Raw genomic sequence first — 57671 nt, 5'->3', positions numbered from 1 at the left:
TCTTGATTAGAAAGGTTTCTAAGTTGATTGATACGTTGAAAATTTATCACGAATGTTTTTTGCATAGACAATCTCCCAAAACGCTCTAACGCATGTGAATAATCAAACACTTTTTGTACATCTGTTTTAGAGATAGCATATACGATTGTATCCTCTAATGCTTCAAGATAAGACTCTGAGGGTATCTCTTCTATATAAGGATATAAATCTGTAAAAAAATAACCTTCAGTAAAAAACTCCATAACTCTAGTTGTACCTTCCTCTATAGTATAATACGACACACAACCTTGTTTTAGAAAATAAAAATTGTACATATACTGATCAGGTTGAATAAGAAAGCTGCCTTTTTTGTACACCTCATTTTTATAAAACTGAAGCCCAAATTCCATGTCAGAGTCACTAACATGGGTAAAAGATCGTATGGTTTTCTTTAGGTCTTCCAAGAATGATTACTGTTTTTAACGAAAGAACAAAATATTTTGCACGGGACAAAGGTAAATCATAAATCTATCCTTATAAAATCAATTAAACAATTGTTAATTTCTAACCAACTCTTTGTATTCCAGCAAATAAAACTCTAAAAAACAAAATACTCCGTTATAAACATGAAATAAAAAACTATCTTTGCAAACTTTATTATTAACCCCACAAAATCTATCCAATTTTGAGAATTTGATTCTATGGATACCATTAATTTTTATCAAATATCAGTTTTACTTTTTCAAGGTCTAATTGTTTCTCTATTAATTATATTCTTATTTCGATTAAGAAAGATTATGGGTATTGGCCCTTTATTTGCGGCATTGGGGCTTTTTCAGTTTATGCAATTTTTTTTGGCGAGTACTATATATTTTCAAATTTCAGAAGATGTCTTAGTTTCTCCTGGTTCCTCTGTATTATTTGCCTGCAGCTTATTTGCTGTATTGCTTATTTATATAAAAGAGGATGCTATAGAAGCTCGTAAATTAATATATGCTCTACTTGTAGCTAATATTATTATGTCTACGCTTTTGATTTCCTTTAGCTGGAATATTGGAGATTCAGAGCTGGTGAATCCCATGAACATTTCAACCAAGTTTTTTGATACCAGCGCCTATGTACTATTTATTGGAACAATAGTATTGTTTATTGATTCAGTTTTAATCATTTTTATTTTTGAACTTATTTCAAAACATATTTCAAATCTTTTTTGGCGTATCTGCATTACAATGCTATTAGTCTTAAGCTTTGATGCCATAGTATTTACTATGGGATCTTTTTGGTATTTCGAAAACATGTTGAGTATCCTTATCTCAGGATTAATATCTAAAACTTTTTTCGGGTTATTTTATAGTATAATATTCACAATCTATCTGAAATATTTTGAAAAAGAAACATCTACATCTAATAATGCCAATCGTACTTTTAAAGATATATATCATACCCTAACGTATAAACAAAAATATGAAGTTGCAGAAAAGGCTGTTCAATTAAGTGAAAATAGATATTCTACACTTACTAATCTTGTTCCAGTAGGAATATTTATGACAAGATCGGATGGTAAAACTACTTTTGTAAATCCACAATGGTGTACTATTTCCGGACTATCCAATGAAGAAGCTCTCAATGATGGTTGGATCAATGCTGTACATCCTGATGATCGAGATAGATTACTAAAAGGGTGGTATGATGACGCAAATAAAAAACGACCTTCTAAGTCCGAATATAGATTTTTACGCCCTGATGGTTCTGTTAAATGGGTATTAGGTCAGGCAATCCCAGAGTATAATGAAAATAAAGATATCATAGGATATGTAGGAACTATTACTGATATTACTACTATTAAAGAGTACGAACAACAACTAAACAGGCTAAAAGAAAAGGCGGAAGAAAGTGATAGATTGAAATCTGCATTTTTAGCAAATATGAGTCATGAAATCAGAACTCCTATGAATGGGATTCTAGGTTTTGCAGAATTACTAAAAGAACCAAAATTAAGTGGTGACGATCAACAATTATATCTTAGTTTAATCGAAGAAAGTGGGCGCCGTATGCTCAATATTATTAGAGATATTATAGACATTTCTAAAATCGAAGCCGATCAAGTAAAACTTTATCTATCTGATGTAAATATTAATGAGCAAGTAGCATATTTATACCGGTTTTTTAAGCCCGAAGCAGATCGAAAAGGAATTCAACTTTCCTTTAGTAATGAATTACCAGATGAGAATACAATACTCAGTACCGATAAAGAAAAGTTCAACGCTATATTAACCAATCTGGTAAAAAATGCTATTAAATACACAAATGAAGGATCAATTAAATTTGGATACGAAGTAGATGGAAAATATTTACGCTTTTTTGTAAAAGATACGGGAATTGGAATCCCTGACAATAGAAAAAAAGCTATTTTTGATCGATTTGTACAAGCCGATATAGAAGGCCGTTTTGCTCTGGAAGGTGCTGGAATTGGTTTATCCATTGCTAAAGCTTATGTAGAAATGCTGAATGGTAAAATTTGGTTAGAAAGTAAAGAAGGGCTCGGATCTATATTCTATTTCACTATTCCATATTCTAGAAAATCATAGGATTCCATACTATTCTAAAAAATTTATATAAAACAAATGCCTTTCTTAGCTTTTAAGAAAGGCATTAAAGTTTATTTATAAAAAATATTAATCCATTCTAACAATCTTAGCTCCAATAGCCCTAAGACGTTCATCTATATTTTCGTATCCTCTATCTATCTGTTCTATATTATGAATGGTAGAAGTACCTTTTGCACTTAAAGCCGCTATTAACAGTGAAATCCCTGCTCTGATATCAGGAGAAACCATAGTAGTTGCTTTTAATGTAGATTTAAAATCATGTCCAATAATGGTAGCTCTATGAGGATCACACAATATAATCTTTGCTCCCATGTCAATTAGTTTATCAACGAAGAATAAACGACTCTCAAACATTTTTTGATGTACCATCACTTCTCCTCTAGCCTGTGTAGCTACTACCAATACAATACTCAATAGATCTGGTGTAAAACCTGGCCAAGGAGCATCAGCAATGGTCATAAATGATCCATCTATATAACTTTCGATTTCATAACCATCATTATGTGCAGGGATAAAAATATCATCTCCTACGCGCTCTACAGTAATTCCAAGTTTTCTAAAGGTATTAGGAATTAAGCCAAGATTTTCCCAGCTTACATTTTTGATAGTAATTTCACTTTTAGTCATTGCCGCCAAACCGATCCATGAACCAATTTCTATCATATCGGGCAATACTCTATGCTCACAACCTCCAAGAGATGCTACTCCTTCAATATTTAATAAATTAGACCCAACCCCAGTAATCTTTGCTCCCATAGAGTTAAGCATCTTACATAACTGTTGTAAATATGGTTCACAAGCAGCATTGTAGATCGTAGTAATACCTTTAGCAAGAACTGCTGCCATTACGATATTAGCAGTTCCTGTAACGGAAGCCTCATCCAACAACATGTGTGTTCCTTTTAACCCTTCTGGAGCTTCAACCCCATAAAAACGTTCTTCTTTATTATATCTGAATTCTGCTCCGAGGTTGATAAAACCTTCGAAATGAGTATCTAGACGTCTTCTTCCTATCTTATCACCCCCGGGTCGTGGAATATATCCTTTACCAAATCTAGCAAGTAATGGTCCAACGATCATGATTGATCCTCTTAAACCACTTCCTTCTTTTTTAAATTTCTCGCTTTCGAGATAATTGAGATCAAGCTCATCACTCTTGAAAGAATATTTCCCTTTATCTAATTTCTGAACCTTTACGCCTAGGTTTTTTAAAATTTCGATTAACTTATTTACATCCCTGATATCAGGTATGTTAGAAATAATAACTTCTTCTGGAGTTAATAATACTGCACAAAGAATTTGTAAAGCCTCATTTTTAGCTCCTTGAGGAGTAATTTCTCCTTTAAGCTGGTGGCCTCCTTCTATCTGAAAAGTACCCATGTATGGTATTAGTTAGTGGTTATTGAATCTGGTTGGTTAAAATTTAATGACGTTTTTTACCTCTACTACGATAGTTCTTTTTACCACCAGTATTAGAATGTTTCTTCTTTTTACCTCTCATTAGATCAGTAGCATCTGTAAGATCTTCGCTACTTCCTTTTAGATTGATTTTACCATTACTTAATTCCAACAGATGGTCAAAAATGGCAGCGTCCTCTACGGTATCTTTATTCCAGTTTAGATAACATTTTTTCATATGATTAGCGATAGTGTAAGTAAGAGCAGTTTTTAATTCTCCTTCTTCCCAACTAATAGCTACATCTATCATCCTTTTGATATTATTACCATAGAAACGATATTTTGGGTGATTCTGAGGGTATTTAAGTGGGTCTGGTCTTTCTTCCAGTATTTCTTTTGTCAAAACAGGAAAAGGAGCATCTACATCAAGTTTAAAATCACTCATAATAAACAATTGATCCCATAACTTATGCTGAAACTCAGGAACGTCGCGTAAATGAGGTTGTAAGTTACCCATTACGGCAATAATAGATTTGGAAACCTTATTACGTTCTTCTCTATCTTCAATAGAAACGGCATAGTTGATCATTTTTTGTAAATGACGACCATACTCTGGTATGATGAGCTTTTCGCGCTCTGTATTGTATTCTAAATTATTAATATCCATAAAATGTTATAATAGTGAAGTATTTTACCCACGGACTTTGTGATAAAAGTAATTCGTTTTGCAAAATAATAAAATTATATAAGTATGATAAGCTTTGAAAACAAAAGTTTCAAATTTATAACTACATCAATTATATAATGAAAAAGTAGTCTCTTTTTATTGTTTATAGAGAGATTACACCTTCTACCTTAACAGAAACCTCTTTATACTTAATAATAACCTGATCAGGGTTTTTCATTCGTACATTAATTGATACACTGGTATATTTACCATTTTTGGATTGTTTGGTGTTAATTACAGCGCCTAAATTATCAAATATATCTTTTATCTGTTCTATTTTATCAGTGTCAGTAGGAACTATAAACTTGTACAAATACGTATTAGGCCATAGTGCAGTATCTGCTAATTGCACTTTTAATTTTTTATAAAACTCTTCTTGATCCGTCATATCAATACCTAGGCAAATTTTTAGCCAAAGATACGGGTTATCTTTTATAAAAACTAAGTATGATTTATGACAGTTGAAGTCTAAGTGTTATTTTTAGACAGGATTTGATATTGCTCCAAGGTATCGATATCTATTCCTTTACCAGAATCTGAAACCACATCTACAAACTCCTTATATTGTTTAAGGATATATCTTGCGCCAAAATCTTCTTTTAATTTAGATAATTCTTCAAAATAACTTGACGGAAAAATAGCCGGAACACCTACTCTTTTTGATAACCCCGTGGCGATAACCTGATCTGGCTTCTTGACAAACTCGGAAATTAACTCACTAAGGTGCTCAGCTTCTAATAGCGGCTGATCAACTAGTGAAATTAAAACTGCATCGTATGACGAATTTTCTTGTAGTATAGATTTTATACCAAAACTGATGGAAGATCCCATACCTGATTTCCAATCATTATTATATACTATGGTTAACGGAAAATCATCAATTTCTTTTTGAATCAAATCAAAATATGCTCCTAAAACCACATAAGTTGATACTTGATCTAACTGTAAGGATTGAGCAATGGCATGTTCTATTAAAGTCAGTCCTTTCCAGGGAAGTAATTGCTTTGGTCTACCCAGTCTGCTAGAGGATCCAGCAGCCAATATCAAATGAGCTATCTTATGATTTTGTAATATAGGCATCTATACTCTTCCTTTTAGGATCGTCATGGATAGCTCCCTTTTTATCCTGTAATGGTATGGGTTTTTGATTTCTAATTACAGATAAAATTTCGGCAATTATAGAAATTGCAATTTCCTGAGGAGTTTCTGCTCCCAGATTCAATCCGGCAGGTCCATGAATGCTTTCCAGAAACTCTTCAGAAACATCAGGATCGTATTCTATAAAAGCATTTAATAATTTTTCCCTACGCTTAGCAGGACCCAATAATCCTATATATGCAGGTTGTTCATCTTTTATAGCTTGAAGATATAGAGAATCCTTGGCAAAATTGTGGCTCATTAAAACGATAGCTGTTTGGTCATCAATATTCTGAATGGATAAATCTTCGGGAGTTGTATTTAGAATTGTTTGTGCTCCAGGAAAACTTTCTAAGGTCTTAGGATCTTTGGCAGAGCATACCACAGTAACTTCCCATCCTGTCGCAGAAGCTAACTTGCATAATTGCATAGCATCATGCTCCGTTCCAATAATTATAAGTTGAAAACAAGCTTTCATATTCCTCTGAAAACAATCTAAAGCAATGTCTGGTTGGTTCTTATCTGAAAACGAAATCTCAGATATATTATCAAAACTTAAAACAGAACCCATATGATTATTAAGTTGATCTTCTTTAGAATAAAAAGACTTTATTCCAAAAGATTTTCTGGACTTAAACTGCTTTCTTATCATCTCAATAGCAATATCACTAACTGTAAAAGTTTCTAACAAAATATATAAAACACCTTCACAGCCTAAACGATATTTACCATCATAGGTCATGATTTTAGGTTTGCCGGTATCAAAAACATATTGTGATTGACGAAGCACTTCTTTTTCAACACATCCTCCACTAACGGCGCCTACCATGTAACCATTTTTCAGAATAAGCATTCCTACACCGGGCCTTCGATATGATGAGCCTTCAACATCAACAACAGTAGCCATAACAGCAGGTATCCCCTGCTGCTTGGCTTCAGTATATGCTGTAATAATTTCTTTGAATTCGTGTGTCATACTATCCTAGCGGAGCTTTAGTTTTCATATGCTTTATAAATGGCTGTTTGTATAAACGAATACCTTTTGCTGCCTTAATAGCATTAGCTACAGCTGCTCCAGCCGGTGGTAATGTTGGTTCTCCAAGTCCTGTAGGTGCAATATCATTTTCTATGAAATGCGTTTCTACTACCGGAGTTTCATTGATTCGTATCAATTGATATTTGTCAAAGTTTTTGCTTTCTGGTTCTCCATTTTTGAAAGAAAAATCTCCATACATTGCATGCCCAACACCATCAATTACACCACCTTCTATTTGATTTTTGGCTCCGAGAGGATTAACGACGATTCCACAATCCACAATACAAGTAACCTTCTTTACAATAGGAATATCATTTTTTAACACCACATCCGCAACTTCAGCAACGTGAGTATTGTGGCAATAATAAGCACTGAATCCCTGAAATACTCCTTCTTTAGCATTACCCCACCCAGATTTATCAACAGCCATTTTGATTACTGCCTCCAATCGTTCCGGAGAATATTGAATATTTTCGTCTTTAGTACCCTTTACTTTTTGCAATAAATCTAGTCGAAGTTTTATACGGTCTATTTCTAATATTTCTGCGACCTCATCGAAGAAACTTTGCTCTGCAAAAGACAAAAAGTTAGTATAAGGAGCTCTCCAAGCCCCAGTGGTAATGTTACTGTCATACTTAGCTACATCAACCTGGTAATTCTCTATAGCACCAGCCGGAAAGAAATGAGGAATCAATCCATACATATTAGAGTTTATAGAAGCTTCCTTAAGATGATAGCCAGTCATTTCGCCATCTTTTACAGAGGCTGCGATTTTATATTTTATAGCAGGTCGATATATTCCGGCAGACATATCATCTTCTCGGGAATAAACCACTTTTACAGGTTTTTTGGCTAAACTGGATATCTCTGCTGCTTCTAAAGCAAAATCTCCATACAGTCTTCTACCAAAACCACCTCCCATTCTAGTCATTTCTACTGTTACCTGTTCCGGATCTCTTTTAAGCAAATCTGCAACTCTTCTTGCAGTACCTGCAGGAGTCTGTATCGGCCCTACCAAACGAACATTATCATCTGTCACGTCTGCAAAGAAATTCATCGGCTCCATACAGTTATGAGGTAGAAACGGCGATTCATAAACTCGCTCTATCACCTGGTCTGCTTCTGCAAAAGCTTTTTTTACATCTCCATCTGCACGCATCGTATTAAATTCCGTACCATTAAGCAAACCCGTAAGAATCTTATCATGTTCTTCCGTACTTTCTCCTTTTGTCTCTTCAACCCAATTAGCTTTTAAAGCTTTTTTACCCTTCATTGCTGCCCAGGTATTGGTTGCGAGAACTGCAATTTTATCTCCGAATTTAATTACTTCCTGAACTCCTTTTACCCCTTTGGCATCAGTATCATCAAAACTTTCTAACTTTCTGCCAAAAGCTGGCGGTCTTAATACCGAAGCAATTGACATACTTTCTTCTTTATAATCTAATCCGAATAGTGGTTTACCTGTGGTAATTTTATCAATATCTACATTCCCGGCATCCCTTCCTATGATTTTAAAATCCTTAACTTCTTTTAAAGTAACATTTTCAGGAACTTTAAGAGCTGCAGCTTCTTTAACAACTTCGCCATACCCTAATTTATCTCCATTAGCATTTATGATAACTCCATTCTCTGTTTTACAACTAGAAGCTTCGACTCCCCATTTAGTGGCTGCGGCATTAATTAGCATTTGTCTAGCTGTAGCTCCTGTTTGACGCAGTGGTTCCCATCCGTGACGAATAGATTGACTACCTCCTGCAACTTGTCTTGTAAAATTTTTAGTATCCAAAGCACCTTGCACCACGTGTACATTTTCCCAAGTTACATCAAGTTCTTCTGCAATGAGCATAGGCATTGATGTCTTTACACCTTGACCAATTTCAGGATTTGGTGAAAAAATGGTCACCATTCCGTTATCTGCAATCTTAATAAATGCATTAAAATCATTAAAGTTCAATTGAGAAATATCTACTGGCGGTTCAGCTTCAGGTTTACAGGCTTGAAACAAATTAAACCCAATTAACATTCCTCCTCCGGCCAATGCCGATGTTTTTATAAATGACCTTCTACTGAAAGAAGGTGATACAATATTTTTCATTTTGGTACGATTAAATAGGTTAGCTCATTTTACTGGCCGCAAGCTCTACAGCCTTTTCTATTCTATTATAAGAAGCGCATCTGCAAATATTACCACTCATCGCATCTCTAATCTCTGTTTTATTGGGATTGGAGTTTTGACTTAAAAAAGCGGCAGCTGACATCATTTGTCCAGCCTGGCAATATCCACATTGTGGTACATCAACTTCTTTCCAAGCTTGCTGAACAGGATGTGAAGCATCTTCAGACAAACCTTCGATAGTAGTAATTTCCATGTCTCCAACATTAGAAACCTGCAGTAAACAGCTTCTGGTAGCAGATCCGTCTATATGTACAGTACAGGCTCCACATTGACCTATTCCACAGCCAAATTTGGTACCTACCATATCCAGATGATCTCTAAGGACCCATAATAAAGGAGTATCTTCATCAGCCTCAACAGAAAGTGGCTGACCATTTATCTTTAAATTGTAAACAGGCATGAGTTTTGATTTTATGATTTGTATTTAACTAGTCTAAATAAAGCAATTGCCTAAGAATTGCTAATGAAGTTACTAAAATTTCATTAGCAGCTTCTAACTTTAACAGAGCTTTATAGTAATCTTAATATGATTTTTAAATTCATATTATAATTCCGAAATTTGTATCAAAATCATTCCTTTGACTAAAAAAAGAGTTGTTATTACAGGAGCACCAGGCACAGGTAAAACTTCTGTTATCGTAAAGCTTGAACAAGCAAATTTTTTCTGCTTTCATGAAATTATTCGTACAATGACCCAAGAGGCCAAGAACAATGGCGATTCTACAGTTATTACATCTAATCCTATTGTATCAGTATCGGATCCCTATAAATTTAACCTCGATATTTTGAATGGTAGGATACAGCAGTTTAATGATGCGGAATTCAAAGAAGACCATATTCTTTTCTATGACAGGGGGATTCCGGATGTTCTGGCATATATGGATTATTTCGGACAATCATATAAAGATGATTTTAAGCAAGCTTGTAAAACAAACACCTATGATCATATTTTCTTATTACCTCCCTGGAAAGAAATCTATGTATCAGATGAAGAACGTTATGAAAGCTTTGAACAAGCTCAGGAAATCCATAATCATTTATTAGAGACTTACAGCAGATTTGGATACCAATGTATTGAAGTTCCCTTTGGAACAGTAAAAGAACGAAATGATTTTATTCTTAAAAACATCAAATAGTTGATCCAATCTCCGTTACAAATATTACAACAATATTGGAAATACAATAGTTTCAAACCCTTACAGAAAGAAATTATTGATTCTGTATTAGAAGGCAATGATGTATTTGCATTACTCCCAACAGGAGGAGGTAAATCTATTTGTTTTCAAGTTCCTGTAATGATTAAAGACGGAATCTGTATAGTGATTTCTCCTTTAATTGCTTTAATGCAGGATCAAGTGCAGCATCTACAGGAAAAAGGAATTAAAGCTATTGCTTTACCTAGTGGAATCAAGTATACTGAATTAGACACTCTACTCGATAATTGTATTTATGGTAATTATAAATTTTTATACTTATCACCAGAAAGGCTACAACAAGATATAGTTCAGGAAAGATTAAAACAAATGAACATCAATCTAATTGCTGTAGATGAGGCACATTGTATATCACAATGGGGTAATGATTTCAGACCTTCTTACAAGAAGATCAAAATTCTTAGAGAAATTCATCCTGCCGTTCCAATAATCGGTTTGACAGCTTCAGCTACTTCTAAAGTAGTAGATGATATCATTCAGGAGTTAGATCTTTTTCAACCTAAAAAATTTAAAAAATCGTTCTTTAGAGCCAATCTAGGATATCACGTAGAAGAAGTTTTGGATAAAAACTATAAGATTATTCAAATACTGAACAAAAATCCAGGAAGCTCTATTATATATGTAAGAAACAGAAAATCTGCAGTAGAAATTAGTGATTTTCTAAACAATAGTGGTGTAACAGCTGCTTTTTATCACGGAGGTGTAGACTCAAAAGATAAAACCAAACGATTTCATCAATGGTTATCTAATGAAACCAGAGTCATGGTTGCCACTAATGCATTCGGTATGGGGATTGACAAACCTAATGTAAGAACAGTTATTCATTATAATATCCCAGAAAGCCTGGAGAGCTATTTTCAGGAAGTTGGAAGAGCAGGACGTGATGGAGTTACTTCATTTGGTTTTCTTTTGAAAAATGAAAATGATATCCATCGACTAAATAACCAATTCATCAAAGTATTACCAGATGCGGATGCTGTAAAACTAGTTTATCGTAAGTTATGTAACTACTTCCAAATATCTTATGGAGAAGGACAACAAAGCATTCATGATTTTAATTTTAATAAATTTTGTAAAACTTACGAATTAAATACGCTAATTACCTATAATGCATTACAATTTCTTGATCGATTTGGCGTCATTAGATTTACGCAGCGATTTACAAAAAAAAGCACTCTACACGTACTAACTACGGGAAATCAAATACTAAATTTCTTATCAAACAATACACAATATGAAACAGCAATTAAAGCTATTCTGAGAACCTATAGTGGAATTTTTGATGAAGAAGTAAATATTAATATATCCCTAATCGCTTCAAAAATAAATAAACCTGAGGAGGAAATAATTTCAGCGCTGAATAAACTAAAAGATGCTGAACTTATAGAATTCAACCATAAGCTTTCGGATGCAGAGATTATATTTCTAGTCCCTCGTGAAGATGATCATACTATTAATAGAATAAAACACCATCTACAAGAACAAAACGCGTCTAAAATAGATAAAGTAAAAGCAATGATTAGCTTTACTGAAAATGATACCATCTGTAAAAGTAGGCAACTCCTGCTCTATTTTGGAGAACAAGAAACAAATGATTGTGGTATTTGTAGTTTTTGTATTTCAAAAAAGAATGAAAACCTGATATCTGATATAGAAGAAATTCAAAGAGATATCATAAGGTTATTAAGGGAAAAAAACTTATCTTCAAGAGATTTGATCACACAATTAGAATATCCCGAGCATCTGACCTTGGAAATCCTTAGAGAAATGAATGAACACCAAATCATCAAAATCAATCACGATAATAACTATCAGCTAGTATAAAATAATGAGAGACTTACGAATTGTATTTATGGGCACTCCGGATTTTGCCGTAGAAACCTTAAAAACTATTATAGAACATAATTATAATGTGGCTGGTGTCATTACGGCTCCCGATAAACCAGCAGGAAGAGGCAGAAAACTAAGAGCTTCAGCAGTTAAAGAATATGCTTTATCACAAAACTTAACTATTCTTCAACCTACTAATTTAAAAGATGAGAGTTTTATTGAAGAGCTTAGAAGCTTAAATGCTAACCTTAATATTGTTGTTGCCTTTAGAATGCTACCTAAAGTAGTTTGGGATATGCCTGAGTACGGAACTTTTAACTTACACGCTTCTCTACTTCCGGATTATCGAGGTGCAGCGCCTATCAATTGGGCAGTAATTAATGGAGAACAAAAAACGGGAATCACAACCTTTTTTATTGATGAAAAAATTGACACCGGACATATTATACTTCAAAATGAAGTTTCAATTGCCCCCACAGATACTGCAGGAGTATTGCACGATACATTAATGACTGAAGGTGCTCAATTGGTAATAGAAACTATTAAGGCCATAGAGAATGATAATATTACCTTACAACCACAACCTAAAGATGCTTCTTTCAAAACTGCATATAAACTCAATAGAGAAAACACTAAAATAGATTGGAATGCTGATTTAGAGACTACCTACAACCTTATTAGAGGACTTAGTCCTTATCCGGCAGCCTGGACTCTACTATATAATAAAGGAGAAGAACAATCTATAAAAATATATGACGCAAATTGCGAAAAAGAAAATCATACACACGAAACAGGAAAGATTATTGTAGAAGATTCTATTATTAAAGTAGCTGTGAAAGAAGGATATATAATTGTAAATAAGCTTCAACTTCCAGGAAAAAAGGCAATGGATGCTAAATCGTTATTAAACGGTTACGTTTTTTACCGAGATGCTAAAATGGGCTAAACCCCTGTTATTACTAGAGTAGGAAAACCTACAAAAAACAGTCTTGTTTATTAACAATCACCTTGAGTTATTAACAAATCCCCGTATTTACTGGGCTAATCCTTGCACGAATCATAAATCCGTATAAATTTGTAGAGCGTTTAACAAAAGATTGGTTTAACCAACAATTAATTTAAAAACAAAATTATGAACAAAACAGAATTAATCGATGCAATGGCAGCTGACGCTGGAATCACTAAAGCAGCGGCTAAAAAAGCCTTAGAATCTTTCTTAGGAAATGTAGAAGGTACACTTAAAAAAGGTGGTCGTGTTTCTTTAGTAGGATTCGGATCTTGGTCAGTTTCTAAAAGAGCTGCAAGAGAAGGTAGAAACCCACAAACAGGTAAAACTATCAAGATAGCTGCTAAAAACGTTGTGAAGTTTAAGGCTGGTACTGATTTGTCAAATTCAGTAAACTAATCAGTTAGTTTTCGATATTATTAAAAAGCCTCCTAAATAGGAGGCTTTTTTTATGGAAAAACCACAAAATATCAGTAACCACTTTGATTATTAGAAATAATTATTTAGATTTAATATGATTAAAACCACCAAATGATAACACTTAGACCCTCAAAAGGACATCTACTAATTGCAGAACCATCAATCATTGGTGATGTTTCTTTTAATCGTTCTGTGGTGCTTCTTGCTGATCATAGTGATCAAGGTTCTATTGGGTTTATCATGAACAAACCTCTTGAATATGCTCTTTCAGACTTAGTACCAGAAATTGAAGCTGATTTTAAAATTTATAATGGAGGACCTGTGGAACAAGATAATTTATATTTCATTCATAAAATACCTCATCTGATTCCTAATAGTGTAGAGATTTCTGCTGGAATATATTGGGGTGGAGATTTTTCTGTAGTTTCTCAATTAATAGCTGAAGATAAAATCACACCAAGCGAGATTAGATTTTTCTTAGGATATTCCGGCTGGGATGCAGAACAATTAAACCAAGAACTCGAAGCTAATTCCTGGGTTATTGTTGAAAACAGCTATAAGAAAAACATCTTCGGTAAATCATATGATACTTTCTGGAAAGAAAAAATGATTGAACTCGGAGGCGAATATCTACTTTGGTCAAATTCTCCTGAAAACCCAAGCCTTAATTAACAATACTACTTATCTCCTAGTCGTATTCTGGAATTAAGTATTCCTAACAACCTTCTACTCACGGTATTCTTGTATTCTTTTTTTCTGAATTTTGTTATAGGTATGATTCCACCAATCACATTGGTAATGAATAGTTCATCTGCTTTTTGTAGCTCAAAAGGAGAAATAGAGGCTTCTTCTAACTGGTATTCCTCTAGTTTTTCTAAAATTCTCAACAATTGAGTTCTCAATACTCCTTTTAAACATCCATCATCTATGGGAGGTGTTTTGATTGTATTTCCTTTTACCAGAAAAACATTACCATTTATAGCTTCCAGAACCATTTTATTAGTATTCAGTAACAGACAATTTTCAAAACCATTTTCCTTTGCAAAAATACCCCCTAAAATATTGACCAGCTTATTATTAGATTTTAGTGTAGAAAGAAGATCCGGAGCCACATAGTGATCTTTAAAAAGAGTCACTGTATAACTGTCTTCTGATATTGTATAAAAATTAGTAGATAATTTGGAAACCGATATTACATAATCTACTTCATTCTTATCCGGTGTGTATAATCCCCCAGAAACCCTATTGATGATTATTTTAACCCTAACTGAAGAGTTAAGTAACCCATTTTCCGTGATTAAATTTATAATTTCTGATTCTAAAAACTCTGGAGTAAACTTCATAGGAATTTGCATTCGCAAAATTCTCATAGAAGCCATTAACCTAAAATAGTGATCTTCCCAAAAAAGAATAGATCCGGAATTCACTCTTATAGTTTCAAAAACTGCATCCCCATATGCATATCCTCTATTATCTATAGATAACTTAGCCTCATTATTATCTAGTAAGTTTCCATTAATGCTAACCATAAAAAAGTCCCTTATAACTTTTAGTTGTTAAAAGGGACAAATATACATTATTAACTACAGGATTTATGCCGAACCTAAAACATGTTTAAGGTTACCAATCATATTTTCCCAAAGCATTTTGTTTTCATCTAATTCATCGTCCTCAGAATAATCCGTAACCATTAATGAAACATCTTTAGTGATCTCATCTACCTGAATACGCAACTCAAAAAAGTAATCATCTCCTTCTTCTTCATCAGCTACCCATCTGAATTTAATACGCTCTCCAGTCTTTTTACTTAAAAGCTTCGCTTCCTCTTCAGAATCATCCCAAATGAAAGTAAATAATTCTCCTCTAGAATTGACATTATCGGCAAACCATTCAGATAGTCCTGAAGGGGTAGATATATATTGATATAATAGTTGTGGAGAAGATTGAACAACAAATTCAAGCTCGTATTTTGTTTTATCTGACATATTAAATAATTGTTGGAAAGCCAATATATAGATTAATTATCGACTTTAAAAGTTCCAATGAAAAAAAAATTAATTATGCATTATTGTTTGCTGCAATATATTTTGTTTTTATATTTGCACCCGAATTAAAATGATGTAGCATCTATTTGGCGAGGTAGCTCAGCTGGTTAGAGCGTTGGATTCATAACCCAGAGGTCGGGGGATCGTGCCCCCCTCTCGCTACACTAATTCGTTTAAGCCCTTATTTTTAAGGGCTTTTTTTGTTTTATGGAAGAATTTATAGTCTACATATTGTATTCAGAAAAGCATAACAAACACTATACTGGATATACTTCGGATTTGATTACTCGTTTTAGGTCACATAATTCATAAAATAACCTTAAAATCGTAACTAAAACACTTTTAGATTGTCTATTAAGTGTGTACAAAACCTTAACAACCATAATAATATTTCTACTAGCTGCAGTCAATTATGCTAACACAGTTTATAATTATGCTTTCTCAGAAAAAGATAATATCACCTTTTCTAAAGCCGAAATTCTAAACGATCATACAGCCCGTATTCCTTTTAAGCTTATTGATCGCCTAATCGTTGTTGAAGCTGAGTTACTTAACAAAAAAGGAAACTTTATCATAGATACAGGCTCTGAAGCATTATTACTGAACAAAGTTCATTTTCCATTACGACACCGCAATAAGGTAAAAAAACAGCAAGCTTCAGGAGTAATAGATAATATAGAAAATCCTTTTGAGAAAAGACTTCAGGAATTTATTCTACATAATTTTAGTTTAAAAAATAAAAATTCAGATGTTATTGATCTATCCCATATTGAGAAAAGTAAAAAAATGCATTTACTAGGTATCATCGGATATGATATTTTAAAAGACTACGAAGTTTTTATCGATCTACATCTTAATCAAATCACTTTGTCAAAAGTGGATCGTTACGGAAATAAACTAGATCAAAATAGAATATATTTAGAAAAAATTGTTGATAGCATAGATTTCAAATTAAGAAGACACACCATAGTGGTTGAAGGCTTTATAAATGATAAAAAAGTTACCTTTGGTGTAGATAGTGCAGCAGAATTCAATCAAATTAATAAAGACCTGGACAAAGATGCTTTAAAATCATTTTATCCAAAAAAACGATTAACACTAATGGGGGCTGGTAATGGTATGATAGAAGTTATGGCAGGAAAATTGTATAGGGTTAAACTGAGTAAAACCATATATTTTGGTCCCATGAATACAGTGTTAACAAATCTTCATAAAATGAACCAAGCTTTTGGCACCAATCTAGATGGTGTATTAGGTTATGAGTTTTTTGCACAAAAAAGAACTATTATTAATTATCAAAAAGAAAAGCTATATTTCATAGATTATCCTATATTAAGACAGTGAAGAAATTTAGCCTATATATTATATACATAGTTATCTTTTTAACTAACGCACAATCCTATGCCCAACAGGATACCATGAAAGGGTATAGAGTTGAAGGAGATGAGATTGTCTTTTCTTTTGACAGAAGAGATTATGACAAAGCTACTTCTGATGAGAGTGGTAAAAAATACGATTTCGACGACCTGGATATCGAGAATGTAGTAGTCTCAGGGGAGTTTAACAAGTGGTCTACCAAGAAGTGGAAAATGACTAAGGTAGATGAGAATATATATGAGCTTAGAAAAAAAATAACAGATTTTACAGATGAATTTTCTTGGGAGTTTAAATTTGTAATTAATAATTCATATTGGGCAGAACCTTCTGATGAAGACAAAAACATTGTTAGAGCTACTAAAAATGGTAGCAGATTAAATGTTTATAATCTTAAAATGTATACTGCCTACCCTCATGACTTAGGGAATGCATCATTTATACTAAAAGGGTATCAAAATGCAAAAAAAGTAGTTGTATCCGGAAGTTTTAATAAATGGAATGAAAATCTGTTTTTAATGAATAAAACGGAAGATGGGTGGAGTTTAAAATTACAAATGAAGCCTGGAGAGTATCAGTATAAATTTATTGTAGATGGTCAGTGGATAGCTGATCCACATAATTTGTATAAAACAACAAATGAATTTGGAGGATATAATTCTATTCTTAACATCAAAGTTCCTGTAGATTTTATACTAAATGGTTATCCTAATGCTGAAAAAGTTATTCTGGCAGGATCATTTAATAATTGGTCAGATAACAACTACAAAATGATTAGGACTAAAAACGGATGGAAATATACTGTATCACTTTCAGGAGGAAAACATCATTATAAGTATATTATTGATGATCAATGGATTGTAGACCCTGATAATCCTGTTAAAGAATATGATGCTGAAGGGAATATTAATTCTGTTTGTATGGTGAAATAAAGCCTATTAGCATTCCCACTAATATTCAAGAATAACCTTAAAAAAACCTCTAAGCACAACAATCTAAACCGTTTGTTTTTAAAATATTAAACATTAAACACTAAATTATTTTTTAGATTTGTTTTTATGAAAGCACCCAAATTTCCTGATAATGAAAAACATCGACAGGTTGCTGTAGAAAAGTATCAATTATTAGATACTTTACCTGAGGAAAATTATGATAATATCACTTCTTTAATGTCATATATTTGCGAAACGCCGATATCTCTAATAACCTTATTAGACAAGGATCGAAACTTTTTAAAATCACATCACGGAATCCCATTTAATGAATCTCCACGAGAGATTTCCTTCTGCGGTCACGCTATTAATTCAGAAGATCCAATAACCATTATAGAGGATTCTAGAGAAGATGAACGTTTTCATGGTAATCCTTTAGTTACAGAACATCAAGCTATTTTTTATGCAGGAGCCCCTTTAGTAGATTCAGATGGTTATAAATTAGGTACTTTATGTGTATATGATACTAAACCAAGAAAACTTACTCCTGAACAAAAAAAGGCATTGTTAGCGATGTCAAAACAAGTAGTCAATTTATTTGAACAACGATATCAAAACTTAAAATTAATAAAACTTCGGGATAGATTAGAAAAAAGAAATGAAGACCTTAAGAAATTTGCTAGTATAGTCTCTCATGATCTTAAATCTCCACTAGCCAATATTATTTTACTAACAGAGCTTTTAGAAGATGATAACAAAGACATACTTAATGAAGTATCCTTACAATATCTAGAATATTTAAAAACTTCATCATATTCCCTCAAAGATTATATTGATGGTATACTAAGGTTTTATAAAAGTGACGACCTAATATATAGTAAACAGGAAGAAATCCATATAGACAACTTAATCGAAGAATTAAAAAAGATAACAGACTCTGAACACAAAGTTACTTTTAGTATTGAAAGTAATGTAAAAAAGTTTGTGGCCAACAAAGCTGCTTTAATGCAAGTCTTAATAAATCTAATAACTAATGGGATTAAATATAATTCTAAACTAAAAGCAATTATCGATATTAAGATAATTGAAAATGAAGATACTTACGAATTTGCTGTTAAAGATAATGGTAATGGCATACCCGAAGGTGATTTAGATAAAATTTTTGATCTATTCTCTGTAGTTGGAGTTGAGGATAACAGTGGCAATATAGGTACGGGTATTGGATTGGCCACTGTAAGGAAAATAGTCAAAAACCTTGGCGGAAAAATCTCTGTGTTTTCGATTGAAGGAAAAGGAAGTATATTTACATTTTCCATGGCTAAAATTATACCTGAAACCAAAGCATAAAACAAAAAAACCTTCTATAAAGAAGGCTTTTATGAATCAATATTTTATTGATAATTAATTAATCATACATCTTTTTAGTTAACTCATCAATTTGCTTTGTCTTTTTCTCCATATATTTCACCATTTTATCCATTTCTTCAGAAGATAATTTAGTAATAAGGGATTTATATTGTCTATTTAGGCTACTACTAGCGTCACTTAATTTAAGAAATGAATCCATGTCATTAGCAGCCACTGCCTTTTTATACTGTGCTACATATGCCTCATAATCCCTTACATATCTTCTAGCTTCAGTATCATCAAATGTAGGAGCTCCAGGAGGAACTTTAATCACTTTCTTTGGAGTAGTTTTTTTCTTTTTCTTCTTTTTCTTTGTTACTTTCTTAACAGATGGTTTTTCATCTTCAACTTGCATAACAGGAATTGTGTCCTGAACTTCTTCTTTAACTTCTATTTTATCAGTTTTAGGGTCTTTTTTACAAGAAACAGCTAATAACGCAGCTAGATTTAAGAAAGTAATTAAAACAATTCTTTTCATGATTGGTTTTAAAATTTTTAGGGTAGTTATTATTTAATGCAATTATTTTAAGATAAAGTTAACTAAGTTATTTCACAATTACACATATTCTGTATTATAAAATTGACATAAGTTTTTCAAAATTAATTTCCTCCTGATTACCAGTACTCATGTCTTTAACTGTAAATGTGTTTTTTTCAATTTCTGAAGTACCAGCTAGGACTACAAAAGGAATCTCTCTTTTATTAGCATACTTCATCTGTTTTGCCATTTTGGCATTATCAGGATACAACTCTGCTTTGATTCCTTCTAAACGCAATTTCTGCACTGCCTTAAGACAGTACAATGCTTCTGCTTCGCCAAAATTGATAAATAACACTTTTGTAGAAGCTGTAACAGTTTCAGGGAATAAACCTAAATCTTCTAACACTAAATAAATTCTATCTAACCCAAAGGATATTCCTACTCCACTAACATCTTTCAACCCAAAAATACCTGTAAGATCATCATAACGACCACCGCCACCAATAGATCCCATTTTAACAGTCTCTGGAGCAGCAACTTCAAAAATCGCGCCTGTATAGTAATTTAGACCTCTAGCCAAAGTAACATTTAAATCTAATTGTGCTGTCGATAGTGGTAATTCTTTTATAGTATCCAGAATAAACTGTAATTCTTCGACTCCCTGCATTCCTTCTTCAGAAGTAGCCAATAAGCTTTTAAGTTTATCTAATTTCTCTGAGGTACTACCAATAAAATTAAATAACGGCTTTACTTTTTCGATAGCATCTTCAGAAATACCTTTAGCCAACATTTCTTTTTTCACCCCATCTTCTCCAATTTTATCCAATTTATCCAATGCGACCGTAAAATCGATAAGCTTATCACTAGCACCAATCACTTCTGCAATTCCAGATAGGATTTTGCGGTTATTGATTTTGATAGTTACCCCTTCCAAACCTAGTTTGGTAAATACTTTATCATATAACTGTATAAATTCTACCTCTTGCCATAAGGATTTACTTCCTACTACATCCGCATCGCATTGATAAAACTCTCTAAATCTTCCTTTCTGAGGGCGATCTGCTCTCCAAACCGGTTGAATTTGAAATCTCTTAAAAGGAAAATCAATATCATTCTGGTGTTGTACCACATATCTGGCAAAAGGAACTGTAAGATCATAACGAAGTGCTTTTTCGCTAATCCTGGAAGTAAGCTTTACACTATTCTTACTAGAATAAAGCGCATCATCTACTTTATTTAGAAAATCACCACTATTTAATATCTTAAAAATCAATCGATCTCCTTCTTCTCCATATTTACCCATTAGAGTTTCGCTATTCTCAAAACTAGGTGTTTCTATAGGTTGAAATCCGAACAACTGAAATTGTTCTTTAATTGTATTCATGATATAACTTCTCTTAGCCACTTCTATGGGCGAAAAGTCACGGGTTCCCTTTGGTATGGATGGTTTTTGTGCCATTCTTTAATCTTTGTTTCAGATGTTAATTGTCAGGCTTTAAAACTTTAAGTCAAAAACCAGAAACTTTGAACTAATGAGCTGCAAATATCTAAAAATGGATAAAATTTTAGGATAAAAACACAAAGAGTTTTGAGCAGAAGAATAAAAATTAGTTTTTTAGAGTAACTTTAAAGCCGTTTAGTAGTCTTATCATACAAACCGGTTAATATAACTCATCATGTTTTCATTGTTTAGGGAGAATATTCGTATTGCTTTAGATTCTATCAAAGGGCAAAAATTGCGTACTATTCTTACCGTTTTAATTATTGCTATCGGTATCACAGCTTTGGTTGGGATACTTACATTGGTAGGAGCTTTAGAAAACACTATATCAGGTGATTTTGCTTCTATGGGTGCGAATACCTTTAATATCCAACGTTATGAATTCACTACTAGAAGAGGTGGTAGTGGCGAACGTGAAAAAATTAATCCGATTATCAGCTATCGTAATGTAAGACAGTTTAAAGATAAATTTCAGTTCCCTTCTTCTAAAACATCCATATCTTTTACTGGTACCCAGGGAGCAGAAGTGAAATATGAAAATGAAAAAACAGATCCAGAGGTATCCGTATTAGGTATTAATGAAAATTATCTTGATAATACTGGTACTGAAATCGACAGAGGAAGAAACTTTACTTTTTTTGACATAGAGAATAATAATAACGTATGTCTTATCGGATCTGATTTTACAAAAAATATTTTTAAAGATACCAACCCTATAAATAAAACAATTAGTATCCGAGGTGTAAAATTTAAGGTCATTGGCATCTTAAAAAGTAAAGGTGCTACTTTTAGAAACAATCAGGATCTAAGAGTGTTAATTCCTTTACAAGTTGCCAGATCAATTTATACTTTACCCAATATTAATTATAATATTAGTGTAAAAGTGGATGATAAACAGTTTCTAGAAGGAGCTCAGGATGAAGCTATTATAACCTTTAGAAATATTCGCGGATTAAACCCTGTAGAAGAAAATGATTTTGGAATTGAAAGAAGTGATGATTTATTAAACCGGATCTCTAGTATCACTTCTTACCTATATTATGCTGCATGGATTATCAGTATTATCACCATTTTTGGGTCTTCGATAGCATTAATGAATATTATGTTAGTTTCTGTAACTGAAAGAACACGTGAAATTGGAGTTCGAAAAGCGTTAGGTGCTAAAAAACGTACCATTGCCGGTCAATTCTTTATGGAAACCATTCTTATAGGTCAGTTTGGCGGTTTTTTAGGTATTATTCTAGGAGTCTTAATTGGTGGAGGAATTGCTTCTTTTATTGAATTTAGATTCACTACACCCTGGCTTGCCATGATATCTGCAACTACTATTTCGTTTGTCATTGCAGTAGTCTCAGGATTATACCCTGCAATTAAAGCAGCAAAACAAGATCCAATTGAATCTTTACGCTACGAATAATTTAGTTTTTACTCTTTTAACTCAATCAAATCCGAAAAATATTGATATAATTCACCTTTTGTAATATTGGCTCCTTGCTGAATTATTTTGAATCTGTCTAAATTCTTATCATCGCTATACTCCTTAGAAGCATTATAAAACTCCACAGCTTCGTTCATTAGATTATTACGCAACCAATCATAACCCTCACGAGTAGTAATATCAATTGTATCATTATTAACCTTAATAGCAATCAAACGCATTTGGGTTTCTTCTAGTTCAAAAAGATGAATCTGATCTTTAGAAAAATGTTCTAAGTATTTAGCCTTTGTCAAGACACCTTCCCATACCAAATCACTAAACACATCTATTTCCTCCTCTGCTACTTCAGGTTTATTGGTTTTAATATCTTCCCATTCATCTGCTGTAATAGACTGAGTAGCCAAAAAATTAATAAATTCCTGATGTAATTCTTCTAACTGTTCTTTTGTAAGTCTTGCGTACTTCATTTTTTCAAAATTGAGTGCAAAAATAAGTAATAAAAAATCAGTTCTCATAAGGTTGAGAACTGATTTTTAATGAAATTCAAAAATTGAATTAGCCTAAGTTTTCACTTAATTAAAAATATATCGTAGTCCAACCTGTGCTTGCCATCTGGAATCTAAACTAAAATCATTACCAAAAGTTTTAGTCTGGGATGTATCAAAACTATAAATAGGCGTGTTAGTAGCATCTACAGTAACTCCAATGGGTTGATCATTTACAGGAAGCTCAATAACTCCCCAATCAGAACTTAATAGGTTACCAAAATTAAGAATATCTATACTCAATTGTATGGTATTGGTGCTCTCTCCTATTTGAAAATCATAATCCTGAAGGAATTTAACATCCCAACGGCCTCTCCAAGGACTCAATATCGCATATTTCTCAGCATAACTTCCTCTTCTATCTCTTAAATATTCATCTTGTTGAATATAAGCTTCAAAAGCTGCTCTCTGATCTGCTTGTTCTGTAGGCGTTCCTGTAAAATTATAGGTTGCTAACTCATCCGTTGTAGGAATATAAATTAAATCGTTTAATACGGATCCATCATTGTTTATATCCCCTGAATATGTATATGAAAACCTACCGCCTTGTGCATACTCATAAAAAGCTCCAACAGATGTTCTCCACTGTTTGTTTTTACCATAACTAAAAGACTTATTGAGTTGCCCAACAATTCTATGCTTATCTCCATATCTCGAAGCTGTACTCACTGCTTGATTAACATTACCAAAAGCCGGGTTTCTATCATAAGCATCACTCGATATTTCTGCATCAAGAGAACTTGCATCTTCTGCCTCTAAATAGTTATAGGCAATACTGGCAAATAATCCATTATTAAAGCTTTTTTGCAGTTTGAAAGACCAGTTAAACGAATGTCCAACATTAGTATTCGTAAAAACATATGCATTTGTTGGGCCTCCAAACTCATTTAACGCTCTATCAGAAGCCAAATAAATAGGCCTATCGTCAGCTCCATTTAATATCCCGCTTGGTGTACGCAATCCATAATTTCTTACCATTTGTGCATTGATATCTTCAGTATAAATTATATCTGTCGAAGCAATAATTCCATTTTTAAATTTATAATCAACACCTAAACTGTTTCTAAACACTTGAGGGAACTGAAAATCAGGAGCTGAAGTTGTGTAGAAAAAGAAATTGGGATTAGCTACCTGGTTTCCGATCCATACAAACGGTAAACGCCCGGTGAAAATACCCGTTCCACCACGTATCTGGAATGACTTATCGCCTTTTACGTCATAGTTAAAACCTAATCTTGGTGATATTAATAATTTTCTAGAAGGAAGATCTAAACTATTAAGTTGTGTTGGGGTTCCATTTTCATCAAAATAGGTAATTCCTGGTTGATAATTTCCATCAGGAAATGTTCCTCCTGCTGCTCTTTCAATATTCTCTGCGATTTTATCTTCTGTATCAAAAAATAGCGGTTGATCAACCCTTACACCATAAGTTACAGTTAGTTTATCACTAATTTTCCACTTATCCTGGGCATAAAAAGCTAACTGTCCAACATTGGTTTCTGCCAGCGCCCAATTATCAGTAGCATTATTAGTGTCAAAAACACTTTGAGCATTAGCTAAAGCTTCTGCAATAAGTCCGTTATTGATTGCTTCCTCAAAACTATTTGTAGAACCAGGTGTTATTCTTACACTATCAAAATCAGGTGCAAAAGTACCAACTCCACCATCAGCATTAAAATAAGTATATACACCAAGGTTAAATGAATTGTCAAATTCAAACCTTTCAAAACTACCTCCTAAGGTAATAGTATGTTTACCAGTTACAATATTCAAATTATTAGTTACCTGATACACTTTTTGTTCCAATCGATTATTGATTGAAAAAGGTTCATGACCTGCAACAATATATCGTACTCCATCTTGTTGAATATTAATTGGCGGAGCAGGTGCAGAGAAAGGATCTCTACTATCATCAAAAAATGTGTATCCCGCTTGAAATTTATTAGAAATATTTCCTGCAAAATTGGAGTTTAATTCTACCAAAAATGAATTAATCTTGTTATTAATTCTATAACCAGCATTTCTAAATTGCAATGTCGTTAAATCAGGTCCTCTTCTACCAATAGCTTCAGGATTAGCGGGTAAATCTCTTGATGCATCTAAAAAGTTATAAATCAAAGCCATTCTATGATTATCACTAATATTCCAATCCAACTTCAATATACCTTTAGTGGATTCCGTATCATGGGTATACCCTTCGAATGGACCTGTTTGATACCCTAATATTGCTAATTGATCTGAAACGTACTGTAAGTCTTCTGCAGAAACACGAGACACATTTGCTCCAGTTAACCCAGGTCTAGCTGCCAAAAAATTTGACCCTAAATCTTCTCTATCATCTCTTTCGAAATTACCAAAGACAAAAAGTTTGTTTTTTATTATAGGCCCTCCAATACTTAATCCATATTGCGCTTGAGTAAGATCAGGTACAATAATATCATCATCCCCTACTTTATCACCTGTCATATCTTGATTACGATAAAATCCGTATACAGTACCTTTCCATTGATTAGTACCACTCTTGGTTACTGCATTTACTGAAGCTCCAGTAAATCCTGCCTGAGTTACATCATAAGGAGCTGTGGACACCTGTATCTGATCAATAGCATCCAGAGAAATAGGCTGGGCATTGGTTTGCCCCCCGGGAGTAGCTGCATCTAATCCAAATGGGTTATTAAAAATAGAACCATCCAAACTGAAGTTATTAAACTGATCATTTCTTCCACCAAAAGAACCGTTACTGGATGCAGTAGGTTCTAATCGATAAAAATCTGCTGCAGAACGTGTAATAGTTGGCAATGATTTTAACTCTCTATTACCAATACTAGTTTCAGCCCCAGTTCTTTCACTACTGAAAGTTGAGTTTTTGTTCGAAGTTATTACCACCTCCTCTAATTGATTATCATCTTCTATCATTACAACATCGACATTATAAGTTTGTCCTAATTGAAGGTATACATCATCAAAGAGTTTTTTCTTAAAACCTACATAACTAATTGTTATACGATATGGACCACCAACTCTAAGGTTAATCAAGTCAAATCGTCCATCAAAATTTGTTGTTCCGCCATAGTTAGTGCCTGTAGGAGTATGAACTGCAGTTATATTAGCTCCTGGCAATAATTGATTGGTATTATCATAAACTACACCTGAAATATTAGCAGTAGTTACCTGTGCATTAACTGTAGTTCCGATTAATGCAATAATTAGTGTGAAGAAAACTTTTTTCATTGATTGTAGAACTTTTGTGTGAATAATAGAAATTTACACAAAAAAAACCGCTCAGATGAGCGGTTTTCTATATTCTTATAAACCAGTTATTAACTGATTTGAAAAATCAAATTACTTAGCTTGAGCAACTACTTCAAAAGTTACTGGTGTAATTACTGCTCTATGAAGACGAACAGAAGCTTCATACTGACCTAAACGCTTGATTGTTCCACCAGGTACAGTTATAAATTTCTTCTCTATTTCTACACCTTCTTTAGCAAAAGCCTCAGATACATCTGCATTAGAAACAGAACCAAATAACTTATCACCGGTTCCTACTTTTGCAGCAATCTTGATTTCTAATCCACCAAGTTTCTTAGCTACTTTTTCAGCATCTTCGATTTCCTTCTTTTCTTTAAAAGCACGTTGCTTTAAGGTTTCAGCCAATACTTTCTTTGCAGATGGAGTTGCCAATACAGCAAAACCTCCAGGAATCAAAAAGTTACGTCCATAACCGTTCTTCACTTGTACTACATCGTCTGCGAATCCTAGATTCTCAACGTCTTTCTTTAATATAAGTTCCATAATGTTATGACGAATTTTATTTTAATAAATCACCAACGTATGGCATTAATGCTAAGTGTCTAGCTCTTTTTACAGCAACACTTACTTTACGTTGATATTTTAATGAAGTTCCAGTAAGACGACGTGGTAATAATTTACCTTGCTCGTTTACAAATGCCATTAAGAAATCTGGATCTTTATAATCAATATACTTGATACCAGATTTTTTGAAACGACAATACTTCTTATTTTTTGTAGTATCTATATTAAGAGGAGTAAGATATCTGATCTCTCCGTCTTTTTTTCCTTTAGCTTGTTGTTCTATAGATGACATAATTAAGCTTTTTGTTTGTTTCTAGTTCTTCTTTTTTCTGCCCAAGCAATAGCGTGCTTATCTAGACGTACAGTAAGATAACGCATAATTCGCTCATCTCTTCTAAACTCAACCTCTAATGGGTTAATAGCTTCACCAGCTACCTGGTACTCAAATAAGTGATAAAAACCACTTTTCTTGTGTTGGATTGCATAAGCAAGCTTCTTAAGCCCCCAATCCTCTTTAGATATCATCTTGGCACCGTTAGAAACAAGAATGTCTTCGTATTTCTTAACTGTTTCCTTTATCTGGTCTTCAGATAAAACGGGATTCAAGATGAAAACAGTTTCATAATGATTCATAAAAAATCTATTTTTAATTAAAATTGGGTGCAAAAGTAAGATTATTTTTTGGATTTTCAAACTATATTTCACTTCGACGAAACACGATTTTAATCGATAAAAAGCGTAAAATGTTTGCGGAAATAATATATATTCAGTAATATTGTATTTGAATATTAACTTAAGCAAGTGTGGAACAACCTCAATTAAAATGCGCGGTAGTAGATGACTCCCGCCTCCAAAGACTAGCTATAGTAAAACTAATAGATGAACATTCTTCGCTAGAATTAGTGGCTGAGTGGAACAATGCTATTGAAACTAAAAACGGATTATTGGATACGCAGGTAGACTTACTATTTCTGGATATCGAGATGCCAATCCTTACTGGTTTTGACTTACTAGATGATCTGGAAAACAAGCCTCATATTATTTTCGTTACCGGAAAAACAAAATATGCTTTTAAGGCTTTTGACTATGATGCCGTTGACTATCTTAGAAAACCCTTAAAGAAAGATCGTTTTAATGCTGCTGTGGAAAAAGCACTAAGTATGTCCCGTCTGGGATCTGAAAGTAGTGCGATTGAAGATGATGATTATATTTTTGTAAAAAGTAATCTTAAAAAACGTAAAATATTTTTAAGCCAGCTTAAATATGTTGAAGCGTTAGGAGATTATGTAAAATTAATTATGGAAGATGGTGATCCTATCGTTGTTCTAGCTACTATGAAATCTTTTGAAGCAGAACTACCAAGTGATCGTTTCTTAAGAATTCATAAATCTTATATCGTTAACCTTGATAAAGTAGAGCGCTATAATAGTAGAAATATCGAAATTGCAGATGAAAAGATCCCGCTTAGTAGACATAAAAAACATTCTTTAATCGAAGCTTTAAACAACTAATCGGTTAATTTTATAAAGTTTAAAAAATCCTGCTAGTAGCAGGATTTTTTGTTTTAGTAATTATCTACATTAATTATAATTCTCACGCCAGAGAACTCTTTTATACTGGAAAAAGAAATCTTTATCTTTTTTATCGCCTCCTTGGTTTTAGAAAGTGATTGTCCTTGAGGGATTTTTATCAAGATATTTTTGTGGTATTGATTTCTGATTCTGGCAATTGGAGGAAATTCAGGACCGAGTACATTTTCCTTAAAAACATTCCTCAATGATTTTGCTAACCACATCATAGCATCATTTACCCTGTTATAGTCTTTATGCTTGCCAGTAATTTTAATGATTCTATAAAATGGAGGATATTTATATTGATGCCTCTCCTCTATTTGGTCTTTATACATTGAGGAGTAATCATTAATAGATACCTGTTGAAGAATTTGATGAAAAGGATTATAGGTTTGAATTAGTACTTTACCTCTCTTACTCGTTCGGCCTGATCTACCAGAAACTTGTTGTATTAATTGAAAACTTCGCTCATGAGCTCTAAAATCAGGAAAGTTCAATAAGTTATCTGCATTCATTACACCTACTAAACTTACATTTCTAAAATCCAATCCCTTAGTCAGCATTTGTGTGCCAACAAGGATATCAATCTCTCCTTGTTCGAATTTATTAATTATTTTCTCGTACCCATGTTTTCCTCTAGTAGTATCTTGATCCATTCTACCAATATTATGATCCGGAAGAAGTTCTTGTAGTTCTTTTTCTATTTGTTCAGTACCAAAACCTTTAGTGGATAATTCTGTACTACCACAGGCCATACATTGTTGTAACATTGCTGTATGATAACCACAATAGTGACAACGTAGTTGATTTCTATGATTATGATAAGTAAGGCTTACATCACAATTAGAACATTGGGGTGAATGTCCGCAAGTATTACACTCTACCACAGGTGAATATCCTCTTCTATTCTGAAAAAGGATAACTTGCTCGTTTTCTTTTAGTGCTTCCTGGATACTTTCTAACAACGTATCACTAAAATGACCTGTCATTTCTTTCTTCTTATACTTGGTCTTAATGTCTACCAAGTTAATCTCGGGCATCAATACATTGCCAAATCTTCTAGTAAGTTCCACTAATCCATACTTTCCTTGTCTAGCATTATAATACGTTTCTAAAGAAGGTGTAGCAGAGCCTAATACAACTTTTGCTTTAAATATATTTGCTAAAACCACAGCGGTATCTCTGGCATGATATCTTGGTGCAGGGTCATATTGCTTAAAAGTACTTTCGTGTTCCTCATCAACAATAATAAGTCCTAAATCTTTAAATGGAAGAAATATCGCAGATCGAGCACCAATAATCACTTTTGCTTTAGAAATATTATTTTTTACATTATTCCAGGCCTCTACCCTTTCATTAACTGAATATTTAGAGTGATATACAGCAAGTTTTTCACCAAAATATTGTTGTAATCTAGTGATAAGTTGAGTAGTTAATGCAATTTCTGGTAGAAGATATAGTACTTGTTTGCCTTTCTGAATATTCTCCTCTATTAATTTTACATAAATTTCAGTTTTACCTGATGAAGTAACCCCGTGTAATAAACAAACTTCCTTCCTTGTAAATATTTCTTTGATTTCTTGAAATGCAGTTTCCTGAAATTCATTCAATTGCTTAGAACCTTCAGATTGTTCTCCATCATATTGAACTCTATCCGTTTGCAAATGATATTCTACTAAAATATTCTTATCTACTAAACTTTTTATTACTGAAGAATTACTATTAGATACTTTAGTTAGTTCAGTTGCCTTGATGGGTTTTGTCGTCTGAGCTTGTAAAGTAAAGAGATGTAATAAAACTTCACGTTGTTTTGGAGCTCTAGTCATTGAATCTAATAGAGCTCGCAAAGCTTCTTCTGCGATATAATCCGGATGCAATTTGATATATCGAACTACTTTGGGTTTATACTGTTCATATATTTCTTCCTGAACGGTGATTATTTCTTTTTCCAGAAGTCGTTTTATTACAGGAAGCACATTTTTCTTACTTACTATATTCATTACTTCCTGAATACGAAGTAAGCTTTGATGTTGTAATGCTTCGTAAATCAAAAACTCATCGTCTTTAAGCAGTGAATCATCTATAGAAACTTGATCATTTTTAAGAATAATAGTTTCACTCTCTAGCAAAAATGCGCTGGGCAAGGCTGCACGCATTACTTCTCCTCTTGTACACATATAATAGTCAGCGATCCAAGACCAGAGTTGCAATTGATGTTTTGTTACTATTGGAGACTCATCCAGAATATGTTCGATCTCTTTGGCTTCATATACCTGCGGTGGATTTTGATGAACAGCAACAACTAAAGCTGCATAAATTTTACTTTTACCAAATTGAACCGCAACTCTCATTCCCGGTTTCAGAAAAGCTGCTTCACTTTTATTAATACTATAAGTGAATTCTTTATCAAGTGGAATAGGAAGGATTACATTTATAAAATATGCCATTCAGGTATTTGGTAAATCTTATACAAGTTTGGTTTACTAAACAAAAATACAAGTTTAACTTATAGTAGTTTGTATAAATCCAATAATAAAAAAGCTCGATTGGTAATCAATCGAGCTTGAGTTTATATTTTTTCTGAGATGTTATTTACTCAATCCTAGCATTCCGCCTTTAATGAGTTCACACGCAGGTTCATTACCTAACCATATTTTAAATAATGCATATTTAAAATCACGCCCTTCTACATATCCCATTTCTTCTCCATTCTTATAGGTTCGGATTCCTTTTCCTTTGATATATACTAAGTCATAAAAATCATTAATTTGGGTTGGTGCAGCAAATAACTCCAGAAAACTATCAATTCTTTCATCAAGACTTTGTGTATTACCAAACATTGCATCGTCAAAACCTTTTCTAAAGACTTTTTGCATTCTTTTATTTGTTACCTTTTTAGAATTAATCACTAATCGAATAGACATACTCTCATCAGCGTCTAACACTTTTCTATCGTCTCTATACTTATTTACAGTATATAAACCTCCTGAATATGTTTCTATACCTAATACTTTTCGCACTCCTGCGCCATTAAGCGTAAGTTCTTCTCCTTCAAAAGTAACTTTATACGGGATAACAGCATCTCCAACTCTGATTTGAGCCGTTACCATAGTTGTAACAACTAATACAATAGATAGGGTAATTATTTTTTTCATGGTTTGATTTTTAAAGATTACAAGGACTTAGTTCTCCTTTTTTTAAAAACCTAACGTTAAGAAATGTTAAAATACTATTTTTGACTACGATAAGAAATCATTAAACGTCTAAAAACTAAACTTTAAGCCACTTCTGAGTTCTAAACAAAAAAGCAATATATCCTCTTACATTCAGTACATTAGGATCATCTTCATCAATCCAAATCTTACAACGATATACTTTTCCATTTTCAGGGTCTAGAATCGTACCATCTTCATATTCACTACCATCTTTCTCTAACCCCTTGATGATTACCATTCCTTCAATTGGTTTATTATAATCATCTCCTTCACATTCTTTGCAAAGTTTATTTCTTTCTGCTTCATTAAGGATACGACTAATTTTACCATATACTTTATCACCTTTTTTATAGATCTCTACAATAGATCTTGGTTCTCCCGTGTTGTCATCAATGGTTTTCCATTTTCCAACAACTTGACTTTGGGCATTCATACCCACTAGTAACACAACGGCAATAAAAAGAGTTTTAAAAAAATTCATATTTGTCAATTTTTATTTAGATAATTTTTCTTTACGGTCTCAATATAAAAAATATGATGTGAAGAAAAAAAAGCTACCTGCAACTAACAGATAGCTATATATACTTAAAATAGTATTTATGTTTATTGTAACCCAAGCATTCCTTTCTTTAAAGATTGGCTTGCAGGTTCATCTCCCAACCAAATTTTAAATAATGCATATTTAAAATCTCGACCTTCAATGACACCAAGTTCTTTATCATTTTTAAACGCCTTAACACCAACATCTTTGATATAGACTAAATCAAAAATGTCATTCTTTACAATAGGTTCATTAAAAAATTTAATGAACTTATTTATTCTTTCGTCTAAAGCTTTAGTATTACCAAAAGTAGCTTTCTGGAAACCATCCTGAACTGCTTTAATCATTTTCTTTTGCGTCACAAATCCAGAAACTATATTTAGTTTGATAGCCATAGTCTCATCTGCATCCAAAATTGATCTCGGATCTTTATTTTTGTTTTGTAAGTAAAGTCCTCCAGCATATAAATCAATCCATAACATTTCTCTTAACCCTGCTCCATTAAGCTTTAATTCAGTTTCTTCGAATTTTTGTTCATAAGGCAATACAGCTTTACTACCTACCCTAATTTGCGCAGTTGCAGAAGACATAGTTATTAGCACAACTACTAATAATGTAATTTTTTTCATTTGATAAAATGGTTTATTTGGGGTGTTAATAAATTGTTTTAAGAGCAGCAAGCACAATAATAAATATTATGCTTGCATAGCAATATGTTACAAATTACGTCAAATTTAAGCATTTCATCGATAAAAACAAGCTTTTAATCTAATTACTTACCTAGCATTTCATTTTTTAAACCTTTATCTGCAGGTTTGTTTCCCAACCAGATATTAAATAGTGCTGTTTTAAAATCCATTCCAGGAATATATCCTTTTTCTTTACCGTCTTTATAAATGATACTTCCTTTTCCTTTTTCATAAACGATATCATATACCTGACCTACTTCGATCTCATCTTTAATAAATCCTATGAATTTTTCTATCTTATCTTTTAAAGGGGCGGTATTTCCGTTAGTGGCTTTCTTAAATCCATCTCTTAGTGCTCCAGCCATTTTTTCTCTAGACATCATTCCTGATAAAATATCCAGTTTAATCGCCATCGTTTCATCAGCCTTGGCAATTGAAGCTGCATTAGTACTTTTCTTTTGTAGATATAAGCCTCCGGCATAAATATCAAAAAAGAATTTTTCTCTTATTCCAGCTCCATTAATTACTAAGCTTTCACCACCAAAAGTAACAGTATTAGGCAAAGTGGCATCTCCAACCTTAGTTTGAGCATTTACAGAAAATGTACTAATAAATATAAGAAATAATACGCTAATTTTTTTCATTTTAAAAAGTTATTTTATTGTTTATGAGTATGTTAATTAAAATTTTTTCTCAGTTTATTTAAAGAGGCGTTTAACTCGAAACCTAATAATAAAAGATTTGCGTTAAGCCATATATAAAGCATTAATATCAGCATTGCCCCAATTGATCCATATAATTGATTATAGTTTGAAAAATTATCAATATATATCCCAAATAAATATGTTGTAATAATAATCAAAAAAGTAGTCATAAATGCTCCCGGTGAAAAGAACTTATTTTGTTTACCTTCTGAAGTGCCAAAATAAAATAAGGTAGCCACTATTACAAATATCATAATAATAAAAAGTGTGTATTTACCAATTGTTAACCAAAAAACGGTGTCATCCACTACTCCTAATTCATTTAAATTACTTACTAAATAAGCAAAATATAGAGTTACTATTACGGTTAATAACAATAACGATGCCACAACCAAAGAAACCCCCAAAGCCACTATATACTGTCTTACAAAGTTTCTATTCAATGTTACATGGTATGAATATTCAAACCCAGAAAACACTGCATTGATTCCATTGGTCATCAAAAATAAAGAAAGTATAAAAACTGTAGATAACAAACCTCCTCGTGGATTAGAAGAAATATCTTTAAAGATATCTTCAAAAAAAACAGCAGATTGTGTTGGTAATGCATCAATAACAAATTGATAAAAGTTTTCCTGAAAATTCTCTATAGGTACATATGGAATCAAATTCAATAGAAACAGCAGAAACGGAAACAAAGACAGAAAGAAACTCCATGAAATTGCACTTGCTCTGGCGGAAAAAGTTCCTTTAACTATACCTAAAGTATATATCTCAATCAAATCATACACAGATAAACCTTCAAAACCCGGAAGAATAATCTTTTTTAAGATTTTAACCAGAATATTGATTACAGGAATTTTATGCAGCTTATCTTCGATCGATTTTGACATATATTATACTGCTTTCAGGCTCAAATCTAAGTTATATACAGAATGTGTCAATGCACCACTGCTGATATAGTCAACACCACATTCTGCATATTTGCGAACTGTTTTTTCGTTAATTCCACCACTAGATTCTGTTAAGCAGGTATCGCCAATAAGTTCTACAGCTTTTCGGGTATTGTCATAATCAAAATTATCTATGAGAATTCTATACACTCCAGGGGTTTTTAGAATTTCTTGTATTTCATCAAGATCACGGGCTTCTACAATAATTTTGAGATCCAGATCATTATCTGAAAGGTATTTTTTGGTTTTCTCTATGGCTTTTGTTATTCCTCCTGCAAAATCGATGTGATTATCCTTTAGCATTACCATGTCATAGAGTGCAAATCTGTGGTTCTCTCCTCCGCCAATCTTCACCGCCCATTTTTCTAATGCTCTGATTCCAGGTGTGGTTTTACGCGTGTCTAAAATTTTGGTTCCTGTTCCTTCCAGTAACTTAACAAATTGATTAGTCTTTGTTGCAATCGCACTCATACGTTGCATAGCATTAAGCACCAGTCGTTCTGCTTTTAAAATAGATTGTGAACTACCAGAAACATAAAAAGCAATGTCACCGTGTTTCACAGATGTTCCATCTTCTAATAAAACCTCAACTTCCATATCTGGATCTACATAATGAAATACTTTTTTAGCAAAATCAACTCCTGCTAAAATCCCATCATCCTTTACCAGAAGCTTTGCTTTACCAGTAACAGATTTTGGTATACAAGCAAGAGAACTATGATCTCCATCTCCTACATCTTCTCTAATAGCATTAGCTATAATAAGATCAATTTCTTTATTAAATTGAGTTTCACTAATCATTTGGAATGTTATTTTTGCTAATGTAAAAAAAGAAGTCGTAAGTACGAAGCAAGAGACATAAGTCCTGTAAATAAAATTTTAACATACGACGTAAAACCCTAAAAATGAACATAAAGCTCATTGCTATAGGCAAAACAGATAATAAACAACTAGAAGGCCTTACCAGTGTTTATATTAAAAGGTTAGGCTTTTATATCAAATTTGATTTTGACATCATACCAGATTTAAAAAAAGTAAAAAACCTTAGCGAATCTCAGCAAAAGGAAAAAGAAGGAAAATTGATTCTGGATAAAATCACGACATCTGATACCTTAATTTTACTGGATGAAAATGGAAAACAATACGATTCTGTTGCTTTTTCTGAAGTATTACAAAAGTATATGAATAGTGGTATCAAGCAATTGATCTTTGTTATTGGTGGGCCCTATGGCTTTAGTCCTGAGGTTTATAATAGAGCTAACGGAAAAATTTCTTTATCAAAAATGACTTTTTCCCATCAAATGATACGTTTATTCTTTATCGAACAGTTGTATAGAGGGTATACGATATTAAAAAATGAGCCTTATCATCATCGATAAAGACTCATTTTTTTTAGTATATATTATTTTTTAATTATTCTTTTAGTAATCTAACTTGCCCTTTACCTTCGATCAAAATATTGTAATAGCCGGGTTCTAAATCAGATATTAATAACATTTCTTTATGTTGTCCTGCAACAAATTCTTTTATCATTTTTCCAAGTAAATCATATAGCTTGATTTTATCGCCTGCATCTAATCCGGATAAATATACTGACTCTCCTGCAGGGTTAGGGTACATTAGGATTTCTCCTGCTTCGTGTTTATCAGATTTAGAAAATCTTATTCTACTACTTGTATAAGGTATTATATTCCACTTCTGATTGTTATTTGAACTATTAAAATCCCATAACTGTACATTAGCATTTATTAATCCTCCGTCTCTATCCAATGCTTTTTGTTGACAATGTATAGGTAAAATCGTAAAACTACTCTCGTTAATCATTATTTTCCACTTTTGATGATCATCATTAGCGCTATACCAAGACATTACATCTGCTCTATTACTACAATTGGCATTACGCACTTCTAAATACCTATTAGTACTCCTATTCTTTATAGTATAGACATTGTCACCTAAATGATTGAACACCCATCTTTGATCAGTATTATTTCTTGGGTTACGCATTTTAGCGCTATGTCCTTCTCTCCATCTGGAGATAATACGCTGATTAGATTGGGTAGAGGTAATATAGTATGTTCCATCAGTAATTAATTGATCGTTTAATACAGTAACGCCGGTAAACTCATCTCTGGTAATCGCATCTTGCCAAGTAGTACCTATTGGTCTAATATATACTTTATAAAAATATCCTGACCCCGGTTGTGGAGGATTCGCCAGATTTACCGTAACATTTTTTGTTCCTGTACCAGAAGAAACGCGTTCCATTTGTTCTCCTAACCATCTATCAGGTGCCCAAAACTCTACTACAATTTCTCGATCTGTTTTTGCGGAATAATCGACATTAAAAGTATACGATGTTTTAGGTTCAATACTTGAATCCGGATTTACAAAAGCTACTTCATCATTTATATCTGTAATTACAGTAACACCTGTAAATTCTGTTCTATAAATAGCTTCTTGCCAAGTAGTGCCAACCGGTCTGATATAAACTTTATAAAAATATCCTGAACCCAGTTGCGGAGCATTGGGTAGATTTACGGTAATACTTTTTATTCCGGTACCAGAAGAAACAGGTTCCATTTGTTCTCCTAACCATCGATCTGATGCCCAAAACTCTACTACAATTTCTCGATCTGTTTTTGCGGAATAGTTAATATCAAAAGTATATGAATCTTTAGACACTATTGTTGTTAGTGCATTATTAAACGAAACCTCCTCTATAACTCCGGGATCTCCACCTGTATCATTATCACTTACATTTTTAATAATAGCAGCAATTCTGTTTCTTTCATTAGATGAACTTCTATCTGTCCAGGACCATACCAATGTTCCTGCCCAATTATTATTTTGTATAGCTGTCCCTAAATTCTCTGCACGTATAGTTGATAAATTATGATCGTTGTCTCCTCCCTGTTGACCAAAAAACAAATCATCTGGATAATACTCTCCTATAATTGCTTCTTTATCAACCTTATTCACATCATACCTGTTATGAAAAGGTGATCCCTTGGAACGAGCCCATTTATAGTAATGTATGTTATAAAAATCGAGATATCCTTGATTATCATTTCCTTGAAACTTTAGATTAGCATCAGAATATGCATTCCAGAATCCGTTATCTGCATCTTCTACATTAGTTAAAAAACCCAAAGCTCCATTGGTTATTTTTACATTAGGCTGTGCTCTTCTGATCGCCCCAGCTGTTCTATTTACGAATTTCTGGACATCAGACATGGTAATTCTTTCTTTAAATCCATCCCAATGACCAGCATATTGATTAGTCATCCCTTCTGGTTCATTAAAAATTTCCCAAGCAAACAATGCCGGATGATCACCTATAAAGTTAACCAAAGGAAGTAAAGCGTTATTGATATAAGCATTCATATAATAATCCTGAGTGAGCAACTTCTTATTAGCAGAAGCATCTACTCCCCATTGATCCTTAAGCATATCGAATGACCAAAGACAAATCTGTACTTTAAGTCCTTTAGTCTTAGCTAGATCCAAAATATTTTTCACATCTTCATGAAAGAAAGATGGGTTTGGCTTTACTGTTTGATTATTATCAAAAACCGGGTTTGTAGAACCATTAGTATGATACCACCATCTAATAACATTTCCGCCTTGATTCTTTACAAAATCCATGGCCTCACCGAACTTATTCAATTCTGGGTGATACTGATTACTGGAAAAAAACGGATCCACACCAACATCTCTACCGTACTGAATCCATGCCAGATTTAGTCCATTAACGAACGAAATACCTCCAGATAAAGAAGATTGTTTTTCTGCATTTTTCACATCCATATTATTGTTTTGGTTCGTTTTTTCGAAATACTTGGCAAGGTGTTTCAAATTTAAGCTTTCTTTCTGAGCTTCAATAAGATCTTGTTTGTAGTTGGGACTGTTTGTCCAAGGTTTTTGTGATCGTTGCCCATAGATTTGTGTGCAAAAAACCACAAAAACGAAAAGCATAAAATTTTTCATTTTGTTGAGATTTGTGTTAGTCTATATGTAACGAATATTTATTGGAATATTTTAGTTTTTACCTTTAAATTATTATCAAAATAAAAAGCACAGAATTACATAGTTATAATTCTGTGCTTTTTGAAAAATCAAAAATTCTAATAGTTATTTATTCTTTTACGATTTCTTTTAAGTCGCTAAACATGTCAATAAAATCTTCTACCAGATCTATAGAAACATATTCTTTATCCATAAAAACATTTAACTTCCCTTTTTTTAGTTTTACATTATATCCAATTTCTCCTTCATTAAGATAATCCCATTGGTATGTATTACCTTTTTTAGTCATTTTGGCATCTAAATGATCATTAAGAAATCTTTTTAATTTTTCAGTTTTTGAATTAGGAAAACTGGCATTCAATGTATATAAATCATCATTGTTGGATATAGAGATATTTACCTTATAGTTCTTGTCTCCTGGTTCATCGCTAGAATAGCTAATGGATACTTTGGAATTTGACGATTTCTGAGCATTTCCAACTGAAACTGCTAACACTAAGCATAGTGCACAAATGATTGTTTTCATCTTTTTAAATTTATTGTTTTTTTAATGGTAAGATGGAATTCACCATATGACATATCGGTACATACCAATACACTCACTATGGCTCATTTCATAATGTTCGATTTTTGATCCGCCTCAGGCGGACAGATTAATGATTGATGATAAATAAATGATTTATTGTTGATCCGATTTTGATGTTAATGATTTGAGCTCTTTACCCATCTGTTCGAATCTTTTGATTTGCTTTTCTGAAGCCAGCTCTTTGTCCAGATTAATTCTTAATCGATTTCCTTTGAGCTTTACTTCATACAACTCCTCATCGTCGATTTCTTTGCTCCATAAATAAGCTCCGGAATCGATAGTCATATTTTCTTTTCCGAATTGATCGACAAGATATGATTTCACATCATTTTGCATATATTCCATAAAACGAACCTTGATTCTAAAATCATCGTCCATATCCAGGATTGCAAAAGTTCGGTAATAGCTTTCTTTCTCTGTATCCTCATCAATACTAACACTTACTCTAGTAGACGATTTAGATGAACTGGTTGTACTGGTTTGCGCTTTTGTAGATAGTAAACCTAATATAAGGCTAACTATAATTAATACTAATGTTTTCATGATATTTGATTTTTGATCCACCTGAAGTGGACAGATTGATGATTGATTATTTTTTTATTCTATTCTAAAAGTAAGCCCTACTCCTCTTACGCTTTCTAACGTAATGTTTTGGTCTTGTTTAAAATACTTTCTTAATCTACTGATAAATACATCCATACTTCTACCCGAGAAGAAGTCGTCATTACCCCAGACGTCTGTTAGTAACTCTTCTCGTTTGACCATAGAATTTTTATGATTCCATAAGTATTGTATCAATATGGTTTCTTTCTCGGTTAATCGTTGAGTTTCTTTTTTAAAATTCAATTGATGATTAGTCACATCAAATTTATATTTACCAATGGTAATTATTTCTTTCACTTTAGGTTTATAGGTATTTGTCCTTTTTAAGATATTCTGAAGTCTTAATACCAAAATATCTGCTTCAAAAGGTTTTACGATATAGTCATCTGCTCCTAATTTTAGCCCTCTGATTTTATCTTCCTTCATTTTCTTTGCTGTTAGAAACACAAAAGGAATTTCTGGGTTTATTTCAATGATGTTTTCTGCCAAAGTAAATCCATCCATTTTGGGCATCATTACATCCAGCACACATATATCAAAATGTGTTTTATCAAATATCTCCAATGCCTCTTTTCCGTCTTTTGCCCAACTCACATTATACTCATGAAGTTCTAGATATTGTTTTAGAATACTTCCGAAATCAAAATCATCTTCTGCTAATAAAATACTTTTCATTCTGCTTCTGCAATGGGTAAGGTTATCGTAAATGTTGTTCCCAAATCAGGTCTGCTTTCCAGATCAATTCTACCGCTATGCGCTTTTACAATCTGATTTGTATAAAACAAACCAAGTCCTAGTCCTTTTACATCGTGTACATTGCCATCGGTAACTCTGTAAAACTTCTCAAAAACTTTGCGATGTTCCACCTCAGGAATACCCACTCCATTATCGTGAATAGAAATCTCATACAGATCATCTTTGAGTTTTGTACGAAGTACAATTTCTACATTACCCTTTCCGTATTTAACCGAATTATCCATAATATTGAACAAAGCTGTTGTAAATAGAAACTTATCAATGTCAAGATATACTTCATGAAATTCTATTTTAGAACTAACGATAACATCTTGCCCTTGAACAGAAAGCTTGAAATCTTCTATAATTTCTTTAAAGTATTCTTCATCAATTACTTTTTCTTTTTTCAAAGTAATTTCTTCAGACCCCAATGTATTATGCATTACCTGGTCTATTAATTTCTGCAATCGTCCATTTTGTCTATCAAGAATATCCAATGCATTAGAAAATGCTTCAGGTGAGTTTTGTGTTTCCTTATTTCTCAAGCTTTTAGAAGCAATACCTAAGGTAGCCAGAGGAGTTTTTAATTCGTGAGTAATATTATTGATGAAATCTGTTCGTACATCGGCGATCTTCTTTTGTCCAATTAATGTCTTAATTGAATAAAACAATAATCCAACAACAAAAAGAAACAGTAATACGGAGCACACAAACAAACTCGTCATTTGTTTTAAAACTATACGTTGCCATCCTATAATATTGATACTATCTTGTGTTCTGATTTCCAGGTCAAGTTTAGTTTTCAAAAGCTCTCCTTCTTTATCATCTTCATAATCGTGTTCTGTAAACCATCTCCCTTTACTGATTACATTACCTTCTTCCTCTGGAAAATCTTCTCCAAAAAGAAAATAATTCTCTCCTTCATTCGCTGCAAAAACAGTATCTATAGGATTGCCATTCTCGAAAATAACAACACTTTTGATCGTCTTTTTATATTTTAGATCGTAACCTAGATTAGCTTTTTTGATTTCTTTTTTATAATACTCCTGAAATACCTTATTCAATGAGTCTCTATGAAGTCCAAACTGCTCAATAGTTTCTTTTTTAAGAAGTTTTCTTTTTTTGTATTTCACTAAGTTTTCAGTCAACTTATTGTACCACATTTCCGTTAGTGAATCCATTTCTTTAGTATTATCAATACTAGAAACAGATTTTTTGGTTTCCTTTATAAATACATCTTTTTTAAGCTGGTATGTGTTATTGATTAGATAAGCCTGAATACCAGAAAGTGCTACCAAAGCCAAAATAGAAGTAATAATCAATATGTTTATCTTATTCCTCATTATGATGATGTGTTGAAGGTTATTATTATTCTTAAGTATCTAAGATAATATAAACCTCATACTTCTTGACTAACTATTCGTTTTTTGATTGATGATGTTATCAAAAGTATATCAAAGAATATAACTATGACTTAATTCTAACATCGTTAACCCATCATTAACGTTAATATAGACCAAAAACCCTTATAAAACAGTACTTATGAAGCTTTATGTTAATACCTCAGAAATTAGGATTAATTCTTACATTTGCTGATTCATTAACCAATCTCTCTGTATGCTCCCTTATCTAAAGCTTATAAAACTTGATAATCTTATAATCATAGCTTTGGCACAATTGTGTATCAAGTATGGCCTTTTTGAGCCATTTGGCATAGCTATAACCCTCAACGGTTTTGGTATTGCATTATTAATTATTGCTACTCTTTCTATTGCAGCAGCTGGAAATATTATTATCGAAATTTATGATTACGAAGGCTCTATAGAAAAAAGCCTAATAAATGGGGCTGTTACAGAGAAATCTGCTAATCGCTTATTTATTATTTTTAATGTAATTGGAGTTTTGATTGGGTTTTATCTAGCAAATATGATCGGAAGATCAGGATTTGCTGCACTATTTATCATTACATCAGGTATCTTTTACATATATGCTTCTTATCTTAAAGAGATTCTGGTACTAAAAAATGTAATTATAGGGTTACTTACCGCCTTAAGTTTGCTCGTAGTTGGGATTTTTGATTTATTACCAGCCATCACAGCAAAAAATCGAGAATCACAAACCGTTATTTTTTCTATCATTCTAGACTACTCCATATTTGCATTCATCATTATTGTTTTACGAGAGATCATCAAAGATTGCATTTCCATTGATAAAGATCATAATTTAGGCATAAGGACTATCCCAATAGTTCTAGGAAAAGATCGAACTATAAAATTAATTGGTAGCTTGGGAATTCTTCCTATTGCCGCAGTTATCTATTATATTTACTCCTATCTTTTTTCTAATACCAATGCAGTACTAATTGTATTAGCTTTGATTGTAGCACCTTTGTTATATTTTATGATTAGAAGTTTTTCTGCAGAAACTAATAAACAGTTAAAACAACTGAGTTTAATTTTAAAAATCATCTTGATTATATCATCAATATCTTTGCTTTTTTATCAATTTATTTTGAAATAAGTTATGCTCAAAAATCTACTCAAAGACCATCATATCATTCTGGCCTCCGGATCACCCAGGAGGCAACAGTTTTTTAAAGATTTAGATCTTGATTTTACTATACAGTTAAAAGAGGTCGAAGAGATATATCCTGATCATCTACAAGCTTCAGCAATATCAGATTATTTAGCAAAACTAAAATCAGATGCATTTGGTGATCTACAAGATAATGACATCTTGATTACCAGTGATACAATAGTTTGGCATAATAACAAGGCTATAGGAAAACCAAAAAATCTTGAAGATGCTAAAAGAATGATCACTTTATTATCTGATGATACTCATGAAGTCATTACTTCGGTATGCTTTAAAACCAAAAGTCAGGTTAAAGTAGTACATCATACCACCAAAGTGACTTTTAAGAAACTTTCTTCTGAAGAAATCAACTATTATATAAACACTCATAAACCATTGGACAAAGCTGGAGCATATGGTATCCAAGAATGGATTGGTTTTATAGGAATAGTACATATCGAAGGTAGTTATTTTAATGTCATGGGGCTACCTACTCACCTTGTTTATGAAACGTTAACAGCACTTGCCAAATCATAGGTTTGTCGTACTTTGCATTAGCGCAGTTATAAAAAAATTAAGTCATGAAAAAGTCAGTATTAATATTCGCTTTATTAGGAGTTTTGATTGTTATTGCTTGCAGTAATATCAAAGCCGATGAAGCCAATAAAACAGAAACAAACCATATACCAATAGAAAAAAGAGAGCCTGCCAAAGCACTTTCTGAAGAATTTAAAAAGTATTGGTATGCTGGTGAAGCAGAAATCTCTTCCTACCAATTAGAACAGGCTCGTTATGGTGAAATCAGAAAAGGTACTGCAGCCCTTATTTATGTAACCGAAGATTTCTTATCTAAAGAACAAGTAAAAGCAGATTACCAGAATTCTGATAATATTCCTGTATTAAAACTAAATGCTACTAAGAAATTTAATACCGGTGTTTATCCATATTCTATTATGCAGAGCACATTTTATCCTGTCGCAGACAATCAACACGCGATAAAGATATCTAGTTCTATGCAAGAATGGTGCGGTCATGTATATGCACAGCTTAATAATAGAAAGCAGTTCGAGATCATGTCTCATTCCTATTTTCAGAGTGAAGCAGATCAGGAATTCTCATTAGATAAAGCAATTCTGGAAAACGAGCTTTGGACAAAGATTAGAATCAACCCAGATGGTTTACCACAAGGTGATATCAAAATTATTCCTTCTTTTGAATATAGTAGATTAAGACACAAGGAAATAAAAGCATATGCTGCTAAAGCATCATTGAGTAAACAAGGAAACACAAATACATATAGTATTACCTACCCGGAACTTAACAGAAGTATCAGTATTACTTTTACGAGTTCTTTTCCTTATGAAATCGAAGGCTGGACAGAAACTTTTAAAAGTGGTTTTGGACCTAATGCCAAAGAGCTAACCACCAAAGCTACCAGAATTAAAAGTATCAAATCTGCTTATTGGGGTAAAAATACTAATAAGGATGAAGCATTACGAGTAGAATTAGGGCTTCAGTAAAAATATAAGCAAATAGAAATCTAATGAAAACCATACAAATGAATAAGTTATCAGAATCCGAAATCAAAACTCGTCTTAAAGATGTTGAAGGATGGGAATATGAAGATAATGCAATACACACGTCTTTTGAGTTTGAAAATTTTAAAGATGCATTTTCTGCAATGTCTCGTATTGCTTTTGAAGCAGAAGCGTTAAATCACCATCCGGACTGGTCTAATGTTTACAATGTAGTAAACATAAGTCTATCAACCCACGATGCCGGAGGGGTGACAGAAAATGATTTTCAACTAGCTAAAGCAATTGATGGTATTGTAGAAGAAGAATAGACTGCAGAAAAACAATATTGCGCTTAGAAATTCCAAATAAGTAAGTATTTGGAATTTCTTTTTTTTGAATATATAAACATTTGTCAAAAACTTGGTTTCTACTTATGTTTGTAATTAGATACTTAAAATTATAATATGGGAAGAGCTTTTGAATTTAGGAAAGCGCGTAAAATGAAGCGTTGGTCAGCTATGGCTAAGGCTTTTACTAGAATAGGTAAAGATATTGTAATGGCCGTAAAAGAAGGCGGCCCTGATCCGGATTCCAACTCTCGTCTAAGAGCAGTGATCCAGAATGCGAAATCTGCAAATATGCCCAAGGATAATATCGAGAGAGCTATTAAAAGAGCCTCTGATAAAAGCCAGGGTGATTATAAAGAAGTACTTTTTGAAGGATACGCACCCCACGGAATTGCAATTCTTGTAGAAACTGCAACGGATAATAATAATAGAACTGTAGCTAATATCAGATCATACTTCAATAAGTGTGATGGTAACTTAGGAACATCGGGTTCTGTAGAGTTTATGTTTGACCATACTTGTAATTTTAGAATCAATGGTGAAGGGCTTGATCCTGAAGAATTAGAACTAGAATTTATTGATTATGGTGCTGAAGAAGTGTTCCAGGATGAGGATGGAATATTGATCTATGCTCCTTTTGGAAGTTTTGGAACTATCCAAAAAGAATTAGAAGGTCGAGAAATTGAAATACTTTCTTCTGGTTTTGAACGTATACCACAGGTAACTAAAAAACTAACTCCTGAGCAAGCTGCAGATGTAGAAAAGCTTCTGGAAAAGATTGAAGAAGATGATGACGTACAAAATGTATATCATACTATGGAGGAGTCTTCAACAGATTAATATTTTGTTGAGTTAAAAAAGTTAATGATGTTACCAACTCTTTGGTCAATTTCATTAATTTTGTCGCCCAATCTAAAAATCCAAAATATGAAAAAGCTTATTTATTTATTTGTTCTTGCTTCTACTTTAATACTAACTTCTTGTTCAAGTGATGATACAAATAATATAATACCGCCTATAGAAAATTTTATTGAGTATGATGGCAAAATAATACCAATATCATCTGCTATCATTGAGGATTTTAAAGGGATATTTAATAACACTTACTACAGCTATGATGTTTTATTAACCGGAGAATTAGACGGGGTTGAGTATTTTACTGTTTTAGTGTTACTTTCCCCAATTGAAGGTGATAATGTTGTTTTTACACCAGGAACCTTTGGATACCTTCCTACTCCACCTTCTTCACCATCTTTCTACCTAGAATCCGCAGAATTAGAACTCAATGAGATATTTGAATCATCAGCAAAAGCTGGTGAGGTAATAGTCTCCGGAGAAGCTCCAAATTATAATGTATCTGCTGATCTTACTTTAGCGAACGATAAAAAAATAACTATAAAATATAGCGGAGAGTTTAGAATTGTAGATCAAACTCCTAATTAAACAAATAAAAATATTTATATAATGAAGAGTTTAGCGCCGCTAAGCTCTTTTTTTGTTATGTTTGATGCTCATTTGCGACTATAGTTAAAACTTTCATTATGCAACGATTCATCATCATTCTATTACTTTTTATTGGAAATATTACTTATGCTCAAAATATGACTAATGAAAAGCTGCAAGAAATTATAACCAAAAATGCAGATACAATTAATGGAGTGGTAGGTAATTGGCAGTTTGTTTACAAAGAAATTCCTATGCTTTGTGTTACCGATGCTGCTAATAACAGAATGAGAATTATTGCACCTATTATAGAATCTAATAACCTGGATAAAGATTTACTTCTAGATTCCATGACTGCAAACTTTCACTCGGCGCTAGATGTAAAATATGCTATCGCCAATGGGATACTCTGGTCTGCTTATATTCATCCACTAAAAGAGTTATCTGATAAACAATTAGAAAATGCTATATCGCAAGTATACTATGCAGCAAAAACTTTTGGAACAACTTTCTCTAGTACAGAATTACTTTTTGGAGCAGGAAACCTGGATAAAGAGTCTGAAAAAGAAGAAAAAGAAATCAAAGAGGATAATACTCGCAAGTTTTAATCTACATTAAAACTATATTCCGGAACCTTACCTTTTACTCCTTTAAAGAAACTATATATATATTCTAAATCCTTTTCTTGATTATTTGTAGGATAAAATGGTTCAGAAATCTTATTTTGTTTTTTACCAAAATCAAAAGTCACCAAAATAATAGGAACATTAGCCGCTTTAGCTATATGATAAAAACCGGTTTTTAGTTCTGTAACTTTTTTTCGTGTACCTTCTGGTGCTATTGTTAGCCTAAGCTCATCCATTTTTTGAAAAATATCAGCTATGGCTTCTACTTTATTTTGCCCAGGAGTTCTATCAAGCGGAATCCCTCCTACTTTTTTAAAATACCAGCCAAGAGGCCATTTGAACAATTCCTTTTTAGCCATAAAGCTGATCTTCAAACCCACTAGTTGTCGAATCAACAAACCAATATAGAAATCGTGCCAACTAGTATGTGGTACCACTGCAACAACACACTTCTTAACTTTATCACTACTAAAGTCACCAATAATTTTCCAACCTAGAACTTTATGATAAATAAATGAGGAGAAACGTTTCAGCATAAAAAAATAATAAGGCTTACAATGTACGATAAATTGCCTTTATTTTATCCGAATCGATTTTAGATTTCCAATCTGGTCCTAATGCGTTTTCCCAAAGGGGTTCTAAACTTAGAGCAACAGCAGTCATAACATCTAATTGTTCTTCAGTAACATTTGCACATATTTCAGATGGTAAATTGATATTATGAGTCTTTTGCATTTCCTTAAATAAATCAACTCCTTCCGGATAAAACTCTTCTAATTTATCAAAAACGATACAATTACCTATTCCATGCTTAGTTCCCAACACATAAGCCAAGCCATAACTCATAGCATGAGCTACTCCTACTTGAGAATATGCAATACTCATACCACCATGCCAAGAAGCCATCATCAATTTAGCGTCTGCATCTTCTTTATCTAGATTATTATCTAAGAAGATGGCCTTACATAAATCTAATGCTTTTTCGCCATAGCTCTGACTAAACGTATTAAGATATGTGCCGTTCAGGGATTCTATACAATGTATATAACAGTCCATTCCTGTATAAAACCATTGTTCTTTTGGAACATCTCTAATCAATTCAGGATCTAATATGACCTGATCAAAAGGTGTAAAATCAGAGTTAATTCCTAATTTACGATCCGGACCGGTAAGTACTGTAGTTCTAGAGACTTCTGCTCCTGTTCCTGAAATAGTAGGAACACCAACATGATATATTGCTTTGTTCTTTACCAAATCCCAGCCTTGATATTCGCTTGCGCTACCAGGATTGTTAAGCATAATAGCTACTGCCTTAGCCAGATCTAACATAGAACCTCCTCCAATACCGACAATTCCACTAGGAACAAACTGATATTCATGTTTAATCTGAGTCACCAAGGCATCAACCTGAGAAGTTTTAGGTTCCTCTGCTGTCGATACATATATAATCTTATCTATAGAAGATAGCGATATTCTATCAGCAATAAATGAAGTATTATTTTCAAAAACGTTATCAATTAAATAGATAAATGGGGCTCCGTGTTTACGAGCAGGAGCTAGAATATCTTTAATTTGATTAAATGATCCTTTCCCAAATACCACTCTTGGTACCATCGGAAAATTCTTATGAACAGACAATTTTACTTGTTCTGCTACCGTAGATTCTGCACTCAAAAGACTCTGATTATTAATTAATTTCTTTGCTTTTTCTAAATCTTCCGGGGTATCTATTTCCACTCCTTCGTGGCGAGTTTCTACCATTTTAATATTCTTACCATATTCTAAATAACGAATACATTCGATTTTTTCTGAAGCTTCCAGGGTTTGCATCGGTAAACGGTAAAAATCTAAAATAGCTTGTTTTCTAAAGGCATATACACCTTTATGCTTATAATATGTGTGGTTTATTTCTTTATCTCTGGGATACGGTATTGGTGAACGAGAAAAATATAATGCATAATTATCTCTATCTACAATCACCTTTACACTATTGGGGTTTACTATATCATCCCAATCATTCATAGGAGTCATCAAACTTGCTAAATCTATACGATCCGCATCATCTTCATAAAAAACCCCAAGTACTTTTTCCAGGCTTTCTCGCTCTGTAAATGGTTCGTCTCCTTGTACATTAACTACAATATCAACATCCATATCCGATACAGCCTCAGCTATACGATCACTACCGCAGCTATGCTCTTTAATACTCATAATTGCTTTACCTCCGTTAGAGGTAATCTCATTATAAATAATATCACTATCTGTAACTACATATACCGCATCAAAAAGTTCTGTACTTACTGTTGCTTCGTATGTTCGTTGAATAACTGTTATCCCTCCAAGGTCTTGCATCAACTTACCCGGAAAACGGGAAGCAGCATACCTTGCGGGTATCATCGCGATGGTTTTAAGCTTATTTTTGTTCAAGATTGCTTGCTCTTTTGCAAAGGCAAAAATAGCTTTTTTCTATCTATTTTCAAGACGGACGCACAAATAGTTTTTTATAAACTTTTCTAAAAATTGCAAAAATTAGTATCACCAAAATTATTGCCAAAGGTGCCAAAAAAACTGATACAGCAGACATTATGGTTGCTGCTCCTGTCTCAGCAGTGGCGATAACGGGATTGGCAATTCCTCCTGTAGTAGCTGTAGATGTTAGCCTGGAAGCACCCATTGTACTTTTTACTGAAGCAGCTGTGCCTCCACCAGCAATGATAGCTAAAGCCCAGGTAATTACAGGGCTCAAATCTGCTAGAGTAGATACCATAACTGCTGTTCCGGCAATTGCAGCTAATGGGATTGCAATAGTATCCAACAAATTATCAAACCAAGGAATATAATAGGCAAAAATTTCTATCACAGTGGCAATAGCCAAAACCCAAATTGCTAATGAGCTCCCTACCCATTCCCAGCTTTCATTTAACGGAATCATTCCGTAATGCCCCGCCAAACTTACAGCCAGTAAAGGTAAAAACACTCTAAATCCAACAGAAGCTGCCAAACCTACTCCAAGGCAAATACTTAAAATTGTTTCCTGCATACCCTAATATACTAGTTTTCTACAAAAAAATCATCTTTAAACCCTATCAGATATAATTTCTGTTTAGCTCGGGTAATGGCAGTGTACAACCATCTAAGATAATCTTTGTTAATACCATCGGGCAAATAAGGCTGTTCTATAAAAACCGTATCCCATTGCCCACCTTGGGATTTATGACAAGTAATTGCATAGGAGAATTTAACCTGTAGTGCGTTAAAATATTTATTATTCTTTACTCCCATGAACTTTTTATACTTTGAAGTTTCATCTTCAAAATCCTTCTGAACTTCTTGATATAAACGATTAGACTCTTCGTATGATAAGGAAGGGGTTTCTGAAGTAAGTGTATCTAATAATAGAACTGTTTCGAATGGCTTTTGATCAGGATAGTCTACCATAGTTATTTTTACTTCCGCAAAGCGAAAACCATATAAATCCTTAATAGCATATATCTCCAATACTTTAATGATGTCACCATTTGCAATGAAACCAGCTTCACTTTTGGTATCTAACCAAAAATAATTATTCTTCACTACCATCAGATAATCACCCGCAGAGAGTTCTTCTTCTTGAAACAGTATTCTAGAACGTATCTGCTGATTATAGGTATTAGCCCTTTTATTAGAACGCAGGATAATCACTGATTCTTCATGTCCTGAACTGGCATAAGAATCATTAAGTGCATCCATAATTTCGTGTCCATCAACCAATCGTACGATATCTGCATATCCTGAAACATTAAATTGGAAGGATTCAAAAAACTCTTCATTTAATTGCTCTCTTAGTGTTGTTGCATTCATTAATATACCGCTATTCTCTGCCTGACGAACCACTTCATCTAATTCTATTTGTTCCACCTCTTTATGAAAACCCATAGATAATGTATTTGGATCCAATGCAGGACTAACTTCTAACTTTACAGGAGGTAACTGTGCAGTATCTCCTATAAAAAGAATTTTGCAATTATGGCCGGAATATGCATACATCATTAAGTCATCTAACAAAGAGCCGTTTTCAAAAAGCTTACTCTCACTGGGAGCATCAGGGATCATAGAAGCTTCGTCTACTATAAAGATTGTATTACGACTTTTGTTTTGCTTCAGTTGAAAAGCTAAACCACCACTTTTATTCTTTTTAGGATAATAAATATGCCTATGAATGGTTTGCGCTTGTCTACCAGAATAATTACTAATCACCTTTGCTGCACGACCTGTAGGAGCCAATAATACTGAGCTTAGCTTAGCTTTCCATAAGTTTTTGACCAAAGTTCCTATTAAAGTTGTTTTTCCGGTACCTGCATATCCTTTTAAAAGAAATATAGAGTCTTTGGATCCTGATAATATAAAATTAGAGAGCTTATGCAGCACAACATCTTGTTTTAGAGTAGGTTCAAAAGGAAAATCGTCTTTAAGTAGCTGATAAAATTCTGTTTCCCTCATGAAATATATTGATGCTTTATACCCTTAAGCTGTTAATAATTCAAAGATACTAATGATTTTTTGGCTATAAACTTTTACGATTAAAAAAAAATTGTAGATTTGCGTAATACACTAATGTTTAAAAGCTAAATTAAAAAATGAAAATTGTCATTCAATTAGTTCTGTGGGTAGTTATCGGTTTCCTTGCTTATATGGTATATAATTCGGTAATGGGTCCTGTAAGATTTAATAAAGTTAAAGAAGCGCGTTATGCTAAAGCTATTGAAAATCTAAGGGATATCCGTCAAGCACAATTAGCTCATAAAACAGTAACTGGAAGATTCGAAAAAGATCCTCAAAAGCTTATTGCTTTTTTAGATACTGCAAAATTCACATTAACTCAGCGAAAAGATTCAAGCTTTATCAGATTTAATAAAGTTCTTAAAATTGATGAACCTAAAGATACAGTAGTTATTGACACACTAGGATATGCTTCTGTAAGAGATTCTTTGTTCAAAGGTACCGACCGTTATAAAAATATGATGAAAGTTCCTGTAAAAGGAGTTGACGCTGCTTTTGAAATGGACGCTGGCTTTATCGAGAAGAATGAATTGAAAATAGCTGTTTTTGAAGCCAAAGTATCTAAGGATGTATTATTACACGATCTTGATAAAGATTTATTGATGCAAGAAAAAGATGTCGTATCTGTAGATGGAGTAAATGGTACACACCTTTCTGTTGGTTCCATGTCAGAGGTTAAGACTAATGGTAACTGGCCTAAATCATATGGTGCAAACGACCAATAATATAGATAACAATACGTTATATACATTGTCCATTCAGGTAAGCTTGAATGGACTTTCTTTTTGTACTGCAAATGCTGAACAAGAGATTACTGCTTTGGCATATGAAAACTTTGGGGTGCAATTAACTCCTGAACAGGTTTTAGAAAAAATAAAATATGTTCTAGATCATAATCCTGATCTAAAACATGATTTTAGCACTATCGAGGTTATCTATCAGAGTGAGCTATATACTTTTGTACCCAAAGCATTATTTGATGAAAATCATCTAAAGGAGTATCTAAATTACAATGTGAGAGTACTCGCTACTGATTTTATTGCCTATGATGAATTAAGTCAGCACGAGATTATTACTGTTTATATACCTTATACAAATATTAATAATTTCTTCTTTGACACTTTTGGTTCGTTCACTTATAAGCACTCTGCCACCATACTTCTCGATAGCTTACTAGCACAGCAAAAAAATAATGAGCAAACGACTATTTTTGCTAATATAAACTCTAAGTCCCTGGATCTGATAGTCATTAAAAAAGGGAAATTCATATTGGGTAATACATATCCTTACGACACCAAAGAAGATTTTTTATATTATTTGATGTTTGTTGCTGAACAATTAGAATTGAATCCTGAAGAATTCAAACTTGTTTTCTTAGGTGATATCGCAAAGGATAGTGAGTTCTGTAAAATTGCTTATACGTATATCCGAAATGTAGATTTTGGAAAACGCGGTAAAGAAATTATAGTATCAAAAGAAGTAAAATCTTTTGAACCCCATGAACACTTTGTTTTACTAAGTCATTTTTAATATGCGTATTATCTCTGGAACATATAAAGGAAAACGTTTGACAGCTCCCAAGAAACTGCCGGTGCGACCTACAACAGATATGGCTAAAGAAGGACTATTTAACATCTTAAACCATCATTATCATTTTCCTAGCATTAGTATTTTAGATCTTTTTGCAGGTACTGGTAATATAAGTTACGAGTTTGCATCCAGAGGCACTTCTGATGTAACTGCTGTTGATGCGCATTATGCTTGTATGGGGTTTATAAAAAGTACAGCTAAAGATCTTGATCTTCCTATTGTTACTATAAAAAGTGATGTATATAGTTATCTGGAAAAACTAAAGCGAAAATCTGATATCATCTTTGCTGACCCTCCTTATGATTTTACCACGGAGCAGTTTGCAAAAATTGCAGCATTAGTCTTTGAGAATGACTTATTAAATGAAAACGGAGTTTTGATTATAGAACATTCTAAACATACTAAACTGGATGATGCTCCCTACTTTTCTAATTCCAGAAAATATGGTGGTTCCGTATTTAGTTTTTTTGAGAAAGAATAGTTCATCTTTTCTAACTAAATTATATTATTTAATTTCAATTCAATAGTAAGTGTTTACCCCATCATTACAGATGATCGAATTGAATACTCATCAATTGTAGTCAGGTTACTTAATGAATTGATTTGATGCGAAGTATTTGATATAATATCTTCATAAAAAGCCAGAATCTTAGCATCAAAACCAGGAGTATCTTCTGCTGTAAGCTTAAAAATATCCATCTGATACACAAAGTTATTGAGGATATGATGGCTAGACGATAACATGGCTTTGTAGATATTTAATTTTGCATTTTCGACTTCGACCTTCTTACTACGCCGGTAGGTATCAATAAAAAGAAAGACGAAAAATATCAATAAAGGAATAATAATTTCGTCAACTTCGAATTGCTCTATACTAGCTAAAAAAGCAATGAATTTTTCGAAAAGTTCTAATTCTAGGGTAATTGCGGTAAAATAAAAAAAGACAGATAATACCAATCCGATAAGCGTCAGTTTATACTTGTCCATAAGGTTTGGGATTAGGGTTTTGAGGAATGATGGTTTGTGTGGTTTACTAGATTTACGGGTTAACAATTTATTTGAAATTGTATATACGTTTAGGGATTTCGCGTAATAAATATAGGGAAAAAATCGACTAGCTATAAATTTTACAAGTATTTTAACAGATTTTAAGAGTTTACCTCTCAATACTTTATCATAAAACCTCTAGTGCTAAATAAAAATAAGGTATTACTATATAACTACAATATTACCAGATACTTTTTCAAAACAGAGTTTTGCTAAAAAAAAGCTACAGCATGCGATACCCCTATCCTTTACTGCAGCTTTTATAGTTTTAGTAATTTCTGACTAAATTAAATACACCATACTAAAAAATCAGATCTTACATACTATATATGTCTTAAACATTGATTTTGTTACCCCTGAGACTATATTATTTAACAGTATTTAACTCTTTTTATATGTAATTAGCATTTTTTATACACTAAAAACTTAATGATCATAAGTCAGGGGTCACATCCTAAAAAAATTACCATGGCTTTTGCTACAAAATGAATGTGTGCAGATTATTTCAATATTTGCAGCTTGTTTGACCTGGTTACATAGGTAGTGAATACTATTTTTTCTTATTTTTTGAGGATATCTTAAAATTTCTCCTTGCTTTTATCTTATTGTATAACACTATAATCACTACAAATAAAGCTAGTATCATAAAGCCACCTCTACCCGTCAAGTATTCTATAATTTCCATAGTTACATATTAATCCATAATAGAGTCGACAAAAAATGATATCCTTACATTTTTGATATCTTTTAAATACTTTAACGTGATTGTACTATATACCTCGGAGTAATCTAACATTAAGGATATTAGGCTATTAGAGAAGCTCTAGACCTATTGATTCCCCTCGTATTTATGATTAGCGTATATCAATATATCTTCTGTAATATTAATACCCTCCTCAGCAAACATAACGTTGCCATTACCCTGAGTACCTAAAACAATTTTATACTCATTAGCCTCTCCATATTCTTTGATATATTGATTTAATCTATTCCACACTTTTTGGCTAAGATCTTTTGAGAAATATTCATTCATCTTTCTTAGTTCTTGATCCTCTGATCTTAATTGTGTTTCTAGTTCAGTAGACTTTTCTTCATTCTTTTGCTCCTTAAGGATCGAATAAATGGTATATAAACTGTCAAGTTTTTTCTTTTGTTTAGTAATTTTATCCTTATTGATTTTTCCTAAATCTTTGGACATATTAAAACCATTAAACAACTCTACATTATCTACATAGACAATATTAGAGTTAGAAAAACTGGATAAGTATAACGAAAGCAAAACGGTTAATGCGATTACTAATACACCATTGATAACTAATAATATAACTGAAGTTTTTTTCAAAATTTTTGTTTTTAAAGGTTGCAAATATATTGCATTTTATACAATTTAGTATACACTTAATCTATTATGAACTTTTTCAATTTCTTTATCCACATAAGATTGTGCAAAATGCACATAGCGATAAAAAGAACTACTGTTACCAGTATGGCCACTTATATTTCTCACCAGATGCTCCGGCATTCCTAAAATAAGCATGGTAGTTATCGCAGTACGACGCATCATATGACTGCTCATTTTATCACAAAATCGAATATTTTCATTCTGAGTTTTTTTAGAAGTTTTAGGTACCTTTCCTAATCGTTCTCTAGACACATCTATCGAAGTGGTAAAACCGGCTTTTTCTCCAATACTTTTTAGTGTTTTGTTAAAATTGAACAATGTTATAGGCGTGAACACCATATTTCTATTACTTCTAGGTTTATATTTTTTATAAATCGCTATGGCATAATCAGGTAATTTTACAGAAGTAAATGTTTTGGTCTTTTTGCTTTTCACTTTTAGATAAAAATCATTGTCAACATTTTCAAAGTTTTTATTGGTCAGTAAAAATATATCAGAAAAACGTAAACCCGTCGTACACCCAAACACAAAAATGTCCTTAATACGTTGTTCAGGCCTGGTTAAAGAAGCTTCGAACGCTTTATCATGTATTAAGAATTTAAGTTGCTCCGGCGTAAGTACCAGAATATCTACTTCTTCTTTTCTTACATATAATAATTTATGAAAGTCTCCTGTATTGAAGTCTTTATCGTTTTTAAGATAATTAAAAAAGGTACGTATCTGTTTCATATTCTGTCCAACATAATTATCGTAGCATCCTTTTTTAAACATAAATTGGGAAAACTTACTATAAAACTTTTTCCAATAATTTTTCTCTGAAGTTTTTTCGCGTTTCGTCAATTTGGATGCATCACAGATCCGTAATTCGAAATCGGTGTCTGTAGTAAACTCTATTAGATTATGCAGTACATAACGATAATTGTCAATTGTTCCTTTGGTAATGCGTTCGCCATTCTTTTTTAAACGTTTTCCCGTTTCTGAATCCCGAATAAATTGTTTAAAAAGCGGTACTAGTAGTGTTGTTTTTTTCATAGCCAGATACAAGACTTATTATATCTAAATGTCTTAACTACCAAAAATGTTACCCCTTTGCAGTATAATTTAACTAGTTCTGCAGATATGATTTAATTATCACTCTTCGATGAGCAAGGTTCTCCTCAAAATATTATAATTATTTGTTATGTTTTTTGATGTATTAAATCCTCACATAAATAGGATATATATGTTAAAGAATTTAACACGTTCATATGGTTTAGGGTACCTTAAACATTACCCTACCCACCCTTAGAGCTCGGTATGGGTAGGATTAAAGATTCGGTAGTCAATGGTTTATGCTCGGTACCACCGAGGTTTGGACTAGGGTCATCGATGGTTTAGACTACCCCAATTGATGGTTTGATAGTCCCTTATCGAAGGGTAGAGATACCCCAACCGATGGTTTACCCTCGGATTCATGATGTCTAGAGCTTCGAAGCACCGAGGTTTAGAATACCCCAATCGAAGGTTTGGGCTCCCCTGGCCATACCTTAGGGGTGGGTTTTTGAGCTTTTGACGGGTTTTGTTAACAGTTTTTGTTAAAATTGATTTAGCCCGTTTATAGCTTTCTCGGTCAGGTAGGTTTGTAATTGGTATCATAATTAACAGCTTCTCTCAACAACATTATCATTCGAAGTTACAAACTTGGAATGCAGAGCAGCAGATACACTATTTTTCACAAATGATAACAAACAAAGTTTGCCACAGAATTTATATCTATATTTATACATAAGTTCATTGAAAATTATGCCATAAAACCGATCATTTTTTTGATGTTTTTTACTTGATTTAGCTAAAAACAAGTTTTTACAATATACACAAAATCCTGTTTTAAAAGCAATTACACAAATAAA

60 protein-coding genes and 1 tRNA gene (1 of these 61 running past the window's edge) are annotated in these 57671 nt (G+C 32.8%); 24 read left to right on the top strand and 37 right to left on the bottom strand.

The window, feature by feature from the left end:
- On the bottom strand, nt 1–443 hold the 5' portion of the coding sequence (locus tag J8M14_RS20915) for a Crp/Fnr family transcriptional regulator (RefSeq protein WP_211076775.1). It extends 130 nt beyond the left edge of the window; the window shows 443 of its 573 coding nt (coding positions 1–443); its start codon is at nt 441–443; its stop codon lies off the left edge, out of view.
- A gap of 237 nt (nt 444–680) precedes the next feature.
- Here J8M14_RS20915 and J8M14_RS20910 point away from each other — a divergent pair, with 237 nt between their 5' ends.
- Nucleotides 681–2567 carry a PAS domain-containing sensor histidine kinase gene (locus J8M14_RS20910; protein ID WP_211076774.1) on the top strand — a complete coding sequence of 629 codons (1887 nt, stop codon included), beginning with the start codon at nt 681–683 and terminating at the stop codon, nt 2565–2567.
- 87 nt (nt 2568–2654) lie between these two features.
- Here the strand turns inward: J8M14_RS20910 and murA are convergent, their stop codons facing one another.
- The 7 genes from murA to J8M14_RS20875 form a co-directional block, all read right to left on the bottom strand.
- On the bottom strand, nt 2655–3968 hold the full coding sequence (gene murA / locus J8M14_RS20905) for a UDP-N-acetylglucosamine 1-carboxyvinyltransferase (RefSeq protein WP_211076773.1): 1314 nt from the start codon (nt 3966–3968) through the stop codon (nt 2655–2657).
- A 43-nt stretch (nt 3969–4011) separates the two neighbouring features.
- Nucleotides 4012–4653 (bottom strand): DUF4290 domain-containing protein, encoded by a 642-nt coding sequence (locus J8M14_RS20900; protein ID WP_211076772.1) that lies wholly within the window; start codon nt 4651–4653, stop codon nt 4012–4014.
- 163 nt (nt 4654–4816) lie between these two features.
- Nucleotides 4817–5101: a DUF493 family protein gene (locus J8M14_RS20895; protein ID WP_211076771.1), complete on the bottom strand. Its 285-nt coding sequence runs from the start codon at nt 5099–5101 to the stop codon at nt 4817–4819.
- Nucleotides 5102–5181: 80 nt separating this feature from the next.
- On the bottom strand, nt 5182–5793 hold the full coding sequence (locus J8M14_RS20890; RefSeq protein WP_211076770.1) for a nucleotidyltransferase family protein: 612 nt from the start codon (nt 5791–5793) through the stop codon (nt 5182–5184).
- Entirely contained in the window at nt 5771–6826 is a 1056-nt protein-coding gene (locus tag J8M14_RS20885) for an XdhC/CoxI family protein (RefSeq protein ID WP_211076769.1), read from the bottom strand. Before J8M14_RS20885 ends, J8M14_RS20890 begins: the two co-directional genes overlap by 23 nt.
- Before the next feature lies 1 nt (nt 6827).
- Nucleotides 6828–8981 (bottom strand): molybdopterin cofactor-binding domain-containing protein, encoded by a 2154-nt coding sequence (locus J8M14_RS20880; protein WP_211076768.1) that lies wholly within the window; start codon nt 8979–8981, stop codon nt 6828–6830.
- 19 nt (nt 8982–9000) lie between these two features.
- Complete coding sequence (locus J8M14_RS20875) at nt 9001–9462, bottom strand: (2Fe-2S)-binding protein (RefSeq protein WP_211076767.1); 462 nt, start codon at nt 9460–9462, stop codon at nt 9001–9003.
- Between the two features lie 178 nt (nt 9463–9640).
- Here J8M14_RS20875 and J8M14_RS20870 point away from each other — a divergent pair, with 178 nt between their 5' ends.
- The 5 genes from J8M14_RS20870 to J8M14_RS20850 all read left to right on the top strand — a co-directional run bounded on the left by J8M14_RS20870 (nt 9641) and on the right by J8M14_RS20850 (nt 14204).
- A complete protein-coding gene (locus J8M14_RS20870) occupies nt 9641–10198 on the top strand; it encodes an ATP-binding protein (protein WP_211076766.1) in 558 nt (185 codons plus the stop codon).
- Nucleotides 10199–12100: an ATP-dependent DNA helicase RecQ gene (locus J8M14_RS20865; RefSeq protein ID WP_247672724.1), complete on the top strand. Its 1902-nt coding sequence runs from the start codon at nt 10199–10201 to the stop codon at nt 12098–12100. It abuts the gene before it with no gap.
- Nucleotides 12101–12104: 4 nt separating this feature from the next.
- The gene (gene fmt / locus J8M14_RS20860) at nt 12105–13052 is read left to right on the top strand and encodes a methionyl-tRNA formyltransferase (protein WP_211076765.1); all 948 of its coding nucleotides are present in this window, start codon (nt 12105–12107) and stop codon (nt 13050–13052) included.
- A gap of 186 nt (nt 13053–13238) precedes the next feature.
- Nucleotides 13239–13511 (top strand): HU family DNA-binding protein, encoded by a 273-nt coding sequence (locus J8M14_RS20855; protein ID WP_211076764.1) that lies wholly within the window; start codon nt 13239–13241, stop codon nt 13509–13511.
- 132 nt (nt 13512–13643) lie between these two features.
- On the top strand, nt 13644–14204 hold the full coding sequence (locus J8M14_RS20850; protein WP_211076763.1) for a YqgE/AlgH family protein: 561 nt from the start codon (nt 13644–13646) through the stop codon (nt 14202–14204).
- Between the two features lie 5 nt (nt 14205–14209).
- Here the strand turns inward: J8M14_RS20850 and J8M14_RS20845 are convergent, their stop codons facing one another.
- Nucleotides 14210–15061, bottom strand: coding sequence for an aminotransferase class IV (locus J8M14_RS20845; protein WP_211076762.1), 852 nt, complete (start codon nt 15059–15061; stop codon nt 14210–14212).
- A gap of 63 nt (nt 15062–15124) precedes the next feature.
- Nucleotides 15125–15517, bottom strand: coding sequence for an START-like domain-containing protein (locus J8M14_RS20840; protein ID WP_211076761.1), 393 nt, complete (start codon nt 15515–15517; stop codon nt 15125–15127).
- Between the two features lie 148 nt (nt 15518–15665).
- Between J8M14_RS20840 and J8M14_RS20835 the strand changes: the two genes are divergently transcribed.
- From J8M14_RS20835 to J8M14_RS20815, 5 genes are all read left to right on the top strand, one after another.
- A tRNA-Met gene (locus tag J8M14_RS20835) sits at nt 15666–15739 on the top strand.
- A gap of 45 nt (nt 15740–15784) precedes the next feature.
- Nucleotides 15785–15889 carry a GIY-YIG nuclease family protein gene (locus J8M14_RS20830; RefSeq protein WP_211076760.1) on the top strand — a complete coding sequence of 35 codons (105 nt, stop codon included), beginning with the start codon at nt 15785–15787 and terminating at the stop codon, nt 15887–15889.
- Nucleotides 15890–15937: 48 nt separating this feature from the next.
- Complete coding sequence (locus J8M14_RS23435; RefSeq protein ID WP_211076759.1) at nt 15938–16921, top strand: retropepsin-like aspartic protease; 984 nt, start codon at nt 15938–15940, stop codon at nt 16919–16921.
- Between the two features lie 74 nt (nt 16922–16995).
- Nucleotides 16996–17883 (top strand): glycogen-binding domain-containing protein, encoded by an 888-nt coding sequence (locus tag J8M14_RS20820; protein ID WP_211076758.1) that lies wholly within the window; start codon nt 16996–16998, stop codon nt 17881–17883.
- Between the two features lie 126 nt (nt 17884–18009).
- Nucleotides 18010–19230: a GAF domain-containing sensor histidine kinase gene (locus J8M14_RS20815; protein WP_211076757.1), complete on the top strand. Its 1221-nt coding sequence runs from the start codon at nt 18010–18012 to the stop codon at nt 19228–19230.
- Nucleotides 19231–19288: 58 nt separating this feature from the next.
- On the opposite strand, the gene J8M14_RS20810 is transcribed toward J8M14_RS20815, so the two are convergent.
- Together J8M14_RS20810 and hisS are read right to left on the bottom strand one after the other, a co-directional pair.
- Nucleotides 19289–19768 carry a hypothetical protein gene (locus J8M14_RS20810; protein WP_211076756.1) on the bottom strand — a complete coding sequence of 160 codons (480 nt, stop codon included), beginning with the start codon at nt 19766–19768 and terminating at the stop codon, nt 19289–19291.
- 94 nt (nt 19769–19862) lie between these two features.
- Complete coding sequence (gene hisS / locus J8M14_RS20805; RefSeq protein ID WP_211076755.1) at nt 19863–21230, bottom strand: histidine--tRNA ligase; 1368 nt, start codon at nt 21228–21230, stop codon at nt 19863–19865.
- 217 nt (nt 21231–21447) lie between these two features.
- Between hisS and J8M14_RS20800 the strand changes: the two genes are divergently transcribed.
- Entirely contained in the window at nt 21448–22689 is a 1242-nt protein-coding gene (locus tag J8M14_RS20800; RefSeq protein WP_211076754.1) for an ABC transporter permease, read from the top strand.
- Nucleotides 22690–22697: 8 nt separating this feature from the next.
- Here the strand turns inward: J8M14_RS20800 and J8M14_RS20795 are convergent, their stop codons facing one another.
- The 5 genes from J8M14_RS20795 to rpsF all read right to left on the bottom strand — a co-directional run bounded on the left by J8M14_RS20795 (nt 22698) and on the right by rpsF (nt 27704).
- Nucleotides 22698–23177 (bottom strand): DUF6495 family protein, encoded by a 480-nt coding sequence (locus J8M14_RS20795; RefSeq protein ID WP_211076753.1) that lies wholly within the window; start codon nt 23175–23177, stop codon nt 22698–22700.
- A gap of 105 nt (nt 23178–23282) precedes the next feature.
- Entirely contained in the window at nt 23283–26486 is a 3204-nt protein-coding gene (locus J8M14_RS20790; protein ID WP_211076752.1) for a TonB-dependent receptor, read from the bottom strand.
- A 111-nt stretch (nt 26487–26597) separates the two neighbouring features.
- The gene (rplI, locus tag J8M14_RS20785; RefSeq protein ID WP_211076751.1) at nt 26598–27050 is read right to left on the bottom strand and encodes a 50S ribosomal protein L9; all 453 of its coding nucleotides are present in this window, start codon (nt 27048–27050) and stop codon (nt 26598–26600) included.
- Nucleotides 27051–27066: 16 nt separating this feature from the next.
- Nucleotides 27067–27366 carry a 30S ribosomal protein S18 gene (gene rpsR / locus J8M14_RS20780; protein WP_201918229.1) on the bottom strand — a complete coding sequence of 100 codons (300 nt, stop codon included), beginning with the start codon at nt 27364–27366 and terminating at the stop codon, nt 27067–27069.
- Nucleotides 27366–27704: a 30S ribosomal protein S6 gene (gene rpsF / locus J8M14_RS20775; protein ID WP_211076750.1), complete on the bottom strand. Its 339-nt coding sequence runs from the start codon at nt 27702–27704 to the stop codon at nt 27366–27368. Before rpsF ends, rpsR begins: the two co-directional genes overlap by 1 nt.
- Before the next feature lie 170 nt (nt 27705–27874).
- On the opposite strand from rpsF, the gene J8M14_RS20770 reads away from it, so the two are divergent.
- Complete coding sequence (locus tag J8M14_RS20770) at nt 27875–28582, top strand: LytTR family DNA-binding domain-containing protein (protein ID WP_211076749.1); 708 nt, start codon at nt 27875–27877, stop codon at nt 28580–28582.
- A gap of 53 nt (nt 28583–28635) precedes the next feature.
- Here J8M14_RS20770 and priA read toward each other — a convergent pair whose 3' ends face one another.
- The 7 genes from priA to nadC form a co-directional block, all read right to left on the bottom strand.
- On the bottom strand, nt 28636–31089 hold the full coding sequence (gene priA / locus J8M14_RS20765) for a primosomal protein N' (RefSeq protein WP_211076748.1): 2454 nt from the start codon (nt 31087–31089) through the stop codon (nt 28636–28638).
- Nucleotides 31090–31230: 141 nt separating this feature from the next.
- Entirely contained in the window at nt 31231–31797 is a 567-nt protein-coding gene (locus J8M14_RS20760) for a chalcone isomerase family protein (RefSeq protein WP_211076747.1), read from the bottom strand.
- A gap of 115 nt (nt 31798–31912) precedes the next feature.
- Nucleotides 31913–32338: a DUF2147 domain-containing protein gene (locus J8M14_RS20755; RefSeq protein WP_211076746.1), complete on the bottom strand. Its 426-nt coding sequence runs from the start codon at nt 32336–32338 to the stop codon at nt 31913–31915.
- 122 nt (nt 32339–32460) lie between these two features.
- A complete protein-coding gene (locus J8M14_RS20750; RefSeq protein WP_211076745.1) occupies nt 32461–33027 on the bottom strand; it encodes a chalcone isomerase family protein in 567 nt (188 codons plus the stop codon).
- 143 nt (nt 33028–33170) lie between these two features.
- Nucleotides 33171–33731: a chalcone isomerase family protein gene (locus tag J8M14_RS20745; protein ID WP_211076744.1), complete on the bottom strand. Its 561-nt coding sequence runs from the start codon at nt 33729–33731 to the stop codon at nt 33171–33173.
- A 32-nt stretch (nt 33732–33763) separates the two neighbouring features.
- Nucleotides 33764–34684 (bottom strand): YihY/virulence factor BrkB family protein, encoded by a 921-nt coding sequence (locus J8M14_RS20740; protein WP_211076743.1) that lies wholly within the window; start codon nt 34682–34684, stop codon nt 33764–33766.
- Nucleotides 34685–34687: 3 nt separating this feature from the next.
- A complete protein-coding gene (nadC, locus tag J8M14_RS20735; RefSeq protein ID WP_211076742.1) occupies nt 34688–35545 on the bottom strand; it encodes a carboxylating nicotinate-nucleotide diphosphorylase in 858 nt (285 codons plus the stop codon).
- 104 nt (nt 35546–35649) lie between these two features.
- Here nadC and rlmH point away from each other — a divergent pair, with 104 nt between their 5' ends.
- The gene (rlmH, locus tag J8M14_RS20730) at nt 35650–36123 is read left to right on the top strand and encodes a 23S rRNA (pseudouridine(1915)-N(3))-methyltransferase RlmH (RefSeq protein WP_211076741.1); all 474 of its coding nucleotides are present in this window, start codon (nt 35650–35652) and stop codon (nt 36121–36123) included.
- 34 nt (nt 36124–36157) lie between these two features.
- Here rlmH and J8M14_RS20725 read toward each other — a convergent pair whose 3' ends face one another.
- The 5 genes from J8M14_RS20725 to J8M14_RS20705 form a co-directional block, all read right to left on the bottom strand.
- Nucleotides 36158–38734, bottom strand: coding sequence for an RICIN domain-containing protein (locus tag J8M14_RS20725; RefSeq protein ID WP_211076740.1), 2577 nt, complete (start codon nt 38732–38734; stop codon nt 36158–36160).
- A 148-nt stretch (nt 38735–38882) separates the two neighbouring features.
- On the bottom strand, nt 38883–39299 hold the full coding sequence (locus tag J8M14_RS20720; RefSeq protein ID WP_211076739.1) for a hypothetical protein: 417 nt from the start codon (nt 39297–39299) through the stop codon (nt 38883–38885).
- A gap of 153 nt (nt 39300–39452) precedes the next feature.
- Complete coding sequence (locus tag J8M14_RS20715; protein WP_211076738.1) at nt 39453–39902, bottom strand: hypothetical protein; 450 nt, start codon at nt 39900–39902, stop codon at nt 39453–39455.
- A gap of 54 nt (nt 39903–39956) precedes the next feature.
- Complete coding sequence (locus J8M14_RS20710; protein WP_211076737.1) at nt 39957–40637, bottom strand: response regulator transcription factor; 681 nt, start codon at nt 40635–40637, stop codon at nt 39957–39959.
- Entirely contained in the window at nt 40634–42040 is a 1407-nt protein-coding gene (locus J8M14_RS20705; RefSeq protein WP_211076736.1) for a HAMP domain-containing sensor histidine kinase, read from the bottom strand. The genes J8M14_RS20710 and J8M14_RS20705 overlap by 4 nt, the downstream gene beginning before the upstream one ends.
- 274 nt (nt 42041–42314) lie before the next feature.
- Between J8M14_RS20705 and J8M14_RS20700 the strand changes: the two genes are divergently transcribed.
- From J8M14_RS20700 to J8M14_RS20670, 7 genes are all read left to right on the top strand, one after another.
- The gene (locus J8M14_RS20700) at nt 42315–43217 is read left to right on the top strand and encodes a geranylgeranylglycerol-phosphate geranylgeranyltransferase (RefSeq protein ID WP_211076735.1); all 903 of its coding nucleotides are present in this window, start codon (nt 42315–42317) and stop codon (nt 43215–43217) included.
- A 3-nt stretch (nt 43218–43220) separates the two neighbouring features.
- Nucleotides 43221–43808, top strand: a complete 588-nt coding sequence (locus J8M14_RS20695) for a Maf-like protein (RefSeq protein WP_211076734.1) — start codon at nt 43221–43223, stop codon at nt 43806–43808.
- Nucleotides 43809–43852: 44 nt separating this feature from the next.
- Nucleotides 43853–44791 (top strand): septum formation inhibitor Maf, encoded by a 939-nt coding sequence (locus tag J8M14_RS20690; RefSeq protein ID WP_211076733.1) that lies wholly within the window; start codon nt 43853–43855, stop codon nt 44789–44791.
- A gap of 38 nt (nt 44792–44829) precedes the next feature.
- Complete coding sequence (locus J8M14_RS20685) at nt 44830–45117, top strand: 4a-hydroxytetrahydrobiopterin dehydratase (protein ID WP_211076835.1); 288 nt, start codon at nt 44830–44832, stop codon at nt 45115–45117.
- Nucleotides 45118–45252: 135 nt separating this feature from the next.
- Entirely contained in the window at nt 45253–45975 is a 723-nt protein-coding gene (locus J8M14_RS20680) for a YebC/PmpR family DNA-binding transcriptional regulator (RefSeq protein ID WP_211076732.1), read from the top strand.
- 87 nt (nt 45976–46062) lie between these two features.
- Complete coding sequence (locus tag J8M14_RS20675; RefSeq protein ID WP_211076731.1) at nt 46063–46578, top strand: hypothetical protein; 516 nt, start codon at nt 46063–46065, stop codon at nt 46576–46578.
- Between the two features lie 98 nt (nt 46579–46676).
- A complete protein-coding gene (locus J8M14_RS20670; protein ID WP_247672723.1) occupies nt 46677–47186 on the top strand; it encodes a hypothetical protein in 510 nt (169 codons plus the stop codon).
- Here J8M14_RS20670 and J8M14_RS20665 read toward each other — a convergent pair.
- The 4 genes from J8M14_RS20665 to J8M14_RS20650 all read right to left on the bottom strand — a co-directional run bounded on the left by J8M14_RS20665 (nt 47183) and on the right by J8M14_RS20650 (nt 51683).
- Entirely contained in the window at nt 47183–47737 is a 555-nt protein-coding gene (locus J8M14_RS20665; protein WP_211076833.1) for a 1-acyl-sn-glycerol-3-phosphate acyltransferase, read from the bottom strand. The genes J8M14_RS20670 and J8M14_RS20665 overlap by 4 nt on opposite strands.
- A gap of 19 nt (nt 47738–47756) precedes the next feature.
- A complete protein-coding gene (gene kdsB / locus J8M14_RS23345) occupies nt 47757–49601 on the bottom strand; it encodes a 3-deoxy-manno-octulosonate cytidylyltransferase (protein WP_211076832.1) in 1845 nt (614 codons plus the stop codon).
- Between the two features lie 79 nt (nt 49602–49680).
- Nucleotides 49681–50244: a DUF4126 domain-containing protein gene (locus tag J8M14_RS20655; RefSeq protein WP_211076730.1), complete on the bottom strand. Its 564-nt coding sequence runs from the start codon at nt 50242–50244 to the stop codon at nt 49681–49683.
- 11 nt (nt 50245–50255) lie between these two features.
- Nucleotides 50256–51683, bottom strand: coding sequence for an AAA family ATPase (locus J8M14_RS20650; RefSeq protein ID WP_211076729.1), 1428 nt, complete (start codon nt 51681–51683; stop codon nt 50256–50258).
- 137 nt (nt 51684–51820) lie between these two features.
- Between J8M14_RS20650 and J8M14_RS20645 the strand changes: the two genes are divergently transcribed.
- Genes J8M14_RS20645 through J8M14_RS20635 form a run of 3 tightly spaced genes read left to right on the top strand, consistent with a single transcriptional unit; the run spans nt 51821 to nt 53814 of the window.
- On the top strand, nt 51821–52468 hold the full coding sequence (locus J8M14_RS20645) for a hypothetical protein (RefSeq protein ID WP_211076728.1): 648 nt from the start codon (nt 51821–51823) through the stop codon (nt 52466–52468).
- On the top strand, nt 52449–53273 hold the full coding sequence (locus tag J8M14_RS20640; protein ID WP_211076727.1) for a DUF3822 family protein: 825 nt from the start codon (nt 52449–52451) through the stop codon (nt 53271–53273). The genes J8M14_RS20645 and J8M14_RS20640 overlap by 20 nt, the downstream gene beginning before the upstream one ends.
- A gap of 1 nt (nt 53274) precedes the next feature.
- Complete coding sequence (locus J8M14_RS20635) at nt 53275–53814, top strand: RsmD family RNA methyltransferase (RefSeq protein ID WP_211076726.1); 540 nt, start codon at nt 53275–53277, stop codon at nt 53812–53814.
- 53 nt (nt 53815–53867) lie between these two features.
- Here J8M14_RS20635 and J8M14_RS20630 read toward each other — a convergent pair whose 3' ends face one another.
- The 4 genes from J8M14_RS20630 to J8M14_RS20615 all read right to left on the bottom strand — a co-directional run.
- On the bottom strand, nt 53868–54320 hold the full coding sequence (locus J8M14_RS20630) for a hypothetical protein (RefSeq protein ID WP_211076725.1): 453 nt from the start codon (nt 54318–54320) through the stop codon (nt 53868–53870).
- A gap of 889 nt (nt 54321–55209) precedes the next feature.
- Nucleotides 55210–55722, bottom strand: a complete 513-nt coding sequence (locus tag J8M14_RS20625) for an OmpH family outer membrane protein (RefSeq protein WP_211076724.1) — start codon at nt 55720–55722, stop codon at nt 55210–55212.
- Between the two features lie 45 nt (nt 55723–55767).
- Complete coding sequence (locus J8M14_RS20620; RefSeq protein WP_211076723.1) at nt 55768–56814, bottom strand: tyrosine-type recombinase/integrase; 1047 nt, start codon at nt 56812–56814, stop codon at nt 55768–55770.
- Between the two features lie 605 nt (nt 56815–57419).
- The coding region (locus J8M14_RS20615; protein WP_211076722.1) for a hypothetical protein at nt 57420–57671 on the bottom strand (252 nt) is incomplete at its 5' end.

The sequence above is a fragment of the Aquimarina sp. MMG016 genome (genome assembly GCF_018100805.1).
Lineage (GTDB): Bacteria > Bacteroidota > Bacteroidia > Flavobacteriales > Flavobacteriaceae > Aquimarina.
Note: the sequence above shows the minus strand (reverse complement) of the source record. Positions and strands in the feature narration are given on the sequence as shown.

Coding starts and splice junctions, on each gene's coding strand:
- J8M14_RS20910 (WP_211076774.1), top strand. CDS start 681: ATGGATACCATTAATTTTTATCAAATATCAGTTTTACTTTTTCAAGGT.
- murA (WP_211076773.1), bottom strand. CDS start 3,968: ATGGGTACTTTTCAGATAGAAGGAGGCCACCAGCTTAAAGGAGAAATT.
- J8M14_RS20900 (WP_211076772.1), bottom strand. CDS start 4,653: ATGGATATTAATAATTTAGAATACAATACAGAGCGCGAAAAGCTCATC.
- J8M14_RS20895 (WP_211076771.1), bottom strand. CDS start 5,101: ATGACGGATCAAGAAGAGTTTTATAAAAAATTAAAAGTGCAATTAGCA.
- J8M14_RS20890 (WP_211076770.1), bottom strand. CDS start 5,793: ATGCCTATATTACAAAATCATAAGATAGCTCATTTGATATTGGCTGCT.
- J8M14_RS20885 (WP_211076769.1), bottom strand. CDS start 6,826: ATGACACACGAATTCAAAGAAATTATTACAGCATATACTGAAGCCAAG.
- J8M14_RS20880 (WP_211076768.1), bottom strand. CDS start 8,981: ATGAAAAATATTGTATCACCTTCTTTCAGTAGAAGGTCATTTATAAAA.
- J8M14_RS20875 (WP_211076767.1), bottom strand. CDS start 9,462: ATGCCTGTTTACAATTTAAAGATAAATGGTCAGCCACTTTCTGTTGAG.
- fmt (WP_211076765.1), top strand. CDS start 12,105: ATGAGAGACTTACGAATTGTATTTATGGGCACTCCGGATTTTGCCGTA.
- J8M14_RS20855 (WP_211076764.1), top strand. CDS start 13,239: ATGAACAAAACAGAATTAATCGATGCAATGGCAGCTGACGCTGGAATC.
- J8M14_RS20850 (WP_211076763.1), top strand. CDS start 13,644: ATGATAACACTTAGACCCTCAAAAGGACATCTACTAATTGCAGAACCA.
- J8M14_RS20845 (WP_211076762.1), bottom strand. CDS start 15,061: ATGGTTAGCATTAATGGAAACTTACTAGATAATAATGAGGCTAAGTTA.
- J8M14_RS20840 (WP_211076761.1), bottom strand. CDS start 15,517: ATGTCAGATAAAACAAAATACGAGCTTGAATTTGTTGTTCAATCTTCT.
- J8M14_RS20830 (WP_211076760.1), top strand. CDS start 15,785: ATGGAAGAATTTATAGTCTACATATTGTATTCAGAAAAGCATAACAAA.
- J8M14_RS20820 (WP_211076758.1), top strand. CDS start 16,996: ATGAAAGGGTATAGAGTTGAAGGAGATGAGATTGTCTTTTCTTTTGAC.
- J8M14_RS20815 (WP_211076757.1), top strand. CDS start 18,010: ATGAAAGCACCCAAATTTCCTGATAATGAAAAACATCGACAGGTTGCT.
- J8M14_RS20810 (WP_211076756.1), bottom strand. CDS start 19,768: ATGAAAAGAATTGTTTTAATTACTTTCTTAAATCTAGCTGCGTTATTA.
- hisS (WP_211076755.1), bottom strand. CDS start 21,230: ATGGCACAAAAACCATCCATACCAAAGGGAACCCGTGACTTTTCGCCC.
- J8M14_RS20800 (WP_211076754.1), top strand. CDS start 21,448: ATGTTTTCATTGTTTAGGGAGAATATTCGTATTGCTTTAGATTCTATC.
- J8M14_RS20795 (WP_211076753.1), bottom strand. CDS start 23,177: ATGAAGTACGCAAGACTTACAAAAGAACAGTTAGAAGAATTACATCAG.
- J8M14_RS20790 (WP_211076752.1), bottom strand. CDS start 26,486: ATGAAAAAAGTTTTCTTCACACTAATTATTGCATTAATCGGAACTACA.
- rplI (WP_211076751.1), bottom strand. CDS start 27,050: ATGGAACTTATATTAAAGAAAGACGTTGAGAATCTAGGATTCGCAGAC.
- rpsF (WP_211076750.1), bottom strand. CDS start 27,704: ATGAATCATTATGAAACTGTTTTCATCTTGAATCCCGTTTTATCTGAA.
- priA (WP_211076748.1), bottom strand. CDS start 31,089: ATGGCATATTTTATAAATGTAATCCTTCCTATTCCACTTGATAAAGAA.
- J8M14_RS20760 (WP_211076747.1), bottom strand. CDS start 31,797: ATGAAAAAAATAATTACCCTATCTATTGTATTAGTTGTTACAACTATG.
- J8M14_RS20755 (WP_211076746.1), bottom strand. CDS start 32,338: ATGAATTTTTTTAAAACTCTTTTTATTGCCGTTGTGTTACTAGTGGGT.
- J8M14_RS20750 (WP_211076745.1), bottom strand. CDS start 33,027: ATGAAAAAAATTACATTATTAGTAGTTGTGCTAATAACTATGTCTTCT.
- J8M14_RS20745 (WP_211076744.1), bottom strand. CDS start 33,731: ATGAAAAAAATTAGCGTATTATTTCTTATATTTATTAGTACATTTTCT.
- J8M14_RS20740 (WP_211076743.1), bottom strand. CDS start 34,684: ATGTCAAAATCGATCGAAGATAAGCTGCATAAAATTCCTGTAATCAAT.
- nadC (WP_211076742.1), bottom strand. CDS start 35,545: ATGATTAGTGAAACTCAATTTAATAAAGAAATTGATCTTATTATAGCT.
- rlmH (WP_211076741.1), top strand. CDS start 35,650: ATGAACATAAAGCTCATTGCTATAGGCAAAACAGATAATAAACAACTA.
- J8M14_RS20725 (WP_211076740.1), bottom strand. CDS start 38,734: ATGAAAAATTTTATGCTTTTCGTTTTTGTGGTTTTTTGCACACAAATC.
- J8M14_RS20720 (WP_211076739.1), bottom strand. CDS start 39,299: ATGAAAACAATCATTTGTGCACTATGCTTAGTGTTAGCAGTTTCAGTT.
- J8M14_RS20715 (WP_211076738.1), bottom strand. CDS start 39,902: ATGAAAACATTAGTATTAATTATAGTTAGCCTTATATTAGGTTTACTA.
- J8M14_RS20710 (WP_211076737.1), bottom strand. CDS start 40,637: ATGAAAAGTATTTTATTAGCAGAAGATGATTTTGATTTCGGAAGTATT.
- J8M14_RS20705 (WP_211076736.1), bottom strand. CDS start 42,040: ATGAGGAATAAGATAAACATATTGATTATTACTTCTATTTTGGCTTTG.
- J8M14_RS20700 (WP_211076735.1), top strand. CDS start 42,315: ATGCTCCCTTATCTAAAGCTTATAAAACTTGATAATCTTATAATCATA.
- J8M14_RS20695 (WP_211076734.1), top strand. CDS start 43,221: ATGCTCAAAAATCTACTCAAAGACCATCATATCATTCTGGCCTCCGGA.
- J8M14_RS20690 (WP_211076733.1), top strand. CDS start 43,853: ATGAAAAAGTCAGTATTAATATTCGCTTTATTAGGAGTTTTGATTGTT.
- J8M14_RS20685 (WP_211076835.1), top strand. CDS start 44,830: ATGAATAAGTTATCAGAATCCGAAATCAAAACTCGTCTTAAAGATGTT.
- J8M14_RS20680 (WP_211076732.1), top strand. CDS start 45,253: ATGGGAAGAGCTTTTGAATTTAGGAAAGCGCGTAAAATGAAGCGTTGG.
- J8M14_RS20675 (WP_211076731.1), top strand. CDS start 46,063: ATGAAAAAGCTTATTTATTTATTTGTTCTTGCTTCTACTTTAATACTA.
- J8M14_RS20670 (WP_247672723.1), top strand. CDS start 46,677: ATGCAACGATTCATCATCATTCTATTACTTTTTATTGGAAATATTACT.
- kdsB (WP_211076832.1), bottom strand. CDS start 49,601: ATGATACCCGCAAGGTATGCTGCTTCCCGTTTTCCGGGTAAGTTGATG.
- J8M14_RS20655 (WP_211076730.1), bottom strand. CDS start 50,244: ATGCAGGAAACAATTTTAAGTATTTGCCTTGGAGTAGGTTTGGCAGCT.
- J8M14_RS20650 (WP_211076729.1), bottom strand. CDS start 51,683: ATGAGGGAAACAGAATTTTATCAGCTACTTAAAGACGATTTTCCTTTT.
- J8M14_RS20645 (WP_211076728.1), top strand. CDS start 51,821: ATGAAAATTGTCATTCAATTAGTTCTGTGGGTAGTTATCGGTTTCCTT.
- J8M14_RS20640 (WP_211076727.1), top strand. CDS start 52,449: ATGGTGCAAACGACCAATAATATAGATAACAATACGTTATATACATTG.
- J8M14_RS20635 (WP_211076726.1), top strand. CDS start 53,275: ATGCGTATTATCTCTGGAACATATAAAGGAAAACGTTTGACAGCTCCC.
- J8M14_RS20630 (WP_211076725.1), bottom strand. CDS start 54,320: ATGGACAAGTATAAACTGACGCTTATCGGATTGGTATTATCTGTCTTT.
- J8M14_RS20620 (WP_211076723.1), bottom strand. CDS start 56,814: ATGAAAAAAACAACACTACTAGTACCGCTTTTTAAACAATTTATTCGG.